The sequence below is a fragment of the Nocardioides sp. NPDC004968 genome, assembly GCF_040608935.1.
GTDB lineage: Bacteria > Actinomycetota > Actinomycetes > Propionibacteriales > Nocardioidaceae > Nocardioides.
The window spans coordinates 451,744-507,344 of record NZ_JBEXJF010000001.1 but is presented as its reverse complement, the minus strand read 5'-3'; the positions used below and the strand labels follow the sequence as shown (position 1 = coordinate 507,344).

General features: G+C 69.1%; 57 protein-coding genes and 1 tRNA gene (2 of these 58 only partly in view). 25 read left to right on the top strand and 33 right to left on the bottom strand.

The features are described from left to right. The 3 genes from ABZU72_RS02420 to ABZU72_RS02410 all read left to right on the top strand — a co-directional run. On the top strand, positions 1 to 963 hold the end of the coding sequence (locus ABZU72_RS02420) for a fructose-specific PTS transporter subunit EIIC (protein WP_355017335.1). The gene continues 1,098 nt to the left of window position 1, outside the view; only the last 963 of its 2,061 coding nucleotides appear in the window; the start codon falls outside the window, past its left edge; its stop codon occupies positions 961 to 963. A gap of 29 nt (positions 964 to 992) precedes the next feature. After that, positions 993 to 1,250, top strand: a complete 258-nt coding sequence (locus ABZU72_RS02415) for an HPr family phosphocarrier protein (RefSeq protein WP_160023680.1) — start codon at positions 993 to 995, stop codon at positions 1,248 to 1,250. An 84-nt stretch (positions 1,251 to 1,334) separates the two neighbouring features. Continuing rightward, positions 1,335 to 1,910 carry a DUF5134 domain-containing protein gene (locus ABZU72_RS02410; RefSeq protein ID WP_355017309.1) on the top strand — a complete coding sequence of 192 codons (576 nt, stop codon included), beginning with the start codon at positions 1,335 to 1,337 and terminating at the stop codon, positions 1,908 to 1,910. Between the two features lie 3 nt (positions 1,911 to 1,913). Here the strand turns inward: ABZU72_RS02410 and ABZU72_RS02405 are convergent, their stop codons facing one another. From ABZU72_RS02405 to ABZU72_RS02350, 12 genes are all read right to left on the bottom strand, one after another. Then, positions 1,914 to 3,191, bottom strand: coding sequence for a pyridoxal-phosphate dependent enzyme (locus ABZU72_RS02405; RefSeq protein ID WP_355017308.1), 1,278 nt, complete (start codon positions 3,189 to 3,191; stop codon positions 1,914 to 1,916). 2 nt (positions 3,192 to 3,193) lie between these two features. Further along, positions 3,194 to 4,573 carry an alanine racemase gene (locus ABZU72_RS02400; RefSeq protein ID WP_355017307.1) on the bottom strand — a complete coding sequence of 460 codons (1,380 nt, stop codon included), beginning with the start codon at positions 4,571 to 4,573 and terminating at the stop codon, positions 3,194 to 3,196. Further along, positions 4,570 to 5,787, bottom strand: a complete 1,218-nt coding sequence (locus tag ABZU72_RS02395; protein ID WP_355017306.1) for a copper chaperone — start codon at positions 5,785 to 5,787, stop codon at positions 4,570 to 4,572. Before ABZU72_RS02395 ends, ABZU72_RS02400 begins: the two co-directional genes overlap by 4 nt. Before the next feature lie 3 nt (positions 5,788 to 5,790). Next, positions 5,791 to 6,975, bottom strand: coding sequence for an aminotransferase class V-fold PLP-dependent enzyme (locus tag ABZU72_RS02390; protein ID WP_355017305.1), 1,185 nt, complete (start codon positions 6,973 to 6,975; stop codon positions 5,791 to 5,793). Positions 6,976 to 6,993: 18 nt separating this feature from the next. Then, a complete protein-coding gene (locus ABZU72_RS02385; RefSeq protein ID WP_160023692.1) occupies positions 6,994 to 7,218 on the bottom strand; it encodes a heavy metal-associated domain-containing protein in 225 nt (74 codons plus the stop codon). A gap of 86 nt (positions 7,219 to 7,304) precedes the next feature. Next, the gene (locus ABZU72_RS02380; RefSeq protein WP_355017304.1) at positions 7,305 to 8,012 is read right to left on the bottom strand and encodes a GAP family protein; all 708 of its coding nucleotides are present in this window, start codon (positions 8,010 to 8,012) and stop codon (positions 7,305 to 7,307) included. 58 nt (positions 8,013 to 8,070) lie between these two features. After that, positions 8,071 to 9,120, bottom strand: a complete 1,050-nt coding sequence (locus ABZU72_RS02375) for a formylglycine-generating enzyme family protein (RefSeq protein WP_355017303.1) — start codon at positions 9,118 to 9,120, stop codon at positions 8,071 to 8,073. A gap of 165 nt (positions 9,121 to 9,285) precedes the next feature. Next, positions 9,286 to 9,513 (bottom strand): hypothetical protein, encoded by a 228-nt coding sequence (locus ABZU72_RS02370; RefSeq protein WP_355017302.1) that lies wholly within the window; start codon positions 9,511 to 9,513, stop codon positions 9,286 to 9,288. Next, positions 9,510 to 10,208, bottom strand: coding sequence for a hypothetical protein (locus tag ABZU72_RS02365; RefSeq protein ID WP_355017301.1), 699 nt, complete (start codon positions 10,206 to 10,208; stop codon positions 9,510 to 9,512). The genes ABZU72_RS02370 and ABZU72_RS02365 overlap by 4 nt, the downstream gene beginning before the upstream one ends. A 133-nt stretch (positions 10,209 to 10,341) precedes the next feature. Beyond that, the gene (locus ABZU72_RS02360; RefSeq protein ID WP_355017300.1) at positions 10,342 to 12,903 is read right to left on the bottom strand and encodes a LuxR C-terminal-related transcriptional regulator; all 2,562 of its coding nucleotides are present in this window, start codon (positions 12,901 to 12,903) and stop codon (positions 10,342 to 10,344) included. 85 nt (positions 12,904 to 12,988) lie between these two features. Then, entirely contained in the window at positions 12,989 to 14,083 is a 1,095-nt protein-coding gene (locus ABZU72_RS02355; RefSeq protein ID WP_355017299.1) for a beta-eliminating lyase-related protein, read from the bottom strand. Further along, positions 14,067 to 14,213 carry a hypothetical protein gene (locus ABZU72_RS02350; protein ID WP_355017298.1) on the bottom strand — a complete coding sequence of 49 codons (147 nt, stop codon included), beginning with the start codon at positions 14,211 to 14,213 and terminating at the stop codon, positions 14,067 to 14,069. The genes ABZU72_RS02355 and ABZU72_RS02350 overlap by 17 nt, the downstream gene beginning before the upstream one ends. A gap of 144 nt (positions 14,214 to 14,357) precedes the next feature. Between ABZU72_RS02350 and ABZU72_RS02345 the strand changes: the two genes are divergently transcribed. From ABZU72_RS02345 to ABZU72_RS02325, 5 genes are all read left to right on the top strand, one after another. After that, the gene (locus tag ABZU72_RS02345) at positions 14,358 to 15,458 is read left to right on the top strand and encodes an NAD(P)/FAD-dependent oxidoreductase (protein WP_355017297.1); all 1,101 of its coding nucleotides are present in this window, start codon (positions 14,358 to 14,360) and stop codon (positions 15,456 to 15,458) included. Positions 15,459 to 15,490: 32 nt separating this feature from the next. Further along, positions 15,491 to 17,113 carry a LuxR C-terminal-related transcriptional regulator gene (locus ABZU72_RS02340; protein WP_355017296.1) on the top strand — a complete coding sequence of 541 codons (1,623 nt, stop codon included), beginning with the start codon at positions 15,491 to 15,493 and terminating at the stop codon, positions 17,111 to 17,113. 114 nt (positions 17,114 to 17,227) lie between these two features. Beyond that, on the top strand, positions 17,228 to 17,902 hold the full coding sequence (locus ABZU72_RS02335; protein WP_355017295.1) for a hypothetical protein: 675 nt from the start codon (positions 17,228 to 17,230) through the stop codon (positions 17,900 to 17,902). After that, complete coding sequence (locus ABZU72_RS02330) at positions 17,899 to 19,275, top strand: glutamate decarboxylase (RefSeq protein WP_355017294.1); 1,377 nt, start codon at positions 17,899 to 17,901, stop codon at positions 19,273 to 19,275. The genes ABZU72_RS02335 and ABZU72_RS02330 overlap by 4 nt, the downstream gene beginning before the upstream one ends. 97 nt (positions 19,276 to 19,372) lie before the next feature. Then, positions 19,373 to 21,367, top strand: a complete 1,995-nt coding sequence (locus ABZU72_RS02325) for an AAA family ATPase (RefSeq protein ID WP_355017293.1) — start codon at positions 19,373 to 19,375, stop codon at positions 21,365 to 21,367. A gap of 15 nt (positions 21,368 to 21,382) precedes the next feature. Here ABZU72_RS02325 and ABZU72_RS02320 read toward each other — a convergent pair whose 3' ends face one another. From ABZU72_RS02320 to ABZU72_RS02280, 9 genes are all read right to left on the bottom strand, one after another. Further along, entirely contained in the window at positions 21,383 to 21,892 is a 510-nt protein-coding gene (locus ABZU72_RS02320) for a flavin reductase family protein (protein WP_355017292.1), read from the bottom strand. Positions 21,893 to 21,902: 10 nt separating this feature from the next. Continuing rightward, positions 21,903 to 22,628 (bottom strand): alpha/beta hydrolase, encoded by a 726-nt coding sequence (locus tag ABZU72_RS02315; RefSeq protein ID WP_355017291.1) that lies wholly within the window; start codon positions 22,626 to 22,628, stop codon positions 21,903 to 21,905. Between the two features lie 45 nt (positions 22,629 to 22,673). Continuing rightward, positions 22,674 to 23,798, bottom strand: coding sequence for an LLM class flavin-dependent oxidoreductase (locus tag ABZU72_RS02310; RefSeq protein ID WP_355017290.1), 1,125 nt, complete (start codon positions 23,796 to 23,798; stop codon positions 22,674 to 22,676). Between the two features lie 67 nt (positions 23,799 to 23,865). Beyond that, a complete protein-coding gene (locus tag ABZU72_RS02305; RefSeq protein ID WP_355017289.1) occupies positions 23,866 to 24,867 on the bottom strand; it encodes an ABC transporter ATP-binding protein in 1,002 nt (333 codons plus the stop codon). Then, the gene (locus ABZU72_RS02300) at positions 24,864 to 25,913 is read right to left on the bottom strand and encodes an ABC transporter ATP-binding protein (RefSeq protein WP_355017288.1); all 1,050 of its coding nucleotides are present in this window, start codon (positions 25,911 to 25,913) and stop codon (positions 24,864 to 24,866) included. The genes ABZU72_RS02305 and ABZU72_RS02300 overlap by 4 nt, the downstream gene beginning before the upstream one ends. Further along, entirely contained in the window at positions 25,900 to 26,769 is an 870-nt protein-coding gene (locus ABZU72_RS02295; protein ID WP_355017287.1) for an ABC transporter permease, read from the bottom strand. Before ABZU72_RS02295 ends, ABZU72_RS02300 begins: the two co-directional genes overlap by 14 nt. After that, positions 26,766 to 27,818, bottom strand: coding sequence for an ABC transporter permease (locus tag ABZU72_RS02290; protein ID WP_355017286.1), 1,053 nt, complete (start codon positions 27,816 to 27,818; stop codon positions 26,766 to 26,768). The genes ABZU72_RS02295 and ABZU72_RS02290 overlap by 4 nt, the downstream gene beginning before the upstream one ends. Then, on the bottom strand, positions 27,815 to 29,383 hold the full coding sequence (locus ABZU72_RS02285) for an ABC transporter substrate-binding protein (protein ID WP_355017285.1): 1,569 nt from the start codon (positions 29,381 to 29,383) through the stop codon (positions 27,815 to 27,817). The genes ABZU72_RS02290 and ABZU72_RS02285 overlap by 4 nt, the downstream gene beginning before the upstream one ends. 74 nt (positions 29,384 to 29,457) lie before the next feature. Next, complete coding sequence (locus tag ABZU72_RS02280) at positions 29,458 to 30,804, bottom strand: LLM class flavin-dependent oxidoreductase (protein ID WP_355017284.1); 1,347 nt, start codon at positions 30,802 to 30,804, stop codon at positions 29,458 to 29,460. A 167-nt stretch (positions 30,805 to 30,971) separates the two neighbouring features. Between ABZU72_RS02280 and ABZU72_RS02275 the strand changes: the two genes are divergently transcribed. Next, positions 30,972 to 31,868 carry a LysR family transcriptional regulator gene (locus ABZU72_RS02275; protein WP_355017283.1) on the top strand — a complete coding sequence of 299 codons (897 nt, stop codon included), beginning with the start codon at positions 30,972 to 30,974 and terminating at the stop codon, positions 31,866 to 31,868. Next, positions 31,868 to 32,392 (top strand): cupin domain-containing protein, encoded by a 525-nt coding sequence (locus ABZU72_RS02270; RefSeq protein WP_355017282.1) that lies wholly within the window; start codon positions 31,868 to 31,870, stop codon positions 32,390 to 32,392. The genes ABZU72_RS02275 and ABZU72_RS02270 overlap by 1 nt, the downstream gene beginning before the upstream one ends. Before the next feature lie 246 nt (positions 32,393 to 32,638). On the opposite strand, the gene ABZU72_RS02265 is transcribed toward ABZU72_RS02270, so the two are convergent. From ABZU72_RS02265 to ABZU72_RS02230, 8 genes are all read right to left on the bottom strand, one after another. Then, positions 32,639 to 33,109, bottom strand: coding sequence for a DUF6325 family protein (locus ABZU72_RS02265; protein ID WP_355017281.1), 471 nt, complete (start codon positions 33,107 to 33,109; stop codon positions 32,639 to 32,641). Between the two features lie 219 nt (positions 33,110 to 33,328). Further along, a complete protein-coding gene (locus tag ABZU72_RS02260) occupies positions 33,329 to 33,856 on the bottom strand; it encodes an RDD family protein (protein WP_355017280.1) in 528 nt (175 codons plus the stop codon). Beyond that, entirely contained in the window at positions 33,853 to 34,332 is a 480-nt protein-coding gene (locus tag ABZU72_RS02255; protein WP_355017279.1) for a hypothetical protein, read from the bottom strand. The genes ABZU72_RS02260 and ABZU72_RS02255 overlap by 4 nt, the downstream gene beginning before the upstream one ends. 206 nt (positions 34,333 to 34,538) lie before the next feature. Then, on the bottom strand, positions 34,539 to 35,438 hold the full coding sequence (locus ABZU72_RS02250; protein WP_355017278.1) for a class II glutamine amidotransferase: 900 nt from the start codon (positions 35,436 to 35,438) through the stop codon (positions 34,539 to 34,541). Between the two features lie 393 nt (positions 35,439 to 35,831). Continuing rightward, complete coding sequence (locus ABZU72_RS02245; protein ID WP_355017277.1) at positions 35,832 to 37,550, bottom strand: AAA family ATPase; 1,719 nt, start codon at positions 37,548 to 37,550, stop codon at positions 35,832 to 35,834. A gap of 115 nt (positions 37,551 to 37,665) precedes the next feature. Beyond that, complete coding sequence (locus ABZU72_RS02240) at positions 37,666 to 38,016, bottom strand: hypothetical protein (RefSeq protein ID WP_355017276.1); 351 nt, start codon at positions 38,014 to 38,016, stop codon at positions 37,666 to 37,668. Then, entirely contained in the window at positions 38,013 to 39,554 is a 1,542-nt protein-coding gene (locus ABZU72_RS02235) for a hypothetical protein (RefSeq protein WP_355017275.1), read from the bottom strand. Before ABZU72_RS02235 ends, ABZU72_RS02240 begins: the two co-directional genes overlap by 4 nt. Before the next feature lie 102 nt (positions 39,555 to 39,656). Next, positions 39,657 to 40,004 (bottom strand): GntR family transcriptional regulator, encoded by a 348-nt coding sequence (locus ABZU72_RS02230; protein WP_355017274.1) that lies wholly within the window; start codon positions 40,002 to 40,004, stop codon positions 39,657 to 39,659. A 120-nt stretch (positions 40,005 to 40,124) separates the two neighbouring features. Between ABZU72_RS02230 and ABZU72_RS02225 the strand changes: the two genes are divergently transcribed. The 11 genes from ABZU72_RS02225 (at position 40,125) to ABZU72_RS02175 (ending at position 48,967) form a co-directional block, all read left to right on the top strand. Then, a complete protein-coding gene (locus ABZU72_RS02225; RefSeq protein WP_355017273.1) occupies positions 40,125 to 40,388 on the top strand; it encodes a DUF6284 family protein in 264 nt (87 codons plus the stop codon). A gap of 20 nt (positions 40,389 to 40,408) precedes the next feature. Then, on the top strand, positions 40,409 to 40,621 hold the full coding sequence (locus ABZU72_RS02220) for a hypothetical protein (RefSeq protein ID WP_355017272.1): 213 nt from the start codon (positions 40,409 to 40,411) through the stop codon (positions 40,619 to 40,621). Between the two features lie 126 nt (positions 40,622 to 40,747). Next, the gene (locus tag ABZU72_RS02215) at positions 40,748 to 40,951 is read left to right on the top strand and encodes a hypothetical protein (protein ID WP_355017271.1); all 204 of its coding nucleotides are present in this window, start codon (positions 40,748 to 40,750) and stop codon (positions 40,949 to 40,951) included. Between the two features lie 25 nt (positions 40,952 to 40,976). Further along, positions 40,977 to 43,166: a hypothetical protein gene (locus ABZU72_RS02210; RefSeq protein ID WP_355017270.1), complete on the top strand. Its 2,190-nt coding sequence runs from the start codon at positions 40,977 to 40,979 to the stop codon at positions 43,164 to 43,166. Between the two features lie 148 nt (positions 43,167 to 43,314). Continuing rightward, positions 43,315 to 43,623, top strand: coding sequence for a hypothetical protein (locus tag ABZU72_RS02205; protein WP_355017269.1), 309 nt, complete (start codon positions 43,315 to 43,317; stop codon positions 43,621 to 43,623). A 112-nt stretch (positions 43,624 to 43,735) separates the two neighbouring features. After that, complete coding sequence (locus ABZU72_RS02200; protein ID WP_355017268.1) at positions 43,736 to 44,755, top strand: hypothetical protein; 1,020 nt, start codon at positions 43,736 to 43,738, stop codon at positions 44,753 to 44,755. After that, entirely contained in the window at positions 44,755 to 45,033 is a 279-nt protein-coding gene (locus ABZU72_RS02195; protein ID WP_355017267.1) for a hypothetical protein, read from the top strand. The genes ABZU72_RS02200 and ABZU72_RS02195 overlap by 1 nt, the downstream gene beginning before the upstream one ends. Continuing rightward, on the top strand, positions 45,017 to 46,015 hold the full coding sequence (locus ABZU72_RS02190) for a bifunctional DNA primase/polymerase (RefSeq protein WP_355017266.1): 999 nt from the start codon (positions 45,017 to 45,019) through the stop codon (positions 46,013 to 46,015). The genes ABZU72_RS02195 and ABZU72_RS02190 overlap by 17 nt, the downstream gene beginning before the upstream one ends. After that, positions 46,012 to 47,514 carry a DUF3631 domain-containing protein gene (locus tag ABZU72_RS02185; RefSeq protein WP_355017265.1) on the top strand — a complete coding sequence of 501 codons (1,503 nt, stop codon included), beginning with the start codon at positions 46,012 to 46,014 and terminating at the stop codon, positions 47,512 to 47,514. Before ABZU72_RS02190 ends, ABZU72_RS02185 begins: the two co-directional genes overlap by 4 nt. Continuing rightward, positions 47,511 to 47,741, top strand: coding sequence for a helix-turn-helix domain-containing protein (locus ABZU72_RS02180; RefSeq protein WP_355017264.1), 231 nt, complete (start codon positions 47,511 to 47,513; stop codon positions 47,739 to 47,741). Before ABZU72_RS02185 ends, ABZU72_RS02180 begins: the two co-directional genes overlap by 4 nt. Continuing rightward, complete coding sequence (locus tag ABZU72_RS02175; RefSeq protein WP_355017263.1) at positions 47,738 to 48,967, top strand: site-specific integrase; 1,230 nt, start codon at positions 47,738 to 47,740, stop codon at positions 48,965 to 48,967. The genes ABZU72_RS02180 and ABZU72_RS02175 overlap by 4 nt, the downstream gene beginning before the upstream one ends. A gap of 28 nt (positions 48,968 to 48,995) precedes the next feature. Here the strand turns inward: ABZU72_RS02175 and ABZU72_RS02170 are convergent. Then, positions 48,996 to 49,069, bottom strand: a tRNA-Pro gene (locus ABZU72_RS02170). 61 nt (positions 49,070 to 49,130) lie between these two features. Then, positions 49,131 to 49,868, bottom strand: a complete 738-nt coding sequence (locus tag ABZU72_RS02165; protein ID WP_355017262.1) for an FCD domain-containing protein — start codon at positions 49,866 to 49,868, stop codon at positions 49,131 to 49,133. 123 nt (positions 49,869 to 49,991) lie between these two features. On the opposite strand from ABZU72_RS02165, the gene ABZU72_RS02160 reads away from it, so the two are divergent. The 3 genes from ABZU72_RS02160 to ABZU72_RS02150 all read left to right on the top strand — a co-directional run bounded on the left by ABZU72_RS02160 (position 49,992) and on the right by ABZU72_RS02150 (position 52,552). Continuing rightward, positions 49,992 to 50,495, top strand: coding sequence for a gluconokinase (locus tag ABZU72_RS02160; RefSeq protein ID WP_355017334.1), 504 nt, complete (start codon positions 49,992 to 49,994; stop codon positions 50,493 to 50,495). Continuing rightward, a complete protein-coding gene (locus ABZU72_RS02155; protein ID WP_355017261.1) occupies positions 50,492 to 51,877 on the top strand; it encodes a gluconate:H+ symporter in 1,386 nt (461 codons plus the stop codon). The genes ABZU72_RS02160 and ABZU72_RS02155 overlap by 4 nt, the downstream gene beginning before the upstream one ends. Before the next feature lie 81 nt (positions 51,878 to 51,958). Beyond that, a complete protein-coding gene (locus ABZU72_RS02150; RefSeq protein ID WP_355017260.1) occupies positions 51,959 to 52,552 on the top strand; it encodes a hypothetical protein in 594 nt (197 codons plus the stop codon). Between the two features lie 47 nt (positions 52,553 to 52,599). On the opposite strand, the gene ABZU72_RS02145 is transcribed toward ABZU72_RS02150, so the two are convergent. Continuing rightward, complete coding sequence (locus ABZU72_RS02145) at positions 52,600 to 53,094, bottom strand: VOC family protein (RefSeq protein WP_355017259.1); 495 nt, start codon at positions 53,092 to 53,094, stop codon at positions 52,600 to 52,602. Between the two features lie 114 nt (positions 53,095 to 53,208). Here ABZU72_RS02145 and ABZU72_RS02140 point away from each other — a divergent pair, with 114 nt between their 5' ends. Next, positions 53,209 to 53,700: a MarR family transcriptional regulator gene (locus ABZU72_RS02140; RefSeq protein WP_355017258.1), complete on the top strand. Its 492-nt coding sequence runs from the start codon at positions 53,209 to 53,211 to the stop codon at positions 53,698 to 53,700. A gap of 72 nt (positions 53,701 to 53,772) precedes the next feature. Here the strand turns inward: ABZU72_RS02140 and ABZU72_RS02135 are convergent, their stop codons facing one another. Continuing rightward, positions 53,773 to 55,601: the final stretch of a S8 family serine peptidase gene (locus ABZU72_RS02135; protein ID WP_355017257.1), read on the bottom strand. Its footprint extends 1,963 nt past the window's final position; only the last 1,829 of its 3,792 coding nucleotides appear in the window; its start codon lies beyond the right edge, outside the window; the stop codon is at positions 53,773 to 53,775.

Here is a 55,601-nt window from a genome sequence, read left to right as displayed (position 1 = left end):
GGCCTCGCCGTCTATCTCGGCGCCCTGTTCTTCGTCATCGGCAAGACCGCGTTCATGCTGTTCATCCCCGCGTTGGCGGGCTATATCGCGTACGCCATCGCCGACCGCCCCGGCATCGCCCCGGGCTTCATCATGGGTGCGCTGGCTGCCAACCTGTTCGGCGTGGTCAACGCCGACGGCGTCGCGGCACCCGCGACCGGCTTCCTCGGCGCGATCGCGGGCGGCGTCCTCGCCGGCGTGATCGCCCACTGGGTCAGCGGATGGCGCGTCCCGAGCTGGGCGCGTGGCCTGATGCCCGTGCTGGTGATCCCGCTGGTGACCTCGATCCTGGCCGGTCTGGTGATGATCATCGTGCTCGGCAAGCCGATCAACTGGCTGATGGAGCAGCTCACCGACGGCCTCGCCGCCCTGGACGGCACCAGCGCCGTCGCCCTCGGCGCGGTGCTCGGCCTGATGATGGCCTTCGACATGGGCGGCCCGCTCAACAAGGTGGCCTACAGCTTCGCCGCCACCGGTGTCGGTGCCGCCTCGCTCGCCGCCGACTCCCCCGAGCTGCGGATCATGGCCGCGGTCATGCTCGCCGGGATGGTCCCGCCGATCGCGCTGGCGCTGGCCACCGTCGTACGTCCCCAGCTCTTCACCCCCGCAGAGCACGAGAACGGCAAGGCCGGCTGGCTGCTCGGCGCCTCGTTCATCACCGAGGGAGCGATCCCCTTCGCCGCGGGCGACCCGATGCGCGTCATCCCGGCGATCATGGTCGGCAGCGCCGTGACCGGCGGCCTCTCCCAGCTCCTCGACGTCGGCGTCCGTGCGCCGCACGGCGGCATCTTCGTCCTCTTCGCCGTCACCAACGTGCTCGGCTACCTGATCGCTCTCGCCGCCGGCGTGATCGTCGGCGCCGGCATGGTGATCGCCCTCAAGTCCCTCGGCCGCGCTCCGGTCCCGGCCGTCGCGACCAGCTGAACCCTCAAACACACCACCGAAGGAGCATCATGCCCACCCAGACCGTCACCGTCGGTTCCGCCGTCGGCCTGCACGCCCGCCCCGCTGCGATCATCTCCGAGAAGGTCGACGAGCTCGGCGCCGAGATCACCCTCGCCGTCCCAGGCGGCGAGCCGGTCGATGCGGCCTCTTCGCTGCTGATCATGACCCTCGGCGCCGCCAACGGCGACAAGGTCGAGGTCACCGGCCCGGACCAGGCCGCGGTCGACACTATCGCCGCGCTCGTCGCGCAGGATCTCGACGCCTGATCTCTCCTCGACGCGTTTGCCGACCTGCGGCACCGATATCGGCGACCGGCCTCCTCGGCGGCGATCCGGTAGTAGATTTTCGGTGTGGTCGATCCTCCCTGGGACCTTCTGCTGACCGTGGCGTTCGTGCTCACGGGCACCGCAGGGATCTGGATCCTCGTGGTCTGCCCACCGTCGGGCACGGAGACCGTTCTCCACCTCAACCACGCCGTGATGAGCGTGGCGATGATCCTGATGATCTGGGTGATCGTCTCGGACGTCGCGGTCTGGGCGCAGGTCGCGCTCTTCGCGGTCCTGGCCCTGGCGCTGCTCGCGGCCCTGCGGCGCGCGAGCGACGGGGCCCGGCGCGCTGACCTGGTCGGTCATCTCGGCCTCAACGCCGCGATGATCTGGATGCTCGCCGCGATGCCGCTGCTGATGGCTGACGTGGGCGGTCTCGAGGGTCATGCGGGTCATGGCAGCGCGGTGGCGATCGCACCGGCCGGGCACACTCCGGGCTGGGCGGTCGCGGTCAACTCGCTGTTCGTCGTGGTCTGCGCGGCCGGGGTGCTGTGGTGGCTGGTGCGGGCGACCGCCGTCCGAGAGCACCGACTGCCGGCCCTCGGCCACGGGCTGATGGCTGCTGGGATGGGCACGATGCTCGTCCTCCTTCCCGCGTGAGGATCAGACTCCCGCGAGCGGGCGGCCGCTGTCCCGCCAGCCGAGCACGCCGCCCTCGAGGTTGTAGGCCCGGCGACCGGTCGCGGCGGCCCGGGCCGCGAACCGCGCCGACCGGTCACCCGTCGGACATACGAATACCACCCGCGACGCCTCCGAGAACGGCATCCCCGCCTCCATGACCTGCTCGAGCAGGTCGTCGCGGAGGTTGATCGCCCCCGGGATGTGGCCGGCCTGGAAGGCCAGCGCCGTGCGTACGTCCACCACGACCACGTGCTCACCCGCAGCGGTCCACGCCTCGATGTCCTCGGGGGCCGCTGAAGGCGCCTCCGAGGCAGGAGCGGGGCTCGCCGCGCCGAACAGGTCGGGGCGGCGGTGGCGGTAGTAGGAGAGGTACGGCTCCATCCGGTCGCACGCGATCACGACCGCTGTGACCGGACCGCCGGGGCCGGACAGGAGCCGTTCCCGAGCGGCGGCATAGGCGGCCCCAGTGGTGGGCCCGGCGAGCACGCCGTGCCGGGTGGCGAGCTCGAGGCTCGCGGAGATCGCGTCGGCCGAGTCGACGGCGGCGATCGCGTCGTAGAAGCCGGGGTCGAAGAGCCCGACCTCCCACATCTCCGCCGCCGAGCGGATGCCGGGGATGAAGTCACCTTCGGCGGCGACGACGCCGATCACGGCGGTCTCCGGGTTGCGCTCGCGCAGGTACGTCGCCGCCCCTCGGGTGGAGCCGGTGGTGCCGAGCCCGCCCACGAGCAGGTCGACCGGGCCGGCGTCGCGGTAGATCTCGCGGCCGGTCTGCTCGTAGTGGGCTCGCAGGTTGTCCGCGTTGGTGTACTGCGAGGTGTGGTGGTAGCGGCCGGGCTCACCATCCATGAGGTCGCCGATCACCCCGAACACGTCATTGGGCGCGGTCGGGTCCGGGCACTCCGAGAGGCCGGGCATCTCGGTCACCTCGGCGCCCAGCAGCGACAGCATCTCGCGGACCTCGCGCACCCGGACCCGGTTGGTGAAGGCCCTGAACCTGACCCCGTGCATCGAGGCGATGATCTGGAGCGCCTTGGCGGTGTTGCCGCTCGATGCCTCCAGGACGACCTGCTCCTCCTCGGCGATCGTCCCGATGTGGTCGCGCAGCAGCGCCCAGGCGACGCGGTCCTTGACGGAGCCGAACGGGTTCGCCGACTCCAGCTTCAGGAAGATCTCGGCCTCGGGCACACGGTGGGCGGCCGGATCGAGCCGCAGCAGCGGGGTGTCGCCGATCATGTCCAGCACGCTGTCGTAACGCATGGTCAGCTCCCGTGGTGGTCGTCTGCGACGAAGGTGAACCGTTCGCCGTCCCAGACCGCCGCGACCTTGGGTGGCGGCGGATGCCCGCCGGCGGAGGACGCCGACAGGTCCATCTGATAGGCGGCGGTGTTGACGAACGCGAGTACGTCGCCGCTGCTCGGCTCGGACTCCAGGAACACCTTGCGGCGGCTCACCAGGTCGGACTCCAGGCACAGCCGGCCGGCGAGGAACACGCCCTCCGCCGGCGGCTCACCACGACCGTCGACTAGCACCGGGTCCAGCAGGACCTCCTGGTCGGCCGGGGTGACCTGGTTGCGGGAGAGGTCGAGCACGACCAGGTCGCGCCCGGCGGCGCGCTTACGGTAGAGCACAGAGGCCAGGGTGACCCCGGCGTGGTCGACCAGGGCCTTGCCCGGTTCGATCCACAGCGTGAGCATGCACTCGCGCAGCACCTCGGCCACCGGTCGCCGCTCGATCTCGGCGGCCAGGAACCGCTCCAGGACGTCGGTGGCGGGGCGGTGGTTGCCGTACTTGTGCGCGGACGGCGCCCCGGCCACTGCTCCGGCTCTCCGGAGCCCGAGGTCGTGACCGGGCCACACCAGCTCCGCCGGACCAGCGGCGACCGCTTGCGAGTACCGCTGGAACGGCTCGGGATCCTCGACGAAGCGCTGCCGGAACCCACCGCCGATGTCGATCACCGAGGGCCGCAGGCCCTTCCGGTGGGCGGCGGCCACGACCGCCATCGACTCGGTCAGGGCATCCACCCGGGCGGCCGGGTCCGCCGTGTCGAGATGGAACGCGACACCGCGCAGGTCGAGGCCGGGGGCGCGGCGTACGGTCTCGAGGGCGGCGTCGGCTTCGGCGAGGTCGATGCCGAACCGAGACTGGGGCACCGCCGGCGAGACGAAGCCGGAGAGCCGCAGCAGGACCGGGACGGCGCTGCCGGCCGGCGCGGCAGCGGCGAGCCGGTCGAGCTCCCAGAGGTCGTCGGCATTGGCGGTGACCCCCAGCGCGGCGATCCGCTCGATGAACGCCGGCGACTTCGGACCTGTCGCCTCGATCCGGTCCGACGTGAACCCCGCGGCCAAGGCCCGGTCGAGCTCGGCCGCGGAGGCCACGTCCGCGCTGAGCCCGGTGGCGGACGCCTCGGCGAGGAGCGCGGCCGAGGCGTTCACCTTGTGCGCGTAGAAGATGTCGTACGGCACGCCGTGACGCCGCAGGACGCCCGCGAGCGCGGTGGTGTTCTCGGCCATGACCTGAGGAAAAACCACGTGGAGCGGTGACCCGAACCGTTCGATCGCCTCACTCACCGCGGCAGCGTCGTCGAGGAAACGGGCGGCGATCGGGTGTCTCGCGGCCGGGAGCGGCAAGCGTTGGCTCACCCCTCGGCCACCGTGTAGCCGGAGTCGCGCAGGTCGGCGAAGACCCGGTCACGCTGCCCGGCGTCGGTGAACCTGGCCCGGACCCGCTTGCCGTGCAGGTCGACCTCGATCAGCTCGGCCGCCTGGGCGTCGAAGACGGCGGTGATCGTCACCCGACAGTGCCGGCAGGTCATGTCCGGGACCCCGAACTCCTGCTCCCCCGCCGCGAACCGTACGTCCCGCGCGGCGGACTCCGGGATCTCGGCTATCCGCACCGCCTCGACCGCGGACCGGAACGCCCCGGTGAGCGCCTCGGCGACGGCGGCGAGCGGCTGGACGCGCTGCCCGTCGACCTGATGGGCTCGCTGCCCGAGGCAGACGGGCCGCTCCCCCGCCGGCAGCAGGGCGTACTGTCGCGAGATCTGGTCGAGCTCGACGTGGTAGCGCTGGATGGCCGCACGTGGCCCCAGGCCCTCCTCGCGGGCCTGGTCCATCACGCCGTGGGCGTCGGCGATGGTGCGGCGCTTCATCTCGGCGAGCAGCGCGACGGTCTCGGCGGTGTAGCGCAGCCGCCCGCCGGTCCCTTCCAGGTTCGCGGGGATCATGCCTCTGCGGTACGTGGAGGCCTGCAGCTCCCAGAACCAGGTCGAGGCCACCGTGCCGTAGAGGCCGGAGGCGCACATCGCCTCGGCGAACTCGACCGGGTCCTCGATCCCGACCTGTCCGGCGAGCATGCCGTGCTGGACGAGCGCTCGGCCGGCGGCCTCGGCTCCGACGCGGAAGATCTCGGCGGGCTCCTGGTCGGTGGTCGTGTCGGCCAGGAGATCGAGCGCGTCGTCGTCGAGCGCGTCCGAACGCGCGGTGACGGGATCGGCCTCGGCGATCGCGTCACCGACGGCGATCACCGCCTCTCTGGCAGCGATCGGCAGCATTGGGCTGAGCGCGCCTGGCCCGATGTGGCCGCTGTTCGCGATCCCGCGGGAGTCGCGCCAGGTGACGCGGTGCGTGGCGCTGACCACCTGGTCGGGCCGGCACGGCCGCATGAAGGACTCCAGGTAGCGCCGTTGTCCGGTGGTGAGCGACCCCCCGGGTTCCGGGGTGAGCTCCTCGACCCGGTAAGCCACCGACACCTCGGCGACTGCGGGGGCCGGGCCGGCCAGGAAGTCGGGGCCGGCCACCTCGGCCAGGATGCGGGCGGCGGTGGCGCGGTCGTACCTGATGCCGTCGTTCTGCACGTGTCAGTCCCTTTCGGCAGCGGCGGCGAGGCCCTGCAGGAGTCGGTCGACGTCGTTCTCGTCGTTGTACAGGTGAAAGCTCACCCGGACCGCGTCCTCCCGCGGCCCGTCCAGACAGTGGTCGCCGGCGCGTACGTACACGCCGCGGCGTTCGAGGGCGAAGGCCACGTCGGCGCCCGCCTGGCCGTCGAGGGAGAAGGCGGCGATGCCGCTGTGGTGCCGGCCCGCGTCGACCGGCGGCCCGAGGAGGGTGACGCCCCCGATCCGGGCGGCGCCGTCGGCGAACCGGGCGGCGAGGGTGGTGAGGTGGCCGCCGACGCGGTCGAGGCCGATGGTGTCGAGGAACGCGGTGGCGCTCGCGAGCGCCGCGGCGCCGGCCCCGTCGAGGCTGCCCTCCTCGGCAGCATCGGTGAGCGGCGAGACGTGTCGCGCCGGCCCGCTCCGCGCGGCCGCCCGGTCGACCGCGATCCGATGATGCTGATCCCGGCGTACGTAGACCGTGCCCGTGCCGGGAGGCCCGAACATCTTGTGGCCCGAGACGACGGCGAGCTCGGCCCGGGAATCGGCCAGGCGCAGGGGCAGCCGCCCGGCGCTCTGGGAGCAGTCGAGACAGACCGTCGCTGACGACGGGATCGCCAGGGCGTCGAGGTCGGTCCGGGTGCCGTGGAGGTTGTGTACGTCGGTGACGACGACGACCGCGGTGCGGTCGCTCGCCGCTCGGGCGAAGTCGTCGGGGTCGATGCGTCCCAGCCGGTCGCGGCGGTACGCCACCGCCCGGACGCCCTGGTGGCGCATCCGCTCGGCGAGCCGGAGCCATGGCCGCACCGTCGAGAGGTGGTCGCCTGGGCAGTAGAGGATGTCCCCGCCGTTCGCGAGCGCCGCGGGTGCCCAGCGATCGGCGAGGAACGCCATCGCACCGGTGGCGCCACGGGTGAAGGCGACCTCGTCGGGGAACGAGGCGCCGAGGAACGCGGCGACGTTGGCGCGGGCATCCTCGAAGCGGCGCAGCGCGTCCCGGGCCCACGGGTGTCCGCCCCTGCCGGGGTTGGCGGCGGGCCCGCGCAGCTCGGCGGTGAGCTGGGCGATGACCGGTTCGGGACAGGGGGTGCCGGACGCGGCGTCGAGGTAGACGAGATCAGGTTCGGCGGTGAGTGCCGGAAAGTGCTGACGGGAGCCGAGGCCGGGCACGGACGACTCCTCGGCCGGTCAGGGTTCGCGAGCGATCGTGAATCCGGCCTTGGCGAGCGTGGATCTGACGACCCTCGGTTCGAGCGGTCCGTCGGCGGTGACGCGGGCGCTCGACACGGCTCCCGGGTTCAGGTCGACCACGACCCCCTCGACGCCCTCCAGGCCACCGAGAGCGCTCGTCACGGTCTCGACACAGCGGTGACAGGTCATTCCATCGATGCGCACTTCGAACTGAACCGACATGAAACTGCCCTTCAGTAGGACTTCGGTGGTCGCCCAAAAATATCACCGAACGAGTGGCCGCGAGGTCGGTTCGCGTCGGTCGGCGCTCAGGCTGTGACCTGTGCGAGCCCGCGACCCACGAACAGCACGCCGAAGGCGAGGAGCACCACGATGCTGATGACGTGGTTGTGGGCGAGGAGCCATCCGGTCGCGGACCGGAGCCAGCCGCGGCCACGCTCGCCAGCAAGGACGAACACGAGCACGGGGACGACGAAGTCGATCATGCTCGCCGCCAGCAGCAGCGCGATGCCGCTGATCTGCGCACTGAGCCTCACATCGGCGGTGACCACGATGCCCAGCCCAGAGACCAGGATGGCCACGTTGGGGTTCACGACCGCCAGCAACAGGCCGGCGACGAGCACCAGGCCGACGGACGGATCACGTAGTGCCGAGACCCAGCCGGGCTCCTCCATAGCCGCCCGGTGCGTCGCCCGTGCCGAGGGAGCACCCGCAGCCGACTGCAACCGCGGCCGGAGCCACGACATGACCGCCACGGCGAGGAAGATGACGCCGACGACGATGCTCATCCAGCCACGAGTCGTCGCCGGATCGTCATTGGCGGCATCAGCCGCCCGCCCAGCCGCCAGCGCGGCGACCGACAGCACCCCGTAGACAGCGAGGAACGGCAGTGCCAGCGCGACGACGTTGCGGAACGGGTGCGAGGACCCGAGCAGGAGCAGGCAGGCGACAACCGCAGCCGGGGTGACCGCCAGCCCCACCATCTCCGGCAGCAGCTGCCCGGCGAGTTCCCACATGGGCACAACCTCGCCAAACGCCCGGCCGCCGTCCTCACCCCTTCCGGGGGAAACCGGTTCAGTCGTCTGCGCGTACGACGCAGCGGAACCCGACGTGCGACGTCGTGTCCCGCACGCCGTGCCCCTGGCGCGCGGCGGGCCGGTAGCGGCGGCAGTATTGCGGCGAGCACAGGTGCGACCCGCCCTTCGTCACCATCCGATCGGTCTCCTTGACCTTCTCGGCGCCGGTGCCGGGGCGTTGGCTGCCGCCGCAGCAGGAGGGCGCAGCGACGTCGACCTGCCGCGAGGGCGTACCCGACCCGGCCCGGCCGTGAGGTGGCGCGATGAGGTCACGGTGGTCGGGTGTCCAGGGAGTGCGGGTCCATTCCCACACGTTGCCGACCATGTCGTAGAGACCGTGCCCGTTCGGCGGGTAGGAGGCGACCGGGCTGGTGCGGTCGTGTCCGCGCGGATCCTCGCTGCGCCACGGCCACTGCCCCTGCCAGGTGTTCGCCATCAGCCGCCCGTCCGGAGACAGCTCGTCACCCCACGCGTAGTCGGAGCCGACGAGGCCACCGCGGGCCGCGTGCTCCCACTCGGCCTCCGTCGGAAGCTCTTTGCCGGCCCAGCGGGCGTACGCCACGGCGTCCTCCCAGCCGACGTGCACGACCGGGTGGTCCGGGATCTCGGTCCAGTCCGCGACCTGGCGTCCGGGCCGGCTCCCCGCATCGGCCGCAGGGCCGTCGGGGTGGCGCCACTGGGCACCGGGCTGCCAGCGCCACCACCGAGTCCAGTCGTGCAACGGGACCGGCCCCGGGGCCTGGGTGAACACCTGCGAACCGGGCACCAGCAGCGCCGGGTCGGCACCAGGGAAGTCGGCCGGGTCGAGGTCGCGCTCGGCGACGGTGACGTACCCGGTGTCGTCCACGAAGGCCGCGAACTGCGCGTTCGTCACCGGGTGCCGATCCCACCGCACGTCACCTACGGAGACCTCGACCACCGGGTGCTCCTCGGGGTAGAAGCGGTCGCTGCCGACAAGGTCCAGGCCGCCGGGGATGAGCACCTGCTCGGTCCCGCTCTTCGGGTCACGAACGTCGAGCTCGATCCTGGCTTGGAAATCCCGGGTCATGGGACGCCTCCGATATGAAGTCTGACGAAACGGTGGCCACGTTCGACTCTCCGTCTCCACGGTGTGCCGAGCCTAGGAACAGCACAGGCGTGGGTCCTCACCCCAGACGGGTGAGGACCCACGTACCCGTGCTCTGTGCGTCAGCGCCTTCTACCGACCTGGAGCTCAGGGGGTTGTGTCGACGACCTCCACCGAGATCAAGGTGGCGCCGAGATCACGCACCTTGGCGAGCAGTCCGTACAGAGCGGATTGGTCGGCCACCGAACCGCACAGGGAGGTCGTGCCGTCGGCTTCGTGGACGAGGCTCATCGCGTCGAACCAGACCGACCAGTGCTCATCGAGGTGACCCGCGACCCGGAGCTGGTAGCAGACGGGCTCGCCGGGCCGGCTCATCGCCGGTCGGCAACGGTGGAGACCTCTTCATCGGCACCTGCCGGCAGAGTCGTGGGAATCGCGGTCCGGACGCGCGTGGTGAGCCAGAGGGAATACCCGAGAGCGATCATGGCGATGGCGTTGGGGAAGGCCAGGAACCGGTAGAACGCGTCGGGCAGAAAGGCGAGCGAGGCGGTCAGGAGGCTGGCGACGGCGAGGAGGACGGCTGCCCACCGGGCCAGAACGCGTGTCCGGTAGAGGGCGATCCCGAAGATGAGTCCGCCGCCCAGGAAGGTGGCGCCGGAGATGTTGAGCGCGGTCTGCATCAGCCCGATGTCGCCGGTGGCGGCTCCGTTGGTGGCTGCGGCGAGAACGTCGTTGACATAGGCCGGGTCGGTTGCGGCGATGGTGGGCAGCACGACGGCACTGACGAAGGCGCCCGCCATGATGGTGAGGTAGCCGAGCGCGAAGACGCCGTACCCGATCAGGCCGAGCAGCCCGATCTCTCTGACCTGCCGCAGGTACATGCCAGTGATGCCGGCCAGGGCCAAGATCGCCATCAGCACCTTGAACACGTTGCGGACGGCCCATTCGGTGGTCGTGACCGCTACGACATCGGAGTGAGGGTGGCCGAGCTGCACGCCGATGAACGTGACTCCGGCGGCGACAGCCGCGCCTGCGGAGATCCGGATGAGGACGGTTGGGGTGATGATCATGTCCGATTCCTGTTCTGATCGGTTCGCGACAGGTGCCGCGAGATGATCCGAACCTAGGAACCGATGATGGGACCTGGCGTCCCCACACGATGTGACAGACGGTGTGACACGTCTTCGATCCAGCGTCCTGCGGTCAGAGCAGTCCGCGTTCGCGCCCGCGTTTCACGGCGTCTGCTCGGGTGGTGACGTCGAGCTTGATGTAGATGCGCTTGGTGTGGGTTCGCAACGTGTTGAGCGTGACGTACAGCTCCCGGGCGATCTCGGGGCCGGTCAGTTCACCACCGAGCATCCGAAGGACCTGGAGCTCGCGCCGGCTCAACGACGCCGTAGAGACTCCTGCGTGGCCCGGGGACGTGCCGGGGGTGGCCGGGAAGACAAGAGCCTGCAGCACCCCGATCTCCAGCACGCTGTGCCTCCGCCCGGACTCGGTTGCCGCTGCTTGCAACCGACCCAGCCAGTCCCGCAGAACATCCAAACCGCCGTGTTCCACGCGTTCCCCATTCTCAGCGTGCACGAGACGCGCCAACGTCAGGTGCTCATATTCGCGCAGGTAGCTCGGTTCGTCACCCATCGCGACCTCGTGCGCATCCGCCCACGCAGCAGCCGCGTCCAGGTCCCCCGCGGCGATCTGGATCCGGGCCCTGATCGCGGCGATCGGGCGGATGTTCGGGTAGAACCCGGGCCGGTACAGCTCTTCGGCGCGGTCGAGCAGGCTCATCGCCGTGTCATGGTCCCCGCGCGCGGCCCGGAGGTGGGCGGCGGCGATGAACCACCGGTGTCTGTTCTCGGTGATCGAAGCCGACTCGGCCAGCATCCGCGCCGTCTCGAGGTGTTCCTCGGCGCTGGTGAGGTCACCGATCTCCAGGTCGAGCTCGCTGAGCGCAACGTGCAGGTCAGCGGCGGCGCGCTGGTGCGGGTGCTCGCTCCCGCTGGCCGTGGCCAACGACTGCTCGCACAGCCGTCGGGCCTTGGAGGGCCTGCCCGCGGTGACCCACAGGTCGGCCAGCACGATCGTGCCATCGAGCTCATCGACGTGATTCCCTGCCGCGTGGAGTGCGCGGACGGCCTCGCCGTACCTAGCCAGTGCGGAGGCGATGTCGCCTGCGGCCCAGGCCGACAGGCCGAGAAAGCCCGCGCCGGCACCCCGGACGAAATGATCCTCCGGACCAGCCAGCGCCAGCGCATGACGGGCATTGTCCGCCGTGCCCTCGATGTCGCCGCGGGCCTGAGCAAGGGAGGCGCGGTAGACCGCAACCATGGCAGGGGCCGTACGCAGGTCCTCGGTCTCCGCCCAGGTGCTCGCGAGCCGTTCATCGGCCTTGCCGGCCGCCAACGCTTCCTCGGCGGCATCCAGCAGGTCCTCGAACGCGTCGAGATCGCCGGCGGTCATGGCTGCCCAGCCCGCGACGACGCAGAGGACAGGGCTGCGTCGAACAACCGGTTCGGGCAGCGCTCTGATCCACGTCAGCAGTAGCCGATCCTGCCGGGTGCGCCGCAGCTGCGGTACTGCTTCCTCGATCAGGTAGGCGGCGCGGTCGAAGTCCTCGCCGGCAACCGCGTACCGGACAGCCTCCTCGGGGAGACCGTGTTCCGAGCACCAGTCACTGGCTCGCCTGTGCAGCATCGGCATATGCCCTGAGCCAGCGTCGCCCAGTCGCGCTCGCAGCAGATCAGCGAACAGGTGGTGGTAGCGGTACCACCGGCGTTGGTCGTCGAGGGGCACCAGGAACAGGTTGCTGCGCGCGAGCGACTCGAGCATGTGGTTGCCGCCGCGACTGCCCCTGACCGCGTCGCACAGGTCGCCGGTGAATCGGTCCAGGAAACAGGTACTGAGCAGGAAGTCCCGGACCGGTTCGGGCTGCCGGTCGAGGACCTCCTCGGCCAGGTAGTCGACGACATAGCGGTCGCTGCCGGAGAACCCGTCGATGAAGCCGGCGATGTCGTCGCGCCCGCGCAGCGACAGGGCCGCCAGCTGGAGGGCAGCGATCCAGCCTTCCGTGCGCGCACCCAGCGTCGCGATGTCCTCGCGGGACAGCTCGACACCGGAGCCGGCCAGATACGGGCTGGTCAGGTACGCGATCGTCTCCTCGGTGGAGAACCGTAGGTCTGCTGCGCGAATCTCGACGAGGTCGCCGCGCGCTCGCAGGCGCCCCAACGGAAAGCCTGGGTCGGCGCGGGTAGCGATCACCAGATGGGCATCAGGTGGGAGGTGCTCGAGGAAGAAGGCCACGCTGTCGTGAACCTCCCGATCGGTGACCGCGTGATAGTCCTCGAGCACCAACACGACCTGACCCGGTTGCCTGGCGAGCTCGTTGACCAACGCGGTGAGGACGGCCTCGATCTGCGCCCGTCCGGACTGCAGGAGAGCGAGCGGCTCAGCGCACACCACCGACGAACCGGCGCTCAGAGCGGTGATCAGGTAGGTCCAGAACGAGGCCGGATCACTGTCGGAGGCATCCAGCGATACCCACGCCACACACCGTCTCTCCGGATCGAAGTCCGCATCGCCCGCCGCGGTCCAGTCTTGGAGCCACTGGGACAGCAGTGTGGTCTTTCCGAACCCGGCCGGCGCCGACAGCAACGTCAGCCTGGACTCGGTCACCTTGTTCAGCCGCCGGGTGAGTCGTGGACGCGTGACCAGGTCGTGCCGCAACGGCGGCACGAGCATCTTGGTGCCGATCAGCGGGCTCACCATGCACCGATCATGTCGGTGGCACAGATCCGGCCATGCCGAACCACCCGGTGTTAGCCATCTTTGGGTGGCACCTGCAACTTCACCCTCAGTCCAGCAGTGCGGCGAGGTGGCCGGCGACGGTCGAGGGGTCCAGGCCGAGGGCGCCCTGGCCGACCGTCATCTCGGTCACGATGCGACCCGGCTCCTCGGCCGCCGTCCACGGTCTGCTGAATGCGAGCGACTGCTCCTCCATCTCGGCGAGGAGGCGGGTGTTGACCTGGTCCGGGTCGCCCGCTGCGTACAGCAGGAACGTGTTGGTGTGCGGCACCGGCGGCTGAACGGTGATGTACGCCGGAAGGGCCGCGGCCAACGCCCTCCCCCAGATCACGCACTGGCCGATGTGCGGGAGCCGGTCCCGCAGGCCGACCAGCGCGGCGACCGCCTCGGGGGTGGACCGGTAGAGGGTGCCACCCATCCGGCGCCGCCACAGCCGGGCCTGCGCGACGAAGTCCTCATCGCCCAGCAGCGCAGCGCCGGCGAGGCCGCCGAGTCCCTTGTAGAAGCTGGTGTAGACGGTGTCCGCGAGCCCGGCGATGTCCGCCAGCGGCTTGCCGAACCATTGCTGCGACTCCCAGATCCGGGCGCCGTCGAGATGGAAGGCGATCCCGCGCTCACGGCACCCTTCGGCCAGCTCCGCGAGCTCGTCGAAGGTCGGCAGCAGGCAGCCCGCGTCGCGCAACGGGATCTCGACCAGACACGCAGCCAGCGGCCCCGGGATCGCGTCCAGGTGAGCCTTCGTCGGAGTCGTACGCCCGGTGGTGAGGTGTTCGATCAGCAGGTCCTGAAGGATCCTCGGGCCGTCGTCCTCGTGGACGAGCAGGTGCGAGAGGTCGGGCATCGCGACCCGCCGGTTGCCCGCGTTGTCGGCGTGGATCCGCAGCGCCACCTGCTGCGCCATCACCCCCGAGGGGAAGTACGCCGCCGGCTTCCCGAGCAGCTCGCCGACCTCCGCCTCGAGCCGCGCCACCGGCCCCCGCTCGGCATAGACGTCCCACTCGTCGATCCCCAGCTCCCGGCACGCCTCGGCCAGCCCGTCGAACACCTCCGCCGGGCTCGCGTACGCCGGGAACACGCTCTCGCCGCAGGCGATCATCGCCGCCCGCAGCTGCTGCTCCAGAGACTGCTCAGTCGCCGTCCCCACCGCCGTCGACCGCCTCTCCGCCACCTTCGGGGCCGTTCGGAATCCGGTCCTCGAGCTGGTAGGCGATCGTCTCCTCCAGCGGCACCGACGGCGGGAGCTTGCTGAAGTCTTCCGGGGGCTGGTTCGTCATCTCTCGAGTATCGCCCCAACTCGGCGCTCCGTGCTCGGAATCGAGGCAGCCGCGCCCATGGGTAGATCGACCCACTACCCACCGCAGGCGAATGCGCCGTACGACCGACGCGGAGCGGCGAGATGCGGACCTAGCGTCATCAGCATGGACACCACACACATCGAGACGATCATCATCGGCGCCGGCCAGGCGGGCCTGGCGACCGGCTACCACCTGCGACGCCGCGGTCGCGCGTTCGTGATCATCGACGCGAACGCGCGGGTCGGCGACAACTGGCGGCGCCAGTGGGACTCGCTCCGGCTCTACTCCCCTGCCAAGTACGACTCCCTGCCGGGCATGGCGTTCCCGGCGAAGAGGTGGTCGTTCCCCGGGAAGGACGACGTCGCCGACTACCTGGAGACGTACGCCCGCACCTTCGAGCTGCCGGTGCGGCTCGAGACCCGAGTCAGCGGGCTCGAGCGGGACGGTGACGGCTTCCGGGTGACGACGGACCGGGGCACCTGGACCTGCGACAACGTCGTGGTCGCGACCGGCTCCTTCGGCCGTACGCCGAACGTCCCCGCGATCTCGGCGCAGCTGGACCCGTCGATCCTGCAGCTCCACTCCAGCGAGTACCGCCGTCCCGGGCAGCTGCGCGAGGGCCCGGTGCTCGTGGTCGGCGCCAGCCACTCCGGCTGCGACATCGCCTTCGAGGTCGCCGAGTCCCGGCCGACGATCCTGGCCGGTCGAGACTGTGGGGAGATCCCGCCGCGCCTGGACTCGCCGGTGATGCACGTGATCTTCCCCGTGCTGCTCTTCGCGTGGCGGCACATCATCACCCGGCGTACGCCGATCGGCCGCAAGGAGATGCCCGAGGTCCGGCGTCACGGCGGGCCGATGCTGCGGGTCAAGCGCTCGGACCTGGCCGACCGAGGCGTCGAGCGGGTCACCTCAAGGGTCGAGGAGGTCCGCGACGGGCTGCCCGTGGTCGACGGCGCTCCGCGCGAGGTCGCCAACGTCGTATGGGCCACCGGCTTCCGGCAGGCCTTCGACTGGATCCACCTGCCGGTCCTCGACGAGGACGGCTGGCCGCGAGAGATGCGCGGCGTGGTGGCGGAGGCCGACGGGCTGTTCTTCTGCGGCCTCAGCTTCCAGTACGCCTTCAGCTCGATGCTCCTGGCGGGCGCCGGACGCGACGCCGCCCTCGTCGCCGACCGGGTCACGGCCCGGATGCGGCAGGCCGCACCCCACTCGCTGGCCGCGTGATCCGAGTACGCTCTCCAGTGGAGGTGCCTGCCGTGGCCGACGTCCTGCTGGAGAGCGCCCGCGCCGACTTCGTCCGCGGTGACTGGGGCGCGGCGTACGCCGCCTGGTCGGGAGCCGACCCGGGGGTGCTCTCGGCCGAGGAGCTCGAGGACTTCGCCGTCGCCGCCGAGCTGACCGGACACCACGACGACACGGTCACCGCCCTGCACCGGGCCTTCCGCAAGAGCCAGGACGCAGCGGACCTCGGCCGCTCGGTCCGCTGCGCTTTCCGGATCACGATGACCGCCCACGTCCACGGGGAGAGTGCCCTGGCCCGCGGCTGGACCTCACGGGCGGAGAGCCTCGTCGCGGACGTGGACGACGGTGTCGAGCTCGGCTGGGTCGACTTCCTGCGGATGTTCCGCGCGCTGAGCGCCGGCGACTTCGCCACGGCGGGCGGGTTCGCCGACAAGGTCGCCGAGCGCGGCCGGCGCTACGACGAACCCGACCTCACCGCGCTGGGGCTCTGCTCCCAGGGCCGGATGGCGCTCTACTCCGGCCGGGTCGCCGAGGGCCTCGCCCTACTCGACGAGTCCATGATCCGGGTGATCGCGGGCGAGGCCTCCCCGGTGGTGGCCGGGCACGTCTACTGCACCGCGATCGAGGGCTGCCAGGAGATCAGCGACTTCGGCCGGGTGGCGGAGTGGACCGCGGCCCTCGAACGCTGGTGCGCCGCCCAACCCGGGCTGCTGACGTTCACCGGCCAGTGCGCGGTCCACCGTGGCCAGCTGCTGCGGCTCCACGGCGAGTGGCAGCAGGCCCTGGAGGAGTTCGAGCACGCGACCCGCCGCTACCAGGAGGTCAACGCACCGGATGCGGCCGGGCTGGCGGCGTACGAGGCCGGCGAGGTGCTCCGGCTGCGCGGCGATTACACCGAGGCGGACGCCGCCTACGAGCGCGCGGCCGACCGAGGGTTCGACCCGCAGCCCGGCCTCGCGCTGCTCTGGTCGGCTCGCGGCCAGGGCGCGGCGGCGCTCGCCGCCATCGAGCGGCTGCTGGTCGAGACCGATGGTCCCGTGCAGCGATGCCGGCTCCTGCCGGCCGCCGTCGAGGTGCTGCTCGGTGCCGGCGAGGCCGACCGGGCCCGACAGGTCGCGGACGAGCTGGACGGGCTCGCCGGACACTTCGGCTGCGTCTGGCTCGAGGCCGCCGCCGCGCACGCGCACGGCGCGGTCGAGCTCGCCGCGGGAGATCCCGCCGGCGCCCTCCCTTACCTGCGCAAGGCCCAGCAGCTGTGGGCGCGGGCCGAGGCCACCTACGAGCGGAGCCAGGCGCGGCTGCTGACCGGGCGCGCACTGGCCGGCGTCGGCGACACCGAGTCGTCCCGGCGTGAGCTCGAGGGGGCGCGTACGGTGTTCCGCCAGATCGGCGCCCGGCCGGCCGCCGACGAGGCCGACGGCCTGCTCGCCCCCGCGTCCCTGCCCGCCGGCCTCACCGCCCGGGAGGCCGAGGTCCTCCGCCTGGTCGCCTCCGGCCGCAGCAACGCCCAGATCGCCGCCGACCTGGTCCTCAGCGAGAAGACCGTCGCCCGTCATCTTTCCAACATCTTCACCAAGCTCGACGTCCGTTCGCGCACCGCCGCCACGGCCTTCGCCTTCGAGCACGGCGTGGTCTGAGCACAGCGTTTTCCGGCAGCTGGTGCAGATGGATTTCACCCGGACCGGATGAGGACGCCACGACCTGACCCGTCGAGGATGGCGGTGCGAGGGAGAGGGAGGGCGGGCACCGCCATGCACCAGGCACTGACGCGTCGGTCGACCCGGCTCAACCTCGTCGCCGCCGTCGCCTTCGTTCTCGGTGGCTCGTTGTTCGCCCTGGGGGCGGCATTCGCCCAGCTCGGGGTGGTCAGCTTGCCCGTCGTCAACGTCACGTACCTGGTCGGGGGCGGCTTCTTCACGCTCGGTGGCTACGTCTCGATCCTGCTCGCCGACAACACCGACACCGATGAGCGCATGCGCTGGTGGAGCTTCAGGCTGCGCCTGCGAAGCTGGCTGAGTGCGTTCGTGCTGTTCGTGGGGACGCTGTTCTTCGCCGTCAGCCTGGTCGCCGCCTTCGCCGCAGGTCTGACGCCGCGTCAGTCCGACGGGTGGATCTGGTTGCCCGACATGACCGGCTGTGTCTGCTTCTTGGTCTCCGGTCACCTGGCGATGCTCGACGTGGGCGCGGGGCACGTTCGGGTGCTGGCCCACCTGGTCGGCTGGTGGGTCGTCGCGGTCAACCAGCTCGGGTCGGTCCTCTTCTTCCTCGCCGGCATCGCCGCCTTCACTCGCCCGGCGACCTCGAGCGCGATCGATACCGGCCTCGTCAACTGGGGGACGTTCGCCGGAGCAGCGTGCTTCGCGGTCGGCGGGGTCATCCAGGCATTCGACACCCCCACTCCTACAAGAACGGTGGTTCAGCAATGACACGACTCAGCGACACAGAGGCCGAGGGGCTCTACGGCAACCGGTTCCTGACCGAGGCGGCCCCGTCGATCGCCTTCCCCGAGACCGGAATGCGCCCCGTAGAAGCGATGCGCCTGATCGGCGAGGACCTGGTCATGGAAGGTGACCCGCAACGCAACCTCGCGACGTTCGTGACCACGTGGATGGAGCCGGAGGCGCAGCGGATCATCGCGGAGAACCTGCACCGCAACTTCATCGACCACGCGGAGTACCCCATCTCCGCCGAGATCGAGCAGCGCTGCGTACGGATGCTCGCCGACCTCTACCACGCCCCCGGCGAGACGACCGGCTGTCGCACCCAGGGCTCGTCCGAGGCGATCATGCTCGGCGCCCTGTCCCTGAAGTGGAAGTGGAAGCAGCGCAGGCAGGCCGCGAACGCCTCGGTGGACCGGCCCAACCTCGTGTTCGGCGGCGACGTCCACGTCGTATGGGAGAAGTTCTGCCGGTACTTCGACGTCGAGCCGCGGATCGTCCCGCTCGAGGAGAAGAGGTACACCATCGGCCCCGACGACGTGGCGCCCCACCTCGACGAGAACACCATCGGCGTGGTCGCCGTCCTGGGCACGACGTTCACCGGGCACATGGACGACGTCGTCGGGATCAACCAGCTGCTGCTCGACGTCAAGAAAGACAAGGGTCTGGACATCCCGCTGCACGTCGACGCGGCCAGCGGTGGCTTCGTGTGGCCGTTCCTCTACCCCGACTCCCCCTGGGACTTCCGCCTCGAGCAGGTCCGCTCGATCAACGTCTCCGGACACAAGTACGGGCTCGTATACCCCGGGATCGGCTGGCTGGTGTTCCGCGAGAAGTCCGACCTCGCCGAGGAGCTGGTGTTCTACGAGAACTACCTCGGCAAGACCGACGCGACCTTCACCCTGAACTTCTCGACGGGTGCGGCGATGGTGCTGGCGCAGTACTACAACTTCGTCCGGCTGGGTCGCGACGGCTACACGTACGTGATGAAGCAGATGCAGCAGAACGCCAAGGCGCTGGCGAAGAACCTCCGCGACAGCGGCCGGTTCGAGGTGATCGGCGACGACCTCGAGCAGCTCCCGCTCGTGGCGTTCCGGCTCACCGGCGACCGCACGACGTACGACGAGTCCGACATCGCCTGGCAGCTCTCGGCCGAGCGCGGTTGGATGGTGCCGGCGTACACGCTGCCGCCCAACGCGGAGAACGTGAAGATCATGCGCGCGCTGGTCAAGGAGACGATGAGTCGCGAGCAGGTCGAGCGGCTCACCCGCGACATCGCCGACGCCTGCGCGACCCTGGACGAGAAGGGTGGCGCCCATCCGTCCGAGCGGGCGCAGGTCAAGCGAGGGACCGGGTACTGAAACTCGGTCGGAGGCCACGGATCCGGCAAAAGATCAACGTTGTCTTTACCCGGACCGCCGCTCATAGTTGACCCCCGGAAACGGAAGGCGGGGGTACGTGGGCGAGCAGGGCAGGGTCGGTCAGGTCGAGGAGGAGCAGCGGTCGGTCGACGCGATGTACGCGCTTCTTCACAGCGAGGTGATGGCGAGACGGGCAGCACAGGATCGGGCGGTCGCGGCGCCTGTCGATGGGGCCAGCGAGCGGTATGCCAGGGACCTCGAGGTCGAGCGGCTCACCGAGAGCATCCGACAGCTGCAGGCGGCCGAGCACTCGCTGTGCTTCGGGCGGATCGACCGCTCGGATCATCGCGAGTCTTTGCACATCGGTCGGATCGGGCTGCGCACAGAGGGCGGCAACCCGCTGCTGATCGACTGGCGGGCCGAGGCTGCGCGCCCGTTCTACGCGGCGACGATGGCCGCACCGATGGGCGTACGCAGGCGCCGCCACTTACGCCTCGACGGCCGCAATGTCGTCGATGTCAACGACGAGATTCTCGACGGTACGTCGCCGACAGCCGTGGATCTCGTCGGGGACGGCCCGCTCGTCGCGGCCTTGAGCACGGCGCGGACCGGGCGGATGCACGAGGCCGCGGCGACCCTTCAGGCTGAGCAGGACGAGATCGTACGGTCTCCCCATCGCGGCGTCATGGTGGTCGACGGCGGTCCCGGCACCGGCAAAACCATCGTCGCCCTGCACCGCGCGGCCTACGTGTTGTACGCCTTCCCGTCGATCGCCGACCAAGGTGTGCTCGTCTTCGGGCCGAACCGACGGTTCCTCACCTACATCTCCGAGGTGCTGCCCTCGCTCGGCGAGAACGACGTACGGCTGGCGACCATGCCCGATCTGGTGGGCGTGGAGGCGACGCGGACCGAGCCGGACCACATCGCGAGGGCCAAGGGCCGCGCGGCGCTCGCCGACGGCCTCGCTCGGTTGGTGCGGCAGCACCAGCCCCACGGCGTACCGCTGGAGCTGAAGACGACCCATGACACGGTGAGACTCGAGTCGGCCGTGGTCGACGCCGCCCGGCGCCAGGCGCTGCAGGAGGACATCGGGCACAACCGCGCTCGCGAGCTCTTCACCGAGTACGTCGTCGACGACCTGGTCAACGAGCTGGAACGGCGCACGGCGAAGGAGATCTCCGACTTTGAGGCCGAATTGGAAGCGCATCTGGGCATCGATCTCGACCGCTTCACGGGCAACGACGCCTCCACGGATGATCTGGACATCGACTGGGACAGCATCCGCGACGATCTCCTCGGCGACCCGTCCATCGATCGAGCGATCACCCGGGTCTGGCCCCGACTCGTCGCCGACGATCTCGTCCGCGACCTCCTGAACAATCTCGGCGTCGGCCGCAGCGATGGGTGGAGCGACTCAGACCTCGCTCTCCTGGACGAGGCTCGCGCCCTCGTCGACGGCGCACCGGAGTCGATCTACGGCCACATCGTGGTGGACGAGGCCCAGCAGCTCTCCGAGATGCAGTGGCGCGCGCTGATGCGCCGCTGCCCGAACCGGTCGATGACGGTCGTCGGCGATCTTGCCCAGGCGGGCCCCTCGACCACCCTTCGGACCTGGGACGAGGCCCTGAAGCCGTTCGTCGGCGAGCGGTTCGCTCACCACAGACTGACGGTCAACTACCGTACGACGACCGAGATCCTGCTTGCCACCGAACCGCTGCTGGCCGAGATCGCCCCGGATCAGCAGCTCTCCAGATCCATCCGTCACGGAGAGCAGCCACGCATCCTCGAAGTGACCGAGGAGACCCTCCGCTCCACGCTGAGCACCCTGATCACCGAGATCGCCGACGAGCACCCGGGCGAGTTGATCGGAGTCATCGCCACCACCGAGCGCTCGCAGGCTCTGGAGGCCGAGGTGCACAGAGTCGGCGCCACCATCGTCGCCGCCCCCGAGGCTCGTGGGCTGGAGTTCGACACCGTGATCATCGTCGACCCTGCGGGCGTACGAGCCGCCGGTGACGCCGGTCCGCGCGACCTCTACGTCGCCCAGACGCGCGCGACCAAACGCCTCCTCAGCCTGCAGCTGCACTCTTGATCGCGAAGCAGCGGTTCACGCCGTGTCGGCGAGCCTCCCGAAACCGCTGCGGTGGAAGATCAGCGGGCTGCCGGCGTCGGGGTGAGCCACCGCGTGCAGTCGAAGCAGCACGATGATGTGGTCTCCCGCCTCGACCTCGCGGTAGATCGTGCAGTCGAAGAGGGCCAGCCCGTCATCCAGTGCGACGGCGCCATCCTCGGTCACGGTGTACGCGGCGCCGTCGAAGCGATGCTCGACCGGTCCCGCCAGCCGGCGGCAGGCGTCGCCCTGGTGCTCGGCCAGCACGGTGACGCCCAGATGCGAGGCCCGGCGTAGATCGGGCCACGTCTTCGATGTCGCGGCGACCGAGAACGAGACCAGTGGTGGATCGAGGCTCACGCTCGTGAAGGAGGAGGCAGCCAGGCCGGTCGGCCGACCGTCCACCTGCGCGGCCACGGCGACCACCCCGGTCGGGAAGATGCCGAACGCCTTGCGCAAGGCGGCGGGGTCGAGGTCCTGGTTGGTGGGCAGGGGCGAGACGGTCATCGGGAGTCTCCTACGCCTTGTAGACGATGGCAGGGAGGTCGCTGCCGAGCTTGAGCGACTCGAGGAAGGTGACGATCGTGGCCGCGACGGAGCGGTGGGAGAGGTCGTTGAGGATGTCGTGGCGCCCACCGGCGACGAGCCGGCGGTGGACGGCGGGGGCCTCCGCGTACGCCTTGATCACCTGCTCGGCCGGGGTGACCGGGTCGGCGTCGCCGTGCACGACCAGCACAGGCTTCTCGGGGACCGGGAGGCTCAGGTCGGACCACTCGCCAGGAAGGTTCGCGCTCAGCGCTCCCCTGCCGAAGCCGTCGTCCTCCCCGATCACCTTGCGGTGGACCGGGCAGGCGCTGCGGGCCTCGACCTCGTCCCCCCAGCCATCGATGGTGGCCGACTCAGGCAGCGCGATCCCGGCGATGACGGCGGCGTCCGCGGTGACGTCGTTGATCACTGTCGCGGCCAGGGTGGCTCCCGCATCGCTGCCGACCAGCACCTTGGGCGCCGGCAGCGACGCGTCGGCCAGGTGTCGTTCGATCTCGGCGCGTGCCGCGCCCAGGTCGCTCAGGTCGGTCTCGACGAGCCGCACCTTGTAGGCGTCGGCGGAGAGTCGTCTGCCGAAGCGCTGGTAGGTCGCCGCGGTCTCCCCGCGTCCGGTCAGGACGATCAGGGTGCAACGCGGGGTGCCCCCGGGCGGCTCGTCCCAGGCGGTGGGGATGGTGGTCTGGGTGACGATGGTCATGTGTTGCTCCTGTCGGAGGAAGTGGATCCTGCGCCCGAAGAAGGCTCAGATCGCGACGCGAGTCCGGGCGGCGCGGTGGGCGAGCTCCTGGCGGACCAGCGGGAGCAGGTCGCGGCCGTAGTCGATGGCGTCCTGGAGCGGGTCGTAGCCACGGATGAGTACGGTGTTCACGCCGATCTCGACGTAGTCGAGGATCGCGGCGGCCACGGTCTCCGGTGACCCGACCAGGGCGGTGGAGTTGCCGCCTCCACCGACGGCCTTGGTGGTCGGGGTCCACAGGCAGCGGTCGTGGAGGTCACCGGTCTCCGCGACGGCGAGCAACCGCTGCGAGCCGGCGTTCTCCGGGGCGGCCCCCTGCGGGTGCAGCTTGTTGACCTTCTGCTTGAACTGGGCGCCGATCTCGCCGTTGACCGTGTCGAGGATGCTGTGGGCGCGCTCCCAGGCGGTCTCATCGGTCTTGCCGAGGATCGGCCGGAAGGAGACCGAGACCCTGGGGCGCTGCGTACGGCCGGCCTCGGCGGCCTTCTCGGTGATGGTGGCGATCTGATCGCCGGTCTGCTTCAACGGCTCACCCCAGAGCATGTACGTGTCCGCGTGCTTGGCTCCGACGACGTACGCCGCCGGGGAGCTGCCGCCGAAGAAGAGCTCCAGGTGGCGGTCCGCGTAGGGGAAGACCTGGGGCGTGAATCCCTCGAAGCGGTAGTAGGTGCCCTCGTAGTCACGCGGGCCCTTGGTGTCCCATCCGGCCCGGAGGATCTGGAGGTACTCGTCGGTGCGGGCGTACCTCTCGTCGTGGGGGACGAAGTCGCCCTCGCGTCGCTGCTCGACGTCGCTGCTGCCGGTGACGATGTTGAGCGCGACCCGGCCGTTGGAGAACTGGTCGAGCGTGGTGAAGGTCCGCGAGGCCAGGGTCGGGTGCACGACTCCGGGCCGGTGGGCGATGAGCAGGCCGAGCCGCTCGGTGCGGGCGGCGGCGTACGCGGCCACCTGGGTGCCCTCGGACCAGCCGGAGCCGTAGCCGATCAGGACGCGGTCGAAGCCGCCGTCCTCGTGCGCCTGGGCGAAGCGGGCGGTGTAGTCGGGGTCGATGACGGTGCCGTCGGACGGACGGATCTCTGAGGCGTCGGCGGTGCCGATCATGCCGAGGATCTCGACGTTGTCGTAGGTCATGCTCGGTCCTTTCGTCTGCCGGCGGAGTGCCGGAAGGTCGCTGACGATGAGTTGTTGGTGGGACGGCTCAAGCCGGTTCCCTGGCGAGCCAGGTGGCGGCGATGTGGCAGGCGGCGCTCCGCTCGGCGGCACCGGGCAGCGGCAAGGTGGACGGCTGCTGCCGGCAGGCGTCGTGGGCGAACCGGCACCGGGTGGCGAACACGCAGGCCCCGGGTCCGTCGGGGAAGGGATCGGCGTCCGGCGCGGGCCGGATGTCGGCCGGACGGAGCCGGTCCTCGTGGCCGACCGAGGGCGCGGAGGCGGTGAGGAGCCCGGTGTAGGGGTGCGCCGGACGGGCCAGGACCTCCTCGACGGGGCCGGTCTCGACGAGCCGGCTGCGGTAGAAGACGGCGATCCGGTCGGCGATCCCGGCCAGGGAGGACAGGTCGTGGGCGATGATCACGACGGCGAGGCCGAGCTCGCGGCGTAGCCGGTCCAGCAGGCTGAGGACGAGGTTGCGGTTGGAGACGTCCAGGGCGCTGACCGGTTCGTCGCAGAAGAGCAGCTTGGGGCGGGTGACGATGGCACGGGCGAGCGCGATCCGTTGCCGCTGACCGCCGGAGAGCTGGCGTGGGAGCCGGTCGCCGATGGCGGCCGGGTCGAGACCGACGAGCCCGATGGCCTCCTCGACCCGGGTGCGCTGCCGGCTGCGGGGTACGCCACCCACGGCCAGCGGCTCCGAGACGATCTGGTTGACGGTCAGGTCGGGGTCGAGAGAACGCAGCGGGTCCTGGAAGACGAGCTGGACCTGCCCGCTGCGACGGAACCGGCGCTGCGCGGCCCCCGTCAGCCCGCCGATGTCGGCGCCGTCGAAGACGATCGACCCGGTGGCCGGCGCGACGAGGCCGACGGTGGCGCGGGCGAGGGTCGTCTTGCCCGATCCGGTCTCGCCGACGATGCCGAGGATCTCGCCGGGGCGGACCTCGAGGCTGACGTCTCGCAGTGCGGCACCGGTGCCGAGGTGCGTGCCCTGGCGTGGGGGCGCGTAGGTGACCGAGAGGTCGGTGATGCTCAGCAGCGGCGTACTCATGCGGAGGCCTCGATTCGATCCGGGATGGGAGAGGCGTCGGTGACCAGCTCGTCCAGACGTACGCAGCGAGCACTGCGCCCGGGCCCGATCTCGGTCAGGGGCACCGATCCGCCGAGGCACGCCTGGGCCGCGTACCGGCAGCGCGGGGCGAACCGGCAACCCGGCATCCGCTCCCCCGCTGCCGGCGGCTGGCCGGGGATGATCTCGAGGGTGCGACGGGACCAGTCGCCGATGGTGGCCACCGAGTGCAGGGCCCGGGTGTACGGGTGGCGAGGATCGGTGAGCACCTGCTCGGTCGGACCCGACTCGACGATCTCCCCGCCGTACATGACCAGGATCCGGTCACAGGTCTCGGCGACGACCGCGAGGTCGTGGGTGACCAGCAGCAGGGAGAGCTCGTGGTCGCGGCGCAGGCGGGCGATGAGCTCGAGGATCTCGGCCTGGATGACGGCGTCGAGGGCGGTGGTGGCCTCGTCGGCGATGAGCAGCTCGGGATCGCAGGCTACGGCGATGGCGATCAGGACGCGCTGGAGCATCCCGCCCGAGAGCTGGTGGGGATAGTGGTGGAAGACGCCTGCGGGGTCGTGGAGGCCGACCTCGCCGAAGAGCTCGACGGCACGTTCGCGGGCCTCGGTCCTGCCGAGTCCGCCGCGGACACGGAGTTGCTCGACGAGCTGGCGGCCGACGCTGATGCTGGGGTTGAGGTAGGAGCCGGGATCCTGGAAGACGGCGCCGATGCGGGCGCCGCGGACACGGTCCCAGGTGGGGCGTGCGGCGCCGGTGAGGTCGACGGCGGTGGCTCCCTCGCCGAGGGTGATGGTGCCGGCGTCGACCTCACCGGTCTCGGGCAGCAGCCCGAGGACGGCGCGGCAGGTGAGGGTCTTGCCGCTGCCGGACTCGCCGACCAGGCCGACGGCCTCGCCGCGGCGGATCTGGAAGGAGACGCCGTTCACGGCGACGAGGTGGTCTCCGACGCTGACCTGCAGGTCCTCGACGGTGAGGGTGCGGGGGCTGGTGGCGTACGTGTCGAACTCAGGCTGCGACATCGACGGTCTCCTTCCGCGAACGTGCCCGGGACGGGCGGCGGCGCTGGGTGCCGGCGTCACGGATGCCGTCGGCCAGGATGTTGAGGGAGCCGACGGTCGCCATCATCAGGAGCGCCGGGAAGATCGGCGCCCAGCTCTGCTGGGCGAGGTAGCCGAGGTCGGCTGAGAGCATCCCACCCCAGGTCGGGGCCGGCGGCTGGACGCCGATCCCGAGGAACGAGAGCGAGGCCACGACCAGCAGGCTGGCGCCGGTGGCGTGCGCGGCGGCGACGGCGACGTTGGGAAGCACCTTGCTCCAGATGTGCTTGCGCAGCGTCCACCACTGGCTCGCGCCCATCAGCTCGGCGGCCTCGACGTACTGCGTCCGGCGAAGGCCGAGGGCCACCGCCCGGGTGACCCGGAAGAAGATCGGGCTGATCAGGACGCCGACAGCGACCATCGCCTGCTGCAGCCCGTTGCCGATGGTGCCGGCCACGGCGATGGCGAAGACGGTGAACGGCAGGATCATCAGGGTGTCGGCGATCCGCAGCGAGACCCACTCCCCGACCCTGCCCATCCATGCCGAGGCCAGCCCGGACGGGACGCCGAGGACAGCCGCGATCGCGACCGCCTCCAGGGCACCGACCACCGACAGGCGGGTGCCGGCCATGAGCCGCGACAGGACGTCGCGTCCGACGTAGTCGGTGCCGAGCAGGTGCTTCCCGGACGGGGCCTGGAGCACCTCGTCACTGAATTGCCGCAGCGGGTCGTACGGCGCCAGGGCGCCGCCGAAGACGACCAGGAAGGCGATCACGGTCAGGACCGCGAAGGCGAAGCGGCTGGCGGGCTGGGCCCACAGGGCCTTGAGCGTTCTCATCGCTTCCCGCCCTTCGTGCCGCGGGCGGCCGGGTCGAGTGCAGCCTGGGCAACGTTGACCACCAGGCTGGCGATGACCACGACGACTGCGGTTACCAGCAGGGTGCCGAGGACCACGGGTACGTCCCCCTTCTCCGAGGACTGCAGGGCGAGCTGGGCGATGCCGGGCAGGCCAAAGAGCTTCTCGGTCATGACCGCACCGCCGATGACGAGCGGGATCGCCAGGCCGATGACGGCGAGCGTGGGGGCCGCGGCGTTGCGCAGGACGTGGCCGAACAGGACCCGCCGGCGACCGAAGCCGCGCATCTGGGCGCCGATCGCATAGTTCTCCCGCAGCGCCCCGACCAGCGATGTGCGCAGCTGCCGGGCGATCGAGGCCGCCACGTCGAGGCTGAGCGCGAGGGAGGGCAGGATCGCGAAGCGGAGCCACTCGGCCGGGTTCTCCCCGATCGGTACGTATCCGCCGGCGGGAAGCAACTGGGCCTTGACCGCGAAGACCACGATCAGCGCCATCCCGATCACGAACGGCGGCAGCGTGCCGAGCAGGGAGCAGACGATGGTGACCGCTCGGTCGAAGACTCCCCCGTTGCTCAGCGCCGCGCCGATCCCGGCCGCTCCGCCGATCAGGACCGCCAGCACGATGGCGAGCAGGGCGATGGAGAGGTCGACCGGCAGCGCCTGGGCGATGCTGTCGGCGACCGGGACGGTCGTGAACCAGGAGACGCCGAGGTCACCTTGCAGCGCGGAGCCGAGCCAGTCGGCGTACTGGACCACGAGCGGGCGGTCGAGACCGAACTGATGGTCGAGCCGGGCGATGTCCGCCTCGGTCGCGGTCTCGCCGAGCACCGCCGCGGCCGGGTTGGTCTTCGCCATCGCCCCGAGCGCGAAGGTGATGACCGAGGCCAGCAGCAGCACGGCCGCGGTGATCGCGACCAGGTTGAGGATGCGGCGGACCCAGCCGCTGAAGGCCGTTGCCGTCGGTCGTGCCGCCGCGTCCGTGGGCGAGTCGGCGTACGTGCCGGTGGAAGAGGTGGCTTGGGCCACGCTCACGAGGTCGTCACCCCCTCGAAGCGCTGCAGGCTCGGCGAGGCGGGCAGCGCGGAGGCGTTCTTGCGAACGATGATCCGCGGCGCGTTGTAGAGGAAGGTGTTGGGGAAGCTGGTGATCGCGATCCTGGTCGCCTCCTGCAGGACCGATGGATAGGCGGGGTCGTCGGTCGGGGTGGCCCGGACCTTCTTGAGCTGCGCCTCCAGGGCGGGGTCGGTGGCGCGGTTCGGGTTCATCAGACCCTCCTTGCCGAAGAGGACCTGGAAGGCCTGCACCGGCGACTCGCGGCCCGCGAAACCGTCGTAGGTGAGCGCCTGGGAGTGCTCGATGTAGACGAGCTGGGTGTGCTGGGTCTGCGGGATCGACTTGATCGTGAGCTCGATCCCGATCTCCTTGAGCTGGGCCTGGATCAGCTCGACGGCGGCCGCGGCCTGGCCGCTGCTGGTGAACTCGCCCTTGACCGGGCCGGTGTGGCCGGCGTCCGCGAGGACCTGCTTCGCCTTCTCCGGGTTGTACTCGTAGACGCCCTCGAGCTCGGGGTTGTAGCCGACGTACCCCTTCGGGAAGAGCTGGTAGTTGACCTCGCCGACGTCGAAGTTGGCGACCTTCTTGATCTTCTCCCGGTCGATGCCGAGCTTGAGCGCCTCGACGACCGCGGGGTCGTCGAAGGGCTTCATCCCGGCGTGCACGTCGAGGCACGAGACGAACATCGAGTCGAGGATCTGAACCTCGAGGCCTGCCTGCCTGGCCTGTTCGACCTGGGCGCCGGAGATGCGGGCGACGTTGTACTGGCCGGACTGGACCGAGGCGACCGCGGTGGCCGGGTCGGGTTGGGGGTAGAGATGGAACTCGTCGACCTTGATCTCGTCGGCGAGCTGGAAGTGGGTGTTCTTCACCAGCTCGGCGTGGTCGTTCTGGACGTACGTGGTCAGGCTGAACGGCCCCGAGCCGGCCGGCTTCGTGGCCAGGGAGGCGGCGTCCTTCTCGAAGGCGGCCGGGTTGACGACCATGCCCGTCTTGCCCGCGAACAGGGCCGGGATCTGGTAGTCGACCTCGGCCAGGTCGAGCACGACGTCGAGGTCGCCGGAGGCGGTCACCTTCGTGATCCCGACCATCTGGGGCGCGATCAGGGAGCCGTCGGTGGTCCGGCCGCGCTCGATGGACTTGACCACCGCCGCGGCGTCCAGCGGGGTGTCGTCGCTGAACCTCAACCCCTTCTTCAGGGTGAAGGTCACCTGCGTGCCCTGGGAGTTGTACGTCCACTTCTCGGCCAGCCACGGCACCGGGTTGCCCTTCTCGTCGAGGCCGGTGATGGCCTCGTAGACCAGCGCCAGCATCTGCACGTCGGAGCCGGCCGAGGAGCTCACCGGGTCCCAGGTGGTGGGCAGCTGCCAGGCCCAGGTGATCCGTCCACCGGACGTGCTGGCCCCGGTCTCGGAGCCGCAGGCCTCCAGGGCGAACACGGCCGCGGCCCCGAGGGTGAGGCCGAGCAGGCTGCGCCGGCTCAGGGTCGGCGTGGATGACGTGGTCGAGAGCTTGCGCATGGACGCGGGTGCCTTGTTGGCCATGGGAGTGATCGGTCTTCCTGTGTCGTCTCTGGCGGTGAGGTGGGTGTGGGGTCGGCGCCCGAGCGCTCTGGAGGTCAGCTCGTCGGGGTGCGGCGAGCGAGGGTGTGGCGGTTCTCCGGGACCGGAAGGCCGAGGTTTCCGCGCAGGGTGGTGGCCTCGTACTCGCGGCGGAAGACGCCACGCTCGGTCAGGATCGGGATGACCTCCTCCACGATTCGCTTGAAGTTGGCCGGGTGATCGACGCCGATGTTGAAGCCGTCGCAGGCCCGCGCCTCCCACCACTCCTGCAGCTTGGTGGCGACGGTCTCGGGGCTGCCGACGAACTCCGACTTGCGGAAGACGCGGGTGGCCTCCACGGTCTGGCGCAGCGTCCAGCCGCTCTCGACCGCGCGCTGGGTGACCTTCTGGGCCTGGGTGAAGAAGGACCGCTCGCCGTGCTCGAGCGCCTCGGCCGGGAACGGTGCGTCGAGGTCGTACTGCCAGAAGTCGTGCCAGCCGAAGGGGCGGCCGAACTCGGCAAGGGCCTCCGCGAAGCCGTGGTCGCGCTCGTGGTCGGCGGCCTCGATTTCACGAGCTTCCTCGTCAGTGTCGCCGACGACGACCTTCACCCCCGGCATGATCACGAGTTCGTCCGGGTCGCGGCCGAAGCGGCGGGCACGGGTCTTGATGTCGTCGTAGAACGCCTGGCCGCTGCCGATGTCGGGAGCATGGGTGAAGATCCCCTCCCCTACGGAGGCACCGAGATCGCGGCCCTGGTCGGAGTCACCGGCCTGGAAGATGACCGGATGTCCTTGCGGGCTGCGCTGCAGGTTAAGCGGGCCGGCGACCTTGAAGTAGGTGCCCTCGTGATTCAGCGGGTGCTGCTTGTCGGGGTCGAGGAACCGGGCGGTCTCACGGTCGCGTACGAACGCGTCGTCCTCGTAGGAGTCCCACAACGCACGAGCGAGCTCGACGTACTCCTGGGCGCGGCCGTAGCGGGTGTCGTAGTCGTAGTGCTCATCGAGCCCGTAATTGGTCGCGGTACCGGCGTCACCGGTCGTGACCACGTTCCACCCGGCGCGACCGTGGCTGATCAGGTCGAGGGAGGCGAAGCGGCGTACCAGGTTGAACGGGCTGTTGAAGCTCGTGGTCGCGGTGCCGACCAGACCGAGATGCTTCGTGTGGGTGGCCACCGCGGAGAGCAGGGTGAGCGGTTCGAGACGGTTGAGGTAGTGCGGCGGGCTGTGCGGGGTGATGAACTGGCTGTCCACGATGAACATCAGGTCGAAGCGGCCATGCTCGGCGAGCTTGGCCGTCTGGATGAACCAGTCGATGTTCACGCTCGCGTCGCCCGGGATCTCCGGGTCGAGCCAGAGCCGGTGCTGGCCCGGACCGCCGGTGCCGTACGGAACGGCGCCCAGCTTGATCGTGCGTCGGGACATGCTGCCTCCGTGGTGGTCAGCCGCGGCCGGTTGTCAGCCCGCGGTGGCCCTCTATCCAGAGAGCCTTATGTCTATGAGTTTGATAGACAAATGGCACCGGGTCCAACGACGTTCCACGATGCTGAACCATCACGAACGCTCATCAATTGTGTATTACTCTGATCGACATGAGTCAGAATCTGGATATCGCCCCTCTGCGCAGCCTCGTCGCCGTCGCAGACTTCGGCGGCTTCCAGCGGGCCGCCACCGCGCTGCACCTGACACAGAGCGCGGTCAGCCAGCACGTACGCCGCCTGGAGGCCGCGATCGGGCGCACGCTGGTCGAGCGGCAAGGTCGTGGATCCCGGTTCACCGCCGACGGGGCTGTGCTCCTGACGCAGGCGCGCCGGATCATCGCGTTGCATGATGAGACGGTGGCGAAGTTCCGTCCCTCCCCCACCGATGCCCCGGTCACGGTCACGATCGGGTCGACCGAGCACGCCGCCGCGCAGCTGTTGCCCAACGTGTCCAGAGCGCTGTCCCAGTCGGTGCCGAAGCGCGACTTCCGATTCCGGATCGACCGCGGCAACAAGCTGCGCGAGGGCCTCACCACCGGTGGCATCGACCTGGCCCTGCTGATCCAGCAGGCCGACGATCCCCGGGCCCTCTATGTCGGAGACCTGACCCTCACCTGGTTCGCCTCGAACTCCTGGCGTCTCCCGGTGGCCACCGGCCCGGTGCCCATCGTCGCCTTCGACGAACCGTGTGCGCTTCGTAGCCGGGCGTTGGAGACGCTCGCCGATCACTCGATCCCGGCCACCATCGGCGCCGAGGCCATTCAGCTCGCCGGTGTTCAGGCAGCAGTCGGCGCCGGCCTCGGCGTAGCGCTCATGGCAACCCTCGGCGAGACTCCCGAAGGTCTGGTCCGGGTGCCTGACCTCCCAACGCCGGAGCCTCTGCCGCTCTACGTCTGCAGCCGACCCGGCCTGCCCAAGGAGACGGCCGCCCAGGTTGCCGCCGTCCTGCGACCGCTGCTCGCCCTGCCGGGCAACGACCCCGTCCTCACCCTGGCCAAAGGAGCCTGATGTCCGCCGTTCACGTACCCGCCGGGTCCTCCGACGGGGACTACATCCGCACTCCGAGCGGTGTCCTCGTCCCCGCCGAGATCGACGCCTTCCACCGGCATCTCCACCACGTGGCCCCCTCCGGTCTGGTCGACCAGACCGGACAGACCTCGGGGATGCGACGGCTCGAGGCGGTCAGCGGCAAGACCGTCGGCGCGAAGAACCTGTGGATGGGCCAGACCCATGTCCCCGCCTCGACCGCCTCGGCCAACCACCACCACGGCGCCTCCGAGACCGCGATCTACGTCGTCTCCGGCAACCCGGTCTTCGTCTTCCTCGACACCGAGGGCGACGAGCCTGTCGAGACCCGCGTGGAGACCGGCCCCGGCGACTACGTCTTCGTGCCCCCGTGGGTCCCCCACCGCGAGGAGAACCCCGACACCGACACCGAGGCCGTCGTCGTGATCGCCCGCACCACCCAGGAGGCGATCGTCGTCAATCTCGACGGGCTCGACTGGTCCGAGGTCCGTCTGCGCAACGACTGATCGACGAACGTACGCTCCTTGCCTCGCTCAGATGGAGGCCAGGAGGTCCTGGGCGGAGCCGATGGACATCAGTCGAGGGGATGTCAACGTCGTCGGTCTCGGCGGTCGTCTCGGCGGTCCTCGCGGCGATCACCCCGCCGGCGTACACCGTGGGTGACGACGGCGGCGGTACCTACGACAGCGGCCGTTCTGGCAACTGGTGCGGGGCCGATGACTCCCCGTCGTGCCCTGCGTCGCAATGGCATGTCAGTCCTCCTCCTCAAGATCTGCTTCGATAGCGGCCAAAATCGCCTGAACGGGGATACGGCCACTCGCGACGAGCTGTCCGCCGGCGTGACGCACCGCGGATCCGAACGGTGCGGCCCAGGTGTTCTCCCAGACCAACAGCGCGGCGGTGCTGCCCGGCTCGACGGCCGCCGAGACGGACTCCACGTCCTCCTGGCTCAGCAGGTTGGCCATCTCGGTCTCGTAGCCCCGGATGCCCCCGATCTCGCCCTCGTCGAGGTCGCTGATCTCGAACGCATCGAACGATCCGTCCTCGTCCTTACGGATCATCAGCAGGTCGAGGATCCGGATGATCCCTCGGTCGACGAGGTCCGTCAGTGTCGGCGCGATCTCGCCGTTGAACCGGCTGCCGGGGAACTCCACCACGATCCAGTCGACAGGGCCGAGCTCGTCAAGGGTTTCACTCTCGTGCACGGTCATCTGGTCGGTCATGCCACCACCTCCTGCTCTGCTGGTTGCGGGCACCCCTGTGGCGCCGCGTCCTTGCCATCATCGGCGGCGGAGCCCTGTCCACGCGTCATCCGAGGTGGATGACTCGGGTGGCGTTCCGACCCGGATCGCGGCGCCGAGTGCCAGCATCACGGATGCCGTCGGACAGGATGTTGAGGGAACCGACCGTCGCCATCACCACTGGCCACCCTGCGGGCGTCGTCAGGGCTGCGGGGAGTCCGATTGGGCGCGGTTGAGGAAGTCCGAGAGTGGTCCCGGCATCTCAGCGCTCCGGTCTCCCCAGTCATAGACAACACAGGTCTTGGCGATCAAGTCGTGCACAGCACGATGTTCACGCTGCACCACGATCAGGAGCAGGCCGATCCCGAAGAAGATCACGCTGAAGGGAAACACCAGCGTCCTGACGAACATGGTGCGCACCCCTGGTGCAGTGCCGTCGGCGCGTACGACGCGCAGTCCAGCCAGTCCCTTACCGATCGTCCGGCCGGTGATGGCGAGGCTGATGAAGACGTACGAGAAGGCCCAGATCGCGAAGGCAGCGATCCCGAGCAGAGTCGAGCGGTCGCCGGTGAGCGACGTGGACGTGAACATATCGAGCAGGTAGCCGAACCCGGCGACGCCCAGCGTGTAGAGGCCGGCGATGAGAAGGCCGTCGATGGCAGCGGCAGCTGCCCTGCTGATCGCTCCCGCATAGTGTCCGGACACCGAGCGGCGCACCCGGCGGGTCATCGTGCTGCCGTTCCCTGGTCGGGCGCCCCTCGTCGGGCCGCAACCAGGTTGGGCGGCCCTTCCAGTCGCTCGTCCTCGCTCCGTCGCATCAGCCGGTCCACGATCCGGTCGACGACGACGTCGAGCCCCACCAGCTGTCGCCGGGCGAGATCGAGGGCGGATCCAGCCATCGAGTAGGTGCTCTCCGCGACGATGTCGGGGATGCCGGAGCGGCGTACGAGCGCTTCGAGGTCGACGTTCCTCAGCAGGGCGTCCAGGTCTACGTCGGCGAGGAGCGTGTTGAGGTCGACCCGTGCGAGCAACGCATCGATATCGACCCGCGCCAGGACCGCGTCGAGGTCCACTCGGCTGAGCAGCGCGTTGAGGTCGACGTGTTCCAGAACGATATCGGGGTCGACGGTGTCGACGACCCTTTCCGTCACTGCGCCGGCGACCCGGCCGAGGAGCCTCTTGCTGTTCTGCCGACCGTCGGTCATGACGTCGCCGGCTCGGGCACGCGGATCGTCACAGCGTCTGCCTCAACCGGAACCGACGCAGGTCTGGGTCATCGCCTCGTCGTACGCGCAAGATTCCCATCGCAGGTTCCGCCTCCTCCAGTCGTGGATCGCTGGCAGCCTAGGGCCGTCCGATCTGTCTCTCATCACCCATCTCGTGTGATTCAGCGGTCTCGACGCGGCCTGATTCAGGGTGAGTCCGGTGCACGGGCAGGCGAAGGTGAGAACTCCTGCAGTTCCTCCCGGCCACCCTTGACGATGAGGCAGGAGGACTCCGGCACCTCCCGCCACGCCCCCCGCAAGTCCCCCAACGGTTCGGACACCACGAGGCGTGCGTCATCGGAGAGCTGATGCAGTACTGGGTTGTCGGGGTATTGGAGACGGAGTGTGGCGACGTCGGCGTTGTGGAACAGCGATCGGGACCTACCCTCGCTGGAGTACCGGAATGCCCACGTGGTTTCCCCGTCGGTGGTCGCCACCGACATCTGGATCGGGTATTCGACTCCGTGGCGTCGCCCCGTCTCCTCGATGAGGCCAACTGCCTGAGCCACCGCTTCCGGCGGGTTCTCTTGGAGTCCGAAGGTCAGGGCGAGGAAGAAGAACAGCTCCGAGTCCGTCGATCCCTCGATGTCGGGGAACAGCCCGGGCTCGACGGCCAGGGTCAGGTCGCGCTTCAGCAACGGGAAGTCGGCGATGGCCCCGTTGTGCATCCAAAGCCAGCGGCCGTGGCGGAAGGGATGGCAGTTGGTCTGCTGGACCGCCGTGCCGGTCGTCGCTCGGATGTGCGCGAAGACCCGACCGGCGGAAGCGTGGGCCGAGAGCTCTCGGAGGTTGCGGTCGTTCCAGGCGGGCTCGATGCTGTGGTAGGTCCCCGGGGTGTCCTGGGCTCCGTACCAGCCGACACCGAAGCCGTCACCGTTGACCGTTTCCACTCCCAGCCGTGCGTGCTTGCTCTGCACCACGAGCGAGTTCTCCGGCTTGAACAGAAGGTCCTCCAGGAGCACCGGCGAACCTGAGTATGCGAGCCAACGACACATGGCAATCTCCCTTCTCCGCCCCCGACACATATCGGAGCGCGACTGCTCCACTACAACAGCGAAGGCGGGCCAGCGGATCACCCGTAGCGGATAACGGCGGACCCGAATCGGTAGCGTGGCGCGGTCGGAGAGTGGTGAACCTCGCGGACAGACACAAAAAACGCCCCTGACCCGCGATGCAGGTCAGGGGCGAATCTGTCGGGCTGACAGGATTTGAACCTGCGGCCCCTTGACCCCCAGATCGTGTGTGTTCTGAGATCAACCGTGCATACGCGCGCAATGCGTGCACGGCGTGCTCAAGCCAACTGCAAGAACGGGACACCATACATGGCGTTGGGCCCACGGTGGGCCCACGGATCGGGCTTCCGAGCTACATGCCATTCACACCCGGCGCAGCCGTCACTGCGTCGTCACCGCTCGCCACTCGTCCACGGCCCGGGCTACTTATCCGCCGTGTCCGTTCGCTGCTCTGATGAAATCGAGCGTCTTCTGAACCGGCTTCCTGAGGGAGCGGTCCAGACCCGCCGTCCCCGGCCACATCGCCGTCGCCGCACGAGCGATTTTGACCTTGTCGGCCGGAGATTTCCGCCCATCGAGTTCAAGCGGGTCGGCCCAACGGTCCGTCGGCGGAACGTAAACGGCCCCTTTGTGTGACTGTGCTACGGCCTTGGCCAAGATCTCAACCGGCACATAGTTCTCGATCGTGCGGCAGTCGGTGATCCATGCGAAGCCTGGCATCGCATCGTTGTTGAACTCGTCCCGGACCCGCCTCTTCGTCGCATCGATCCTGTCCGCGGAGGCTTTCCTGTCGCTATCAATCAAGATCGCGGAATGGCGCGCTAGGCGCCGGAGCGATATGAACTCCGCGACCTCGGGCTCGTTCGCCGTCAGGTGCTTTAGAAGCCGTCCACCATAGAACATGACCGAGTAGTGGATCCCCTCGACCATGCGTTCGACTTCAGGAACACTCTCCTGCAGGAGGTCGAGCCAGTGGTTCAGGTAGATTCGGTCGGAGGGGCCCTCAACCCAGATGACTGCGTTCGACTGAATGAGGTCCGAAGGACGGTAGCCAAGGTCTGCGCAAAGGTCCGAGACCTGCTGTGCCGTGCTCGCGGGAATAACGGTGGTGCCCTCCCCGGGCGCGTGCCGTAAGTGGAGCACACTAGCTCGGCCGTAGTCGAGCATGTGAGCGGAGTGGGTAGCGATGACGTATTGGTTCGTCGTGTGCTCGGTCAGGTATCGCACGAGCTTCCGCTGGAGAAGTGGATGGAGGTGGACCTCTGGTTCCTCGATGCAAACCAGAGACTTATCCAGAAACGTCGCCGCTGCGGCAAGGATGATGACTTGATGCACTCCAGTGCCGAGGGAGTCGAGCGGTAGATCAATTCCAGCATGCTGGACGATGATCTCCTTGGAACCTGCGACCTCGACCCGAACTTCTCGGTCCTCGAATACGTCTTGAACGAACTCGTTGATCTCCTTGAACTTCTTCAATAGTCGAGCGCGATTCGGCCCTATCAACGGATTCTGATGCTCGGCGAGCCGACGAATTAGACCAGCACCGTCATATGCAATCTGACTAGGGTCCTCAGGCCCATCGAAATCGACAATCCTTCTAAAGGCTCCGATTACTTGTACGGGCGGTAGCCGATCCAACGGGTAGAGCGACTTCAACAACGCCGCTGCATCTTCAATCTCACTAGCGCGCAAGCTGTCGAGCTTGTGCCTTGCCTCTCTCAGGATGTCGATCTGTGGCGGACTCATGCCACTCAAAGCCGCCTGCAACGGCTCCGCGTCAAGGACCCATCCACGTGACCTGGGGCGCATCGAGCGACTATTGGGCTCTGGCACGTAGTGAACCCAGAAACGCCTGTCATCGCCCCGCTGGAAGGCCGGAGAACCAAGAAACGCCAGCAACCCGTCCTTATACTCGGTTAGATCGGCCTTAATGGCTTCAAGATCTTTGCCCGTACGAGGGATGGTGTAAGCGACCGCAATTCTGTACTCACCCTCCTCGCGGCCCGGCTTTGGCTGGTCGTTGAATTCGAGTGGCTCGTAATGAGATACCAACCGTGATTTCAGAAACCGGATCACGTTTGATTTCCCGGCGTTGTTCTGGCCCGCAAGCAAGGTGACCTTGTCGAGGGGCTCGAAGTAAGCCATCGATCTCAGACTGCGGAATCCTTCGACTCCGAAGCCTTGGATGAGGGGGGCGCCGCCCACCATGTCCGTACTAGGCCCCATACGGGGCTCGGTGTCGTCACTCACGACTTATCGCTCAGACGACAGATGGCCAGCGGACCGTGAGGACGATCGAATCGTCGAACGCTTGCCACGAGTGCGAAGTACCAGGGCCAAAGACGACGAAATCGCCTTCGCGCTTCATCTCCTGGTCTCCGTCAGGTAGACGAACGGAAAAGTGCCCACGGAGGAGCATGACCATTGTCGTGCGCACCTCCTCCTTAGCGACGGTCCACTCGTGGCGCTCTTCGCCCGCCTGGTGGGTGCCCCACTTGATCTCGACGTCGGTCGAATGAAGCGGACTGGTGTCGGGGTCGATGAAGTGGCCGATGAGCCAGCCGCGGCGCTCTGCGCCGTCGTCGTACGCATTTCCGGAGGCAGTCGTCACTGGGCGAATCCAATCTCGAAGTGGGGAAGCGCTACGCGCTCGGGGTGCAGTTCATGGAGACGTCGCAGGCCGAGGACGAACGCGAAGAGACCCTCGTCCGACCACGCCGGGTTGTGCGTGAGAGCCCGTAGGCCAGCCGCATCCTGAGACGAGACGAGGGTGATCCGCTCGGACTCCCAGTTGCTCTCGACGTCACCTCCGCAACGTTGCCAGAAACCCTCGTCGTGCACGGCGACAAGACACGGAAATTCATAGTTTCCGGTGAGGAGGTTGAAGCCGAATCCGGTGCACTCCATTGACCAGGCGTCCGGCCCAGCTTCGGTCAGGTAACGCATCGGCCCGGTGAGCAGATCGGGGTGCATGGGGTCGATCGTGCGGCGTGTGTCGAGGGTGGTGTCAACCTCCGCCTTGCCGAAGAGCTCCTCCTCGAGTTCTCTCGCGAGCGAAGTTCCGACACTGACCTCCCAACTCGGCTCTGAGGTCGGCTCGTGGAAGCACTTCGGGATCACGGCGAGTCGCCCGGACGCGTTGAGGACCTTCGCCCCGCGCTCCTGGATCAGCAGTGCGAAATCGGCGGGGCGTGCACCCTGCGCCGGCCGGGCGAACGCGGTTAGCGCAAGCGCCCCGCCCATGCAGTTACGCGAGCCAGGGGTGAGCACCGACTCGACCGTCGGCATCATCAGATCGCGCAGAGGGAGCGCCTCTCCCCCGGCCTGCGCGGCCGCGAACGTCTCGGCTTCCAGAAGATCCACCGTGAGCGCGTACTGCGCAAACGATCCGGTGGTGAAGGACGTACGTACGCCGTCAGGCTGCGCCTCCCACCCGGTCATCCGGTAGAGCTGGCCGTCGACGAAGCGGGTCTCCTGGACCAGACACTCAGCAAGCCTGGTTTCGGCCGCACGGCGCCAGGTGTCCGAGTCGGGCTTAGGCACGACAGCGGCCGCGTGGTCGTACGCGAATCGCTTTGCGGACTCGTTCGCCTGTAGATCGAGCGGGTTGCTGAACCAATCTGCTGCGCTCAGGATCGTGAGGCCGATGTCCACATCGCCGAGCCCGACACACACCGGCCGGTGATCGCCGAACCCCTCAGCGTAGTACTGGTGCAGCCTCTGAGCCACGGCCGAGCGGTCGGTCTCCGCCATACGCCAACGAGGCCCAGCGGCCGCGTCAACCCGAGCCGCCGCTGCAAGCACACGGGCGGCCGCGTCGTCATCCTCGCCGCTCTGGAGCCAGGCGAGCGCACTGTGAAGATTCGTCGCGACGTCCAGGCGGCTCCGCATCGCGTCTCTGATGCCCGCCGCTTCACCGAGACCTGCCAGCTGCGCGAAGCGAGCGCGCTGCGATTCGGTGGCTTGCTCTAGGACCGTGTCAAAGATCCGTTGGATTTGCAGCGAGATCGCGCCGTTGCTGCCCTTGCGCCACAACGCGACCGAGCGCGCCGACACCCCGAGCTGCTCGGCGAACTCCTCGTTTGTGAGCCGCAGAGCGGCTCTCAGCGCGTCGGCCTCTCGCGTAGTCCACTCGACAACGCTCGTCATCGGCACGCCGCCTCTCCCCCGGTGACAAGCCAACGGATTGCACTGCGATTGCACAACCGCTTCATGGTGAGAAACGCCTGATCACGGCTGACTAGAGGCATGTCAAGCACCAGCCGAATCGGCGCCACCAACGAGCTTCTCCAGCCGCTCAACGCGGCTCGACAGGTTCGCCATGTCACGCCGGAGCTGCTCGACGTCGTCAACGCTCTCCTGACCTCCCGGGAGCGCATTGACGTACGTGCCACGTCCGGTGCTCGACACGAGGACGCCTTCGCGCTGCAACTCGCGAATGGCGTTGTGAACAGTGACCTCGGCGACGCCGTACGCCTCCCGAAGCTCACGAAGCGGGGGCAGCTTTGCGCCGACCTCGTACTCGCCGTCCCGCACTCGCTGCCGGATGTCCTCGGCGACCTGCTCGTGAAGAGGGGTCGCGTTGTCTCTGCTGATCATGCATCCAAGGTAACCACAAATGCCCTGGTGTGCGTAGAGGCATTGACACACCAGATTGCCCTAGTGCACCCTAGTGTGCAGCAAGGCAATGTCACCTACGCCTACGGAAGGCACCTACCGATGGACATCTCTCCAACACACTCCGACCTCGCCGAGATTGAGGCCGAGTGGCCGCAGATCGCCGCTGAGCGCGACCTGGTCGACGCCGAATGCCGCCTGCTCGCAGACCCGGCCGACGTGCTCGCCAAGCGGGCCCACCGCCGTGCGGTGAGCGCGCTCCTGCACCTGATGGTCCAGCAGGTCAACCACGACGCGGGCAATGGCGCCGCGCCTGTCTACATGCTCACCAACTTTGGTCCGGCCGACCCGGCTGAGGCCGCCTGATTCTCGGAAGGAATCTCGTCATGGTTACTGCACCTCTCGTCCTCATCCTGGGCGTCATCGCCTTCTTCATGACCAAGGGCACCGCGTCGACCATCGCGGCCACCATCGTGAACATCCTGCTCGGGATCGCGCTGGCTTCCACGCTCATCGGCCCGCCGATGATCGACGGCCTAGAGGCCGGTTCGAACGCCGTTGTCCAGGGCATCTCCGACGCCATTAAGGCGGGTAACTGATGGCTACCGCGCTCCTGGTCCTCGGCTGCGTCGTGCTGATCGCCGAGTGGATCTATTCCGTCCTCCACGACCGCAAGGCCAACCCGAACCAGGACTGATCGAGATCCCGAGGAGGTCCCCCACGCGATGTCTGAGGGCCCGTGCCAGACGTGCGAGCAGACCCGCCGTGAGCTGCAAGTGATGCAGGAACGGATCGGGCTGCTGGTCCGGGGCCTGGCCGCCGTCCTCGCTCTGCTCGATGCCGAACAGATCGAACCGTCCATGGCTAAGCGCCGACTGCTCGCGATCGTGCATCACCGCCTCACCCACCTCATGACCCAGACCCGATGACCCAGACCAACGGAAGGACCCGACGATGACTGACTACTACCCCACGAACGGAACCGCGCCGGACAGCCCGGCCGCTCTGTTCGACAACCGAATCGGCCTCACCGAGGCCGACCACGACGACGCCTATGACGCTGAGCGTGTCGACGTGTTCGAGGGTGAGGTGCTGGCCGTGGTCGACCACGTCGACACGACCACCCCGTTCACTGAGAGCGACCAGGACGCCGACGCCGAGTCGGCCGAGTCGGGCGATCCGGACGACCTGCCCTCTACGTTGACCTGGGCTGCGCCGGATCGGGTGGCCGGTGAGCGTGCGCCGATCATCCCGCCGTGGCTGCGCTCTGCTGAGGCGCGTAAGGCCGCTGTGCGTCAGGCCGTGTCGGCTGCGGGCTACCACACCGCATTCCACGCGGTCCGGACCCCGGTCTACACCGTCAAGACGCTGGGCTACTCGGTCGTGGGTGCTGGCCGGATGACGGGCAAGGTCACCCGGTGGGTACGTGCCGAACAGGGCAACTACGAGCTGCGCCAGAAGGCCGCAGAGACCAACGACGCCTACACCTGGCAAGCCCTCAACAAGATCCGGGAGCGTGAGTCAAGGGGCCGCATGTGGGGCCTGGCACTTGCCACCGCCGCCACCCTGATCATGGTTGCGATCCTCGCCGTGACCGGGATCCTGGCGCCGGTTCTGTGGGCTGCTCTGGCCGCGCTGATCGTGGTCACCGCCCGTGCCGGCCGACCGGCTGACAAGCCGATCCTGGGCCGTGTCGCGACGGGTCGCCGGTTCACCAAGCTCACCGGTGACCTGGTCCGAAACTCACTGGTCTCGCTGGCCGTACGCGGCATCACCGCGCCGGAGCAGATCGAGTTCTGTCACCCCGGCATCCATCGTGACGGACCCGGCTGGCTGGCCCGCGTGAACCTGCCCGAGGGTGTCACCTCGGTGAAGGTGCTGGAGCGTCGTGACGGTCTGGCGTCCGCGCTGCGGATCCCGGTCGACCAGGTCTGGCCCTCGGCCGGACCCGACCACCCCGGACAGCTCGACCTGTGGGTGGGCTACAAGCCCGCCTCCGAGATGGGCCAGCCGACCTGGTCCCTGGCTGCCGAGAACGCGCGTACGTCGTTCTTCGAGCCTGCCGAGTTCAGCAGCGACGAGCGCTCCCGCCCGATCGATACGACGCTGTTCCAGCGCTCCTACCTGATCGGCGGCCAGCCCGGTTCGGGTAAGTCCTACGCCGCCCGTGCGCTGATCGCGATCGCGATGCTCGACCCGACCTGTGAGCTGAAGATCGCTGAGTTCAAGGGCACCGGCGACTTCCTCGACCTCGAACCGCTGTGCTCGACCTACGTCGTTGGCGTCGATGATGAAGCGCTGGACCAGGGCGCGGCGATCGGCCGGTGGCTGGTGGTCGAGGCCGAGAAGCGCGGCAAGCGGATCCTCGCGGCCCGCAAGCGCGGTGAGGCCCCTCAGGGCAAGGTCACCCCGGAGCTTGCTGCTAAGCCCGGTTCCGGGCTGCACCCGGTGTGTGTGGTCATCGATGAGGCTCACGAGCTGTTCCTGTACTCCCCGGACGCTGCCAGCGACTTTGAGCGTGCGATCAAGCGTCTGCGTGCTCTCGGTATCTGCGTGATCCTGGCGACCCAGATCCCCGACAAGGCGTCCCTGCCCCCGGGCATCACCCGCTGTGTCACCAACCGCTGGTGCCTCTCGGTGGCCGGTCAGGTCGAGAACGACATGATCCTCGGCACCGGTGCCTACAAGCGCGGTCTGACCGGCACCGTCTACCGGCCCGTGTTCGACGCCGGATGGGGATGCATGACCGGTGGAGCGTCCCCGGTCGCTGCCCGCTCGCAGTTCCCCGCCGACGAGGTCTGGGCCGACATGGTCGCCCGCGCCACCTCCCTGCGTGGCGGAGTCGCGGTGGGTGCGCCGATCGAGACCGCCCCGGCCCGTGACCTGCTCGCCGACCTGACCGAGGTCGCCGCCCCCAACGGCCAGCACTGGTCCAGCGCCGCGGCCAGCCTCACCGAGACCTGGCCGGACGCCTACACCCACCTTTCCGCCGACGCTCTGTCGGACATGGCACGCACCGCGGGACTCACCTCGGTCGACGTGAAGATCTCCGGCACCGTCCGCAAGGGCTACCGCCGCGCCGACCTCAACAAGCTCCGCGCCGACCGCGAGGAGGCCCAGACCGAGACCCAGACCGAGGGGTAGCGCCGGAGGTAGCGGACCACCACCCGGTAGCGAGACCGCTACCCACCCCGCTACCCCCAAACCCAGCCCTGACCAGCACAGACGTTCGAAGGTAGCGGGTAGCGACCCGCACACCGACCACCCGAAACCAGCCCAGGAGGCAGATTCCATGACACCGCTCGCCGTCGCTACCCTCGCGACCCTCGCGCTCATCACCCTCGCTGCTGGGATCTACGCCACCCTGTGCCGCGAACTGCCGTTCAAGCCGTGCCGCCGCTGCCAGGGCACCGGCTCACGCACCACCGGAACCGTGTTCCGCAAGCTCCGGGCCTGCCGCACCTGCCGAGGCACCGGCACCCGCCTCCGCACCGGGCGCGCGCTCTACAACCACGCCCGCCGCATCCACACCGAGGCGACCACCACGACCATGCCGCCCCAGCGCGACCCGAAGCAGCCGCCACAGCGCCCCGGCTGGTAACCGCCTCCCACCCCTCGCACGGGCCACACGAGCCCAGGTCCCTACCCGACCCATGCCCAAAACACTCATCTGACCAGGCAAGACACCCTTCCAAAGCAGAAAGAGACTGGCCATGAACACCGCTTCCCTTCCCAAGTCCAACCGCCCCTCCGGCCTCGCTGCTGTCGGCTACGGCATGACCGCCGTTGGCTTCGTCCAGGTCGCCGTGACCATCGCTCCCCAGGTCGCCGCGATGATCCCCGCCGCCGGGTCCGCCGCTCCCGCTGTCGGCGTAGCGGTCGCCCTCGCTGCCGATGTCGTGTGGGCTGCGCTGGGTCACACCACGATCCACGCCTACAAGTCCGGCCAGAGGGCCGCCGCGTACGGCTTCGGAGCCGCTACGGCGGTCGCTGTGGCCGTCTCCACGATCCTGCTGGCCGCTGTCGGGCACATGGGCCCGTGGTCCGCGATTCCCGCACTCGCCGCGCTGCTGCTGGTCGCTGACGGGATCCGCGACCAGGTGACCGTCTCGCCCGAGACCGCAGAGTTCATCCGGGCCCGGACCGCTGAGATTCGCGACCAGCGCGCCCTGGCCGCGATCGAGGCACGCCACGCGGCCCACATGGAGACCATCACCGGCTACGGCGAGTCGGCCCGGCTGGCCGCCCGCACTCACGCCCTAGCCGAGATCAAGGTCACCGTCGAGCGCGCCGAGAACCGCGCCGCGACCCGGCTCACCAAGTCGGCCGAGAAGCACGCCGCCGGGGCGATCGCCTACCGCGAGCTGCTCGGTCACCAGTCGGCCGCCACTCCCGACACCACCCCTGACAACGGGGCTGACATCGAGGGTGACACCGACCCCGGCGACCAGCCCCACGCGATCCCCGCTCGGTCTGCCTCTGTCACCCCCAAGCCCGTCCTGACTGTCATCCCCGACACACACGACGACGAGGACGACACCGAGGAGCACACCGGCCTGTGCGCCGTCTGCGACGAGGTGCTGAGCGAGGACGACGGCGACCAGGTCCACGACGCCTGCGCCGCCTCCGAGCTTCGCGCCTACGGGCTGCCGGTGCCCGAGGTCGCCGGGCTGCTGAAGGTCTCCGAGCGAACCGTTCAGCGCTGGACCAATAGCAAGGCTGCGGGTGCCTGATGAGCCGCCGACCCCGCCGCGTACGCCGCCGCTATGTGCAGCGCCGCCCCCACTGGTGGCGCGACCTGATCACCACCCAGCAGCGCCTTGCTATGGCCGCCTGGGAGGCCGACGCCGAAGCCGAATCCCTCGGCTACCCGACCGAGCTCGAGGAATACGCCGCTACCCACCCGCGACCCACCTTGCAGGGCTTCATGGTCGCCAACGCTCGCCCCGACCGCCACGCACCCGACCAGCACGACACCGAGGAAGGACAGACCGATGACACAGCAGCCTGACACCCTCACGACCGCACTGGACTACGCCGCCCGTGGCTGGCGAGTCTTCCCCCTCCTGCCCAGCTCCAAGCGGCCCGCCACCCCCAACCACCGCGCCGCCGACTGCGACGGCACCGACGCCTGGTGCCGCACCGGTCACGCCGGGTGGGAGCAGCGCGCCACCAACCGGCCAGACTGGATCACCCGAGCCTGGTCCAGCAACCCCGCCTACGGAGTCGGGATCGCCTGCGGACCCTCGCGGCTGGTCGTGGTCGACCTCGACACCCACAAGCCCGGCTCCGAGATCCCCGAGCCGTGGAAGACGTTCGAGATCACCACGGGTGAGGACGTGCTCGACCACCTCGCCGGAGTCCACGGGGGCACCATCACCCCGACCTACACCGTGCGGACCGTCTCCGGTGGAACCCACCTCTACTACGCCGCACCGGATACCGCTCGCCGGTTCGCCAACACCGCCGGGAAGGTCGGCTGGCTGATCGACACCCGTGCCCACGGCGGCTACGTCGCCGCACCCCCGACCACCATCGGAACGGGTGCGTACACCATGGTTGACGACCGCCCGCCGGCACCGCTGCCGATGTTCCTGCTCGACCTCCTCAGCCGCGACCAGCGCCCGACGACCAGCACCACCCCGAACGGCTCCCCTAACGCGCCTCAGCGGACCTCTAGCCGTCCGTACCGGGCCGTTGGGTCCGGGGATGCCGTCCACAGCGCCTCGGCCTACGTCGACGCCGTGATCGACGCCGAGACGACCGCGCTCAACGCCGCCCCGGACGGCGGCCGCAACCTCGCCCTGTGGGTCATGGCCACCAACGTCGGCAAGTTGATCAACCGCGGACTGATCACCGAACACGCCGCCCTGGACCGTGTCCTGGCCGCCGCCGCTGGACACATCGCCGCCAACGCCTACGACACCTACCAGGCCGAGGCCACCATCCGATCCGGCTTCCACCGCGCCGCCACCCGCCGAAGCGCCGCATGACCGGCCAACCAGACCAACCCGCACCCGACCCGGAGGAGACCAACATGGACGCCGAGACCAGCACCGATCAAGAGCAGAACGGCAGCAACGCCGCGCTCACCCCGGCCGACTTCGACGCTGACGCCGGAGAGCTGCTGCTCAACGAGGTCCGCGAGGCCCTCGCCCGCTACGTGATCCTGCCCGATGAGCACTCCGCCACCGGGGTCGTGCTCTGGATCGCCGCCACCCACGCCGTGCCCGCCTGGGCCCACGCCGCCCGCCTGGTCATCCGGGCTCCGGAGAAGCGGTGTGGCAAGTCGCGGCTGCTCGACCTGGTCGAGGCGACGTGCCATGACCCGCTGCTCACCGTGAACGCCTCCCCATCGGCGGTGTACCGCTCGATCGGGATGAAGCGGAAGAACCCGCCGACCATCCTGCTGGACGAGGCCGACACCGTGTTCGGGCCCAAGGCCGGAGACAACGAAGACCTGCGCGGGCTGCTCAACGCTGGCCATCAGCGCAATCGGCCCGCTCTCCGGTACAACGCCGCCAACTCCAGCGTGGAGAAGATCCAGACGTTCGCCATGGCCGCGCTGGCCGGGATCGGTGCGATGCCCGACACCATCGAGGACCGCGCCGTCGTCATCCGGATGCGCCGCCGCGCCCCGGGTGAGTCCGTCGCGCCGTACCGAACCCGCCGCGATGGTCCAGCCCTGGACAACCTCCGCCAGCGGCTGAACCAGTGGGTCAGGGCCCACCTCGACCACCTCGGATCCGCCATGCCCGACATGCCAGTCGAGGACCGCGCCGCTGACACCTGGGAACCCCTCCTCGCCGTGGCCGACCTCGCCGGAGGTGCCTGGCCCGACCTCGCCCGGGCCGCCTGCACCACCCTGACCGAGACCCGCGACGCCAACGCCCAACTCAGCATCCAAGCCCGTCTGCTCACTGACTGCCGCGCCGCGTTCGGCACCTCCGACATGTTGGCCACCACCGACCTGCTCGACCACCTCAAAGCGGACCCCGAAGCCCCCTGGGCCACCTACGGCAACACCGGGCTCACCCCGGTGCGACTCGGCGCGCTGCTGCGTGACTTCGACATCACGTCATCGAACCTCCGCCTCGGCAAAGACCGTCAAGCCAAGGGCTACCGCCGCACCGACTTCGCCGACGCCTGGGCTCGCTACTGCCCGCCCGAGGCCCCCAACCCGTCCCAGCCGTCCCAGCCGTCCCAGCCGTCCCAAAGCGATGTTTCCGCAGATCAGAGCCTGTTTATTGCTGGGACGGCTCGCGAAAACCAGCCGTCCCACAGCCGTCCCACCCACACCCAACCCGTCCCAGCCGTCCCACAGCCGTCCCACCCCAAAACCAGACCTGACCAGGCAGAACACCCCGCTGGGACGGCTGGGACGGCTGGGACGGCTCCCCTCCCCCTCACTTGTCGCGCCTGCCATGAACCCATGGCTGTAGACGACGGCACCCACGTCCACCCGACCTGCGACCCGGAGGCCCAGCGATGACGATCGAGCGCACATCAACGACAGCGACGGTGGTCGAGCTGCCCCCGCTGCTGACCACCGAGGAGGTCGCTGAGCACTTCCGCGTGAACCCCTCCACGGTGCGACGCTGGCGGCTCGACGGCGTCGGCCCGTGCTACGTCAAGGTGGGATCCGTCTACCGCTACCCCCAAGCCGCACTTGCCGACTGGCTACACACCAACCTGACCGAGGAGGCCGACGCATCATGAGTGAGCGCAAGTCACCGCCGTTCGGCGTACGCGTGAACCGCGAGGTTAGCGCCCGCGCCACCAAGAGCGGTGCGATTCGCTACCCAGCGCGGGCTCGCTGGACGGACCCGCGCACCGGGAAGCGCGACCAGGTCAAGGACACCTTCGACTCGATCGACGCCGCGAACGAGTGGCTCGACACTCTCGAACAGACCGCCCGGACCGGCGTCGACCGGACGCAAGCACTGGAGGCGTACATCGAGCTGCTGGGCGAGCGCTGGGCCCGCAGCATCGACCCAACGTCGACCTACGACCCATACTCCGCCGGGCTCCGGAAGCGCGTCATCCCCGCGCTGGGACACATCCCCGTCGGGATGATCACCACCGGCCTGATCGACCGCGCGATCGACCACTGGGAGAAGGAGTATGGCTCCTCCACCGTGAAGAACACTGTGGCCGCCCTGGTGCTGATCCTCGATGAGGCCGTGCGAGACAACCTCCTCGACCGCAACCCCGCAAAGAACCGCGCCAGGCGGAAGACGACCGGCCGCACGGAGACGCCGACGGAGGTGATGAACCCACGCGACTTCGCCTTGCCGGATGTCGCGACCCTCGACCGCCTGGTCGACGCGCTCGTCGAGGCCGGAGGTCATCGGTCGTGGGGCGATACGGTGACTGTCCTGGCGACCACCGCCGTACGCATCAGCGAGTGCGCTGGCCTGACGGTGGCGGACATCAACCATGACGACGGGCTGATCTGGGTGAAGCGCCAGACCTACCCCGGGCGCGGCGGTCTGGTCACGAAGGAGACCAAGGGACGCCGGAAGCGGCCGGTACCGATCATCGAGCAACTGCGGCCGACGCTCGAACGGTTGACCGAGGGACGAGAGCCTGAGGACCGCCTCATCGTCGGGCCCCGGGGTGGGGTCATCACCACCGCATCGCTACGCCGGGCAACCGGCTGGGACACCGTGGTCAAGAAACTCGGCCTCGCTGGCCTCGACCGCCACGCCCTGCGACACACTGCCCTGACGTGGATGGCAGACAGCGGCGTCGACCTACACATGTTGCAGCGTGTTGCAGGTCACACAGACCCCGCCGTCACTCAGCGCTACCTGCACCCCGACCACCAGGCTTTGACCGCCGTTGGAGACGCATTTTCGACCTGGTGGGCCCAAAATGGGCCCACGGCCCAGCCGACCGGGAACGTGGTCAACCTCGCAGACAGGCGCAAAAAACGCCCCTGACCCGCGATGCAGGTCAGGGGCGAATCTGTCGGGCTGACAGGATTTGAACCTGCGGCCCCTTGACCCCCAGTCAAGTGCGCTACCAAGCTGCGCCACAGCCCGAAACTGCGAGTGGATTTCTCCGCTCGAAGCGATCCGAACATTACCGCACGGCTTCACGCGCTCACCAATCGGTATCCCCGTCCGGCGGGTCGTCGGCAGAGGCGAGGGCTTCGGCGGCTTCGTCGATGATGGCGCGCATGGCTTGCTCGGCGGCTGCCGGGTCGCCGTTACGTACCGCGATCGCCACCTTCTCGTGCAGCTCGATGGCGGTCGGGTTCGGCTTGTCGGGCATCAGGTGGTGGTGCGTACGTCCGGCGAGGAGCTCGGCGACGAGGTCGCCGAACGCGGCGAGCATGTCGTTGCCGCAGGCGTTGAGCAGGACTCGGTGGAAGGTCGTGTCGGCTTCGAGATAGGCCTCCAGGTCGCCGGCGGCAGCGTGGACCACCATGTCGGCCACGGATCTGGCCAGCTCGCCGTGGTGCTGAGGCTCGGCCCGCTCGGCGGCGAGCCGGGCCGCGATCGGCTCGAACCCGAGCCGCAGCTCGGAGAGCGACAGCAGCTGCTCGCGCCGGCCCTCGCCGTCGAGCCGCCAGCGGATGACCAGCGGGTCGAAGACGTTCCACTTCTGCCGCGGGAGGACGGTGATGCCGACACGTCGCCGGGTGGCGACCATGCCCATCGCCTGGAGAACGCGCACCGACTCCCGTGCGACCGGGCGCGAGACGTCGTACGTCGCCTGGATCCCCTCCAGCGTGAGGACGGCCCCTGGCGGCAGCTCGGCGGAGACGATCCTGCGTCCGAGCGCGTCTCGGACGCTCTGGTGCAGTCGATGTACGGCATCACCGCTGGAAGTCGTCACTGCGGCATCGTCGCACAATCCGAACGCGACGTAATCAGAATCCTTTATGACGCCCCGCCTTGCCAAACGGATGCCTTTTAGTGCAGCCTGTGACGCGTGACACAGAACCCCCTCCTCGTCGTCATGGGAGTATCCGGCTCCGGCAAGTCGACCGTCGGCGCTGCGATCGCCCAGCGCCTCCGGGTCCCCTTCGCCGACGCCGACGACTTCCACCCGCCGGAGAACATCGCGAAGATGGCCTCCGGTCGCGCGTTGAACGACCACGACCGGAAACCCTGGCTGGAGACGCTCGGCGGCTGGCTCGCTGAGCACGAGCAGACCGGCGCAGTGCTGAGCTGCTCGGCGCTCAAGCGCAGCTACCGCGATCTGCTCCACAGCCGCGCCCACGGACTCCGGCTGCTCCACCTCAGCGGCACCCCGGAGGTGGTCGAGGCACGCCTCGCCGCCCGCGCGGGGCACTTCATGCCGCCGTCGCTGCTGCGCTCGCAGTTCGCGACCCTCGAGCCTCTCGCTCCGGACGAGCGGGGCACGACCATCGACATCGACCAGGACATCGACGCGATCGTCGACCGCTACCTCACCACCGAGAACCTGACCCCCACCATGATCTCCAAGGAGTCGGCATGATCCTCCTCGCCGCGCCAGAACCGGTCGCCCCGGTCGCCTCCGGCGGCGTACTCCTCGCCGCCGCGCTGGCCTCCATCGCCCTGATCGTCGTCCTCATCACCTACGTGAAGCTGCACCCGTTCCTCGCGCTCCTGCTCGGCGGCGTCGCGGTCGGTGTGCTGGCGGGACGCAACGTGATGGACGTGATCACCTCCTTCGGTGAAGGCTTCGGCGCGACCGCGACCAGCGTCGGCCTGCTGATCGCGCTGGGCGCGATGTTCGCCAAGCTCCTCTCCGACTCCGGCGGTGCCGACCAGATCGTCGACACGATCGTGGGCAGGTCCTCGGTTCGTACGCTGCCTTGGGCGATGGCGCTCGTCGGCGCGATCATCGGCCTGCCGATGTTCTTCGAGATCGGCCTCGTGCTTCTGATGCCGGTCATCTACCTGGTCGCCCGTCGTGCGCAGGTCTCGCTGATCACCGTCGGCATCCCCACCCTTGCGGGCCTCTCGGCCATGCACGGCCTGGTGCCGCCGCACCCGGGTCCGCTCGCCGCGATCGACGCGCTCCAGGCCGACCTCGGCACGACGCTCGCGCTCGGCGTACTCGTCGCGATCCCGGTCATCGTCGTCAGCGGCCCGCTGTTCGGCAAGCTCGCGGGACGCTGGGTGGTCGTGGACGCACCGCACACCTTCGACGCCACTCCGGTGAGCAACCCCGAAGGCGACGCCCGGCGCCCCTCCTTCGGCGTCACCCTGTTCAGCGTCCTGCTGCCGCTCGTGCTGATGCTCGCCAAGGCGATCGTCGACATCGTCATCAACGACCCCGAGAACAATGTCCAGCAGGTCTTCGACGTGATCGGCTACCCGCTCGTCGCGCTGACCATCGCGGTCCTCGTCGCCATGTTCACGCTCGGGCGCGGGTCCGGGATGGACCGCCGCCAGATCGCCAAGACGGTAGAGATGTCGCTGCCGCCGATCGCGGGCATCGTGCTCATCGTCGCCGCCGGTGGCGGGTTCAAGCAGTCGCTGATCGACACCGGCATCGGCACTCAGCTCGCCGACTGGGCTCAGGGCTCCGGGGTGTCCGCGATCGTGCTGGCCTGGGTGCTCGCGGTCCTCATCCGCCTCGCCACCGGCTCCGCCACCGTTGCCACGATCACCGCCTCGTCTCTGGTGGTCGACCTCGTCGCCAACATGCCTGCCGCCGAGGTCTCGCTCGTCGTGCTCGCGGTCGGCGCCGGCTCGGTGTTCTTCTCCCACGTCAACGACGCCGGGTTCTGGCTGGTCAAGGAGTACTTCGGCCTCGACGTCGGCCAGACGATCAAGTCCTGGTCGCTGATGGAGACGGTGCTCTCCGTGTCCGGTCTGGTGTTCGTACTGGCACTCAGCATGGTGATCTGACACCCGCCCTCACGAAACTGTCGGTGCTGTCCGACAGAATCACTCCTGACACATGGATCACACCCACCACAGGAGCTCACCGTGTCGGACTTCCCCCTTGCTGACAACACAGCCCCGGGCAACACAGCCCCATCCAACACAGCACCAGCCAGCAAGCTCGACCCGATCTCCCGCAAGGGCACCCCGGCCCATCGCACGAAATCCAAGCGGGAGGGCGCCGGGCGGCGCCAGGGGATGCCGGTGCAGGCGATCAGCCTCTCCGTGCCGGCATCCCTGGCGGCGCAGTGGAAGACCTACAGCCAGGAGGTCCCGCGCTCGCTCGTCGACGTCATGCTCGACGCCGTCGCGGCGACCCGCCCCCGGCTGCCGGTCCTCCTGCGCGCCCACCAGGCAGCGCTGCGCGAGAAGACCAGGCCCGTCTCCGACGGCACCTTCATGCGCACCGTGCCTCAGCCGAAACGGCTCGAGGACCCGTACGTCACGATGCCCCTGCGTCTGCTGGCGACGAATGTCGACGTGCTGGACGCCATGGTCCACGAGATGGCCGCGGAGTCCCGCTCGCAGCTGGTCGTCGTGGCGCTGACGGCGTGGCTGGCCGACCGGCGGGCCGAGGAGCAGGTCTACGCCGAGCAGCTCGAGCTCGAGGTGCCAGAGGACCCGTTCGACCGTCCCTGAGCGCGGCCGGGACGGGCCGAGACGACCCGTCCCGACTGCGCCTCGTCTCAGAGCACCTTGGTGCCGTACATCTCCCCCAGCGGGTCGGCGAGGAGCTCGAGCCGCTCGCCGTCGGGCCCCATGAAGTAGATCGACGACTTGGACTCGACCATGTAGTCGACGCCCGCCACGTCGAGCTTCGCGCGCAGGTAGTCCCAGTTCTCAGGCGTCACCGAGATCGCGATGTGGTGCAGCCCGCCGAGCACCTCGGCGTACGGGCCCAGGTCGAGCCCGGGAAGCGTGAAGAAGGCCAGCAGGTTGCCCGCCCCGACGTCGAAGAAGAAGTGGTCGGAACCGGCGTAGTCGCGGTTCTCGAAGATCTCGGTCAGCGGGAACTCCAAGAGCCCCTGGTAGAAGTCGATCGACCTGCGTACGTCCGAGGAGAGCAGCGCGGTGTGGTGGATCCCGCGAGCCGTGCTGGCCGGGCGGAGGCCCTCCTCGCGGAGATACTCCTTCTTGATCCGCTCACGGTCCTTCGTGATGAAGTCCATGTCGATGCTCATCGTGCTCTCCTCATGCCATGACGTCTCGGATCCAGTCTAGTTTCTGCGTCAACAGTTGCCGGAGGCGGGCGGCGGTGCTGAAAGCGCAAGCTACGACTCGGTAAGGTGTGCCTTATGGATGAGGTCAAGTGGCTCAGTAACGACGAACAGGTGGCGTGGCGTGCCTGGCTCGCCGTCAACGCACAGCTCACCTCGCGGATGAACCGCGACCTCCAGTCCAAGAACGGCCTCTCCCTCGCTGACTACGACGTCCTGGTCAACCTGACCGACGTCCCCGACCGCTCGCTGCGGATGTACGAGCTCGGTGACAAGCTGCAGTGGGAGAAGAGCCGGCTCTCGCGCCAGGTGATGCGGATGGCCGCGCGCGGCCTCGTCGAGCGCCGCGAGTGCCTCGATGACCGGCGTGGTGCCTTCGTCGACCTCACCCCGGCGGGACTGGAGGCCATCGAGGCCGCCGCTCCCGAGCACGTGAGGCTGATCCGCCACGTCATGTTCGACGCGTTCACCGCCGAGGAGGTCGCCGCCCTGACCAAGCTCTACCAGGGCGTGCTGGAGCGTCTCGAGGTCAAGCCCCCGTCGGTCGCCGCGGACGGCTCCGCCGCCTGAGCCCGGTCCGAAGACGTACGTCAGGCCCGCAGGTCACCACCGGTGACCTGCGGGCCTGACCTTTGTGGGCCGCTAGCGCTTGGCCCCGAAGGCCGAGACGACCTTCTGGGTCACCGTGTTGCCGGCGTCGTCCCGGGCGGTGGCCCGGAGCGAGACCAGGTCCGCGCCGCGGGCCGGGATCCGCAGGCGCGTCTCCCAACGGTCACCGTCCTTGCGCAGCTTCACCGCGGTCCAGGTCGAGCCGCCGTCGTAGCTGACCTCCAGCGTCGCCGCCTTCACCGAGCCGGCGCGCTCGGCGCCCGGCACCGTGTAGGGCACCACCGCGAACGGGACCTCGGCACCGGCGCGCACCGTGCCGTCCAGCGCCGTGTCCACGTCGTAGTCGAGCTGGAGCAGGGGCAACGGCGTACCGACCTCACCGGACGGGACCGGATCCGCCTGGTCGGCCACGAACGTCCAGGACGTACGGGTGCTGGTCGAGTAGCGGTGGGCATCGCCTGCCGCGTCGGTGTCGATCTCGAACCGGTACGTCTGCGGGCCCTCGGCTACAGGGACAGCGGTCTGAACCGCGTGGCTGATGCTCTCCCGCACCAAGGTGTCGCCCTGGAAGAGACGCGAGGTCACCGGGGTCTCGCCCCACGGGAACCCACCGGTGATCCCGGCCGCCCCGCTGGAGTCGGGGACGTTGACCGCGAACCAGTCGCCACTGTGTCGGGGACCCCAGTAGCCGTCGCCCGTACGGGGCGCGGTCACCGGAGCGAACCAGTTGCGCACCGTGGTGCTGCGCGGCTCGTACGCCTGACGCACGCCCCGCTGCCCCCAAGTGCTCTCGTGATCCACGTTCTCGTACCAGGTGACGCCGTCGTAGGTGGAGACGTAGTCGGTCCGGACGGTCGCCGTGGGCTGCAGCGCCCGGACGCTGAGGCACGGCGGCCACTGGTAGTCGCGGCAGTCGGCGCGGTCGTCGACGGCGAGCCGCTCCTGGGTGTCGTTGTAGCGGCTCTCCACGGTGGCGAGCTGCCGGGTGGTCGGCGCCAGCGCGAGCTCGGCCGGGATCTCACCGGGCCAGCTCTTGGAGATGTCGTAGAGGTAGTTCGGGAACTCGACGGCCTTGCCCTCGAGGCTCAACCTGCCCTTCGCGGCGGCCGCGACGAGCTTCTCGCCCTGGGCCGAGCGCACCGAGACTACGGGCAGGTCCTCCTGGGTGACGAAGTCGACCAGCGGGCCGGGACGGTCGTTCACGACCACCAGCAGCGCGGCACCGGCAGCCTGCGCAGCGGCCTCCCGCGCCTCGGCGGTGACGGCGTCATCCCTGGTCACGATCACGGCCCGACCCTTGGCGTCGACGTCCTCGTAGTCGGCGGACGTGCCCTTTCCGGCCGCGACGGCCCGCAGTGACACCCGGCCGTCGAGCCTGGACGAGCCGAGCTGGTAGACCGGGTCGAACGCGAGCGCCCGCGAGCTCCGCGCCGTCACGTCGAGTGCCGGCTCGGTGGCCCGCCAGCGTACAGCGAAGTCGAACTCGGCGCTGTCGACGGGACCGGTGGCCTCGGCGTAGATCGAGTCGACGTCGACCGGGACGGCGTAGGTCGCGCCGAAGGTCGCGTAGAGACCGCCGATGCCGGAGTCGTTGAAGAACTGGAACCGGCGGAAGGCGACGTCGCTGTCCTTGGGCGTCTTCAGGGTGAGCTCGTCGGCGTCGCGCGCGTCGAGCACCAGGGACTGGTCCTTGTCGGTGACGACGACCTGCGGGTCGCCGACCAGCGCGACACCGGTCGAGCCGGGTCCCTGGGAGCCGGCGACGTCGAGGAACGCCGTGGCCGAGTACGTGCCGGGCTGCAGGCGCTGGGTCGGCACCGTGCCCGTGGCCGAGTCGATTGGCAGGCTGCTGACGAACTGGT

Bases quoted from the DNA above. Each gene is read 5' to 3' on its own strand.
- ABZU72_RS02405 (WP_355017308.1), bottom strand. From the start codon at position 3,191: ATGCGTTACGACAGCGTGCTGGACATGATCGGCGACACCCCGCTGCTG.
- ABZU72_RS02300 (WP_355017288.1), bottom strand. From the start codon at position 25,913: ATGTCGCAGCCTGAGTTCGACACGTACGCCACCAGCCCCCGCACCCTC.
- ABZU72_RS02375 (WP_355017303.1), bottom strand. From the start codon at position 9,120: ATGACCCGGGATTTCCAAGCCAGGATCGAGCTCGACGTTCGTGACCCG.
- ABZU72_RS02185 (WP_355017265.1), top strand. From the start codon at position 46,012: ATGACCGGCCAACCAGACCAACCCGCACCCGACCCGGAGGAGACCAAC.
- ABZU72_RS02175 (WP_355017263.1), top strand. From the start codon at position 47,738: ATGAGTGAGCGCAAGTCACCGCCGTTCGGCGTACGCGTGAACCGCGAG.
- ABZU72_RS02365 (WP_355017301.1), bottom strand. From the start codon at position 10,208: ATGATCATCACCCCAACCGTCCTCATCCGGATCTCCGCAGGCGCGGCT.
- ABZU72_RS02285 (WP_355017285.1), bottom strand. From the start codon at position 29,383: ATGGCCAACAAGGCACCCGCGTCCATGCGCAAGCTCTCGACCACGTCA.
- ABZU72_RS02320 (WP_355017292.1), bottom strand. From the start codon at position 21,892: ATGACCGTCTCGCCCCTGCCCACCAACCAGGACCTCGACCCCGCCGCC.
- ABZU72_RS02220 (WP_355017272.1), top strand. From the start codon at position 40,409: ATGGTTACTGCACCTCTCGTCCTCATCCTGGGCGTCATCGCCTTCTTC.
- ABZU72_RS02305 (WP_355017289.1), bottom strand. From the start codon at position 24,867: ATGAGTACGCCGCTGCTGAGCATCACCGACCTCTCGGTCACCTACGCG.
- ABZU72_RS02180 (WP_355017264.1), top strand. From the start codon at position 47,511: ATGACGATCGAGCGCACATCAACGACAGCGACGGTGGTCGAGCTGCCC.
- ABZU72_RS02260 (WP_355017280.1), bottom strand. From the start codon at position 33,856: ATGACCCGCCGGGTGCGCCGCTCGGTGTCCGGACACTATGCGGGAGCG.
- ABZU72_RS02215 (WP_355017271.1), top strand. From the start codon at position 40,748: ATGTCTGAGGGCCCGTGCCAGACGTGCGAGCAGACCCGCCGTGAGCTG.
- ABZU72_RS02230 (WP_355017274.1), bottom strand. From the start codon at position 40,004: ATGATCAGCAGAGACAACGCGACCCCTCTTCACGAGCAGGTCGCCGAG.
- ABZU72_RS02330 (WP_355017294.1), top strand. From the start codon at position 17,899: ATGACACGACTCAGCGACACAGAGGCCGAGGGGCTCTACGGCAACCGG.
- ABZU72_RS02200 (WP_355017268.1), top strand. From the start codon at position 43,736: ATGAACACCGCTTCCCTTCCCAAGTCCAACCGCCCCTCCGGCCTCGCT.
- ABZU72_RS02370 (WP_355017302.1), bottom strand. From the start codon at position 9,513: ATGAGCCGGCCCGGCGAGCCCGTCTGCTACCAGCTCCGGGTCGCGGGT.
- ABZU72_RS02245 (WP_355017277.1), bottom strand. From the start codon at position 37,550: ATGGCTTACTTCGAGCCCCTCGACAAGGTCACCTTGCTTGCGGGCCAG.
- ABZU72_RS02385 (WP_160023692.1), bottom strand. From the start codon at position 7,218: ATGTCGGTTCAGTTCGAAGTGCGCATCGATGGAATGACCTGTCACCGC.
- ABZU72_RS02315 (WP_355017291.1), bottom strand. From the start codon at position 22,628: ATGACCATCGTCACCCAGACCACCATCCCCACCGCCTGGGACGAGCCG.
- ABZU72_RS02415 (WP_160023680.1), top strand. From the start codon at position 993: ATGCCCACCCAGACCGTCACCGTCGGTTCCGCCGTCGGCCTGCACGCC.
- ABZU72_RS02205 (WP_355017269.1), top strand. From the start codon at position 43,315: ATGACACCGCTCGCCGTCGCTACCCTCGCGACCCTCGCGCTCATCACC.
- ABZU72_RS02350 (WP_355017298.1), bottom strand. From the start codon at position 14,213: ATGACGAACCAGCCCCCGGAAGACTTCAGCAAGCTCCCGCCGTCGGTG.
- ABZU72_RS02195 (WP_355017267.1), top strand. From the start codon at position 44,755: ATGAGCCGCCGACCCCGCCGCGTACGCCGCCGCTATGTGCAGCGCCGC.
- ABZU72_RS02295 (WP_355017287.1), bottom strand. From the start codon at position 26,769: ATGAGAACGCTCAAGGCCCTGTGGGCCCAGCCCGCCAGCCGCTTCGCC.
- ABZU72_RS02140 (WP_355017258.1), top strand. From the start codon at position 53,209: ATGGATGAGGTCAAGTGGCTCAGTAACGACGAACAGGTGGCGTGGCGT.
- ABZU72_RS02265 (WP_355017281.1), bottom strand. From the start codon at position 33,109: ATGACCGACCAGATGACCGTGCACGAGAGTGAAACCCTTGACGAGCTC.
- ABZU72_RS02210 (WP_355017270.1), top strand. From the start codon at position 40,977: ATGACTGACTACTACCCCACGAACGGAACCGCGCCGGACAGCCCGGCC.
- ABZU72_RS02310 (WP_355017290.1), bottom strand. From the start codon at position 23,798: ATGACCTACGACAACGTCGAGATCCTCGGCATGATCGGCACCGCCGAC.
- ABZU72_RS02235 (WP_355017275.1), bottom strand. From the start codon at position 39,554: ATGACGAGCGTTGTCGAGTGGACTACGCGAGAGGCCGACGCGCTGAGA.
- ABZU72_RS02160 (WP_355017334.1), top strand. From the start codon at position 49,992: ATGGGAGTATCCGGCTCCGGCAAGTCGACCGTCGGCGCTGCGATCGCC.
- ABZU72_RS02155 (WP_355017261.1), top strand. From the start codon at position 50,492: ATGATCCTCCTCGCCGCGCCAGAACCGGTCGCCCCGGTCGCCTCCGGC.
- ABZU72_RS02255 (WP_355017279.1), bottom strand. From the start codon at position 34,332: ATGACCGACGGTCGGCAGAACAGCAAGAGGCTCCTCGGCCGGGTCGCC.
- ABZU72_RS02270 (WP_355017282.1), top strand. From the start codon at position 31,868: ATGTCCGCCGTTCACGTACCCGCCGGGTCCTCCGACGGGGACTACATC.
- ABZU72_RS02335 (WP_355017295.1), top strand. From the start codon at position 17,228: ATGCACCAGGCACTGACGCGTCGGTCGACCCGGCTCAACCTCGTCGCC.
- ABZU72_RS02280 (WP_355017284.1), bottom strand. From the start codon at position 30,804: ATGTCCCGACGCACGATCAAGCTGGGCGCCGTTCCGTACGGCACCGGC.
- ABZU72_RS02275 (WP_355017283.1), top strand. From the start codon at position 30,972: ATGAGTCAGAATCTGGATATCGCCCCTCTGCGCAGCCTCGTCGCCGTC.
- ABZU72_RS02225 (WP_355017273.1), top strand. From the start codon at position 40,125: ATGGACATCTCTCCAACACACTCCGACCTCGCCGAGATTGAGGCCGAG.
- ABZU72_RS02380 (WP_355017304.1), bottom strand. From the start codon at position 8,012: ATGTGGGAACTCGCCGGGCAGCTGCTGCCGGAGATGGTGGGGCTGGCG.
- ABZU72_RS02190 (WP_355017266.1), top strand. From the start codon at position 45,017: ATGACACAGCAGCCTGACACCCTCACGACCGCACTGGACTACGCCGCC.
- ABZU72_RS02345 (WP_355017297.1), top strand. From the start codon at position 14,358: ATGGACACCACACACATCGAGACGATCATCATCGGCGCCGGCCAGGCG.
- ABZU72_RS02145 (WP_355017259.1), bottom strand. From the start codon at position 53,094: ATGAGCATCGACATGGACTTCATCACGAAGGACCGTGAGCGGATCAAG.
- ABZU72_RS02360 (WP_355017300.1), bottom strand. From the start codon at position 12,903: ATGGTGAGCCCGCTGATCGGCACCAAGATGCTCGTGCCGCCGTTGCGG.